General features: G+C 30.9%; 53 protein-coding genes (2 of these 53 cut by a window edge). 26 read left to right on the top strand and 27 right to left on the bottom strand.

The annotated features are described in order from the left end of the window. Together AC34EU_RS02235 and AC34EU_RS02230 are read left to right on the top strand one after the other, a co-directional pair. Positions 1-1,077, top strand: partial view of a M81 family metallopeptidase gene (locus AC34EU_RS02235; RefSeq protein WP_487534408.1) — the 3' portion only. 510 nt of this gene lie to the left of the window's left edge; only the last 1,077 of its 1,587 coding nucleotides appear in the window; the start codon falls outside the window, past its left edge; it ends in the stop codon at positions 1,075-1,077. Between the two features lie 5 nt (positions 1,078-1,082). Continuing rightward, a complete protein-coding gene (locus AC34EU_RS02230) occupies positions 1,083-1,919 on the top strand; it encodes a polysaccharide deacetylase family protein (RefSeq protein WP_487534407.1) in 837 nt (278 codons plus the stop codon). 23 nt (positions 1,920-1,942) lie between these two features. Here AC34EU_RS02230 and gndA read toward each other — a convergent pair whose 3' ends face one another. Beyond that, entirely contained in the window at positions 1,943-3,823 is a 1,881-nt protein-coding gene (gene gndA / locus AC34EU_RS02225; RefSeq protein WP_489666724.1) for an NADP-dependent phosphogluconate dehydrogenase, read from the bottom strand. A gap of 134 nt (positions 3,824-3,957) precedes the next feature. Here gndA and AC34EU_RS02220 point away from each other — a divergent pair, with 134 nt between their 5' ends. Then, positions 3,958-4,821, top strand: coding sequence for a PIG-L deacetylase family protein (locus AC34EU_RS02220; RefSeq protein WP_487534405.1), 864 nt, complete (start codon positions 3,958-3,960; stop codon positions 4,819-4,821). Positions 4,822-4,909: 88 nt separating this feature from the next. Here the strand turns inward: AC34EU_RS02220 and AC34EU_RS02215 are convergent, their stop codons facing one another. Then, complete coding sequence (locus tag AC34EU_RS02215; RefSeq protein ID WP_489666723.1) at positions 4,910-7,153, bottom strand: DUF5916 domain-containing protein; 2,244 nt, start codon at positions 7,151-7,153, stop codon at positions 4,910-4,912. Between the two features lie 417 nt (positions 7,154-7,570). On the opposite strand from AC34EU_RS02215, the gene AC34EU_RS02210 reads away from it, so the two are divergent. Further along, positions 7,571-8,389: a glycoside hydrolase family 16 protein gene (locus tag AC34EU_RS02210; protein ID WP_487534403.1), complete on the top strand. Its 819-nt coding sequence runs from the start codon at positions 7,571-7,573 to the stop codon at positions 8,387-8,389. 73 nt (positions 8,390-8,462) lie between these two features. Continuing rightward, complete coding sequence (locus tag AC34EU_RS02205; protein ID WP_489666722.1) at positions 8,463-9,821, top strand: S41 family peptidase; 1,359 nt, start codon at positions 8,463-8,465, stop codon at positions 9,819-9,821. Between the two features lie 115 nt (positions 9,822-9,936). On the opposite strand, the gene AC34EU_RS02200 is transcribed toward AC34EU_RS02205, so the two are convergent. Both AC34EU_RS02200 and AC34EU_RS02195 read right to left on the bottom strand, forming a co-directional pair. Beyond that, positions 9,937-12,345: a TonB-dependent receptor gene (locus AC34EU_RS02200; RefSeq protein WP_487534401.1), complete on the bottom strand. Its 2,409-nt coding sequence runs from the start codon at positions 12,343-12,345 to the stop codon at positions 9,937-9,939. A 5-nt stretch (positions 12,346-12,350) separates the two neighbouring features. Continuing rightward, complete coding sequence (locus AC34EU_RS02195) at positions 12,351-13,511, bottom strand: DUF4249 family protein (protein WP_487534400.1); 1,161 nt, start codon at positions 13,509-13,511, stop codon at positions 12,351-12,353. Positions 13,512-13,708: 197 nt separating this feature from the next. Between AC34EU_RS02195 and AC34EU_RS02190 the strand changes: the two genes are divergently transcribed. From AC34EU_RS02190 to AC34EU_RS02180, 3 genes are read left to right on the top strand one after another with little or no spacing between them, the layout of a single operon-like run. Next, a complete protein-coding gene (locus AC34EU_RS02190; protein WP_487534399.1) occupies positions 13,709-14,167 on the top strand; it encodes a Rieske 2Fe-2S domain-containing protein in 459 nt (152 codons plus the stop codon). A 6-nt stretch (positions 14,168-14,173) separates the two neighbouring features. Further along, a complete protein-coding gene (locus tag AC34EU_RS02185) occupies positions 14,174-14,803 on the top strand; it encodes a hypothetical protein (RefSeq protein WP_487534398.1) in 630 nt (209 codons plus the stop codon). Positions 14,804-14,806: 3 nt separating this feature from the next. Further along, positions 14,807-15,349, top strand: coding sequence for a YceI family protein (locus AC34EU_RS02180; protein WP_487534397.1), 543 nt, complete (start codon positions 14,807-14,809; stop codon positions 15,347-15,349). A gap of 59 nt (positions 15,350-15,408) precedes the next feature. On the opposite strand, the gene AC34EU_RS02175 is transcribed toward AC34EU_RS02180, so the two are convergent. Next, positions 15,409-16,125 carry a bacteriorhodopsin-like gene (locus AC34EU_RS02175; RefSeq protein ID WP_487534396.1) on the bottom strand — a complete coding sequence of 239 codons (717 nt, stop codon included), beginning with the start codon at positions 16,123-16,125 and terminating at the stop codon, positions 15,409-15,411. Positions 16,126-16,199: 74 nt separating this feature from the next. Here AC34EU_RS02175 and AC34EU_RS02170 point away from each other — a divergent pair, with 74 nt between their 5' ends. Beyond that, the gene (locus tag AC34EU_RS02170; protein WP_489696017.1) at positions 16,200-17,072 is read left to right on the top strand and encodes a Brp/Blh family beta-carotene 15,15'-dioxygenase; all 873 of its coding nucleotides are present in this window, start codon (positions 16,200-16,202) and stop codon (positions 17,070-17,072) included. Between the two features lie 224 nt (positions 17,073-17,296). Here AC34EU_RS02170 and AC34EU_RS02165 read toward each other — a convergent pair whose 3' ends face one another. Next, positions 17,297-18,076, bottom strand: a complete 780-nt coding sequence (locus AC34EU_RS02165; protein ID WP_487533727.1) for a hypothetical protein — start codon at positions 18,074-18,076, stop codon at positions 17,297-17,299. Positions 18,077-18,187: 111 nt separating this feature from the next. Continuing rightward, positions 18,188-19,183 carry a CE1 family esterase gene (locus AC34EU_RS02160; RefSeq protein WP_487533728.1) on the bottom strand — a complete coding sequence of 332 codons (996 nt, stop codon included), beginning with the start codon at positions 19,181-19,183 and terminating at the stop codon, positions 18,188-18,190. A gap of 160 nt (positions 19,184-19,343) precedes the next feature. Here AC34EU_RS02160 and AC34EU_RS02155 point away from each other — a divergent pair, with 160 nt between their 5' ends. Both AC34EU_RS02155 and AC34EU_RS02150 read left to right on the top strand, forming a co-directional pair. Continuing rightward, positions 19,344-20,396 (top strand): mevalonate kinase family protein, encoded by a 1,053-nt coding sequence (locus AC34EU_RS02155; RefSeq protein ID WP_487533729.1) that lies wholly within the window; start codon positions 19,344-19,346, stop codon positions 20,394-20,396. A gap of 10 nt (positions 20,397-20,406) precedes the next feature. Beyond that, complete coding sequence (locus tag AC34EU_RS02150; protein WP_487533730.1) at positions 20,407-21,237, top strand: sugar phosphate nucleotidyltransferase; 831 nt, start codon at positions 20,407-20,409, stop codon at positions 21,235-21,237. Here AC34EU_RS02150 and AC34EU_RS02145 read toward each other — a convergent pair. Next, the gene (locus tag AC34EU_RS02145) at positions 21,234-22,709 is read right to left on the bottom strand and encodes a CotH kinase family protein (protein ID WP_489696016.1); all 1,476 of its coding nucleotides are present in this window, start codon (positions 22,707-22,709) and stop codon (positions 21,234-21,236) included. The two genes, AC34EU_RS02150 and AC34EU_RS02145, sit on opposite strands and share 4 nt — an antisense overlap. 90 nt (positions 22,710-22,799) lie before the next feature. Between AC34EU_RS02145 and AC34EU_RS02140 the strand changes: the two genes are divergently transcribed. Then, a complete protein-coding gene (locus AC34EU_RS02140; RefSeq protein ID WP_487533732.1) occupies positions 22,800-23,411 on the top strand; it encodes a DUF4956 domain-containing protein in 612 nt (203 codons plus the stop codon). Positions 23,412-23,451: 40 nt separating this feature from the next. After that, positions 23,452-24,096: a DUF2490 domain-containing protein gene (locus AC34EU_RS02135; RefSeq protein WP_487533733.1), complete on the top strand. Its 645-nt coding sequence runs from the start codon at positions 23,452-23,454 to the stop codon at positions 24,094-24,096. Between the two features lie 18 nt (positions 24,097-24,114). Here the strand turns inward: AC34EU_RS02135 and AC34EU_RS02130 are convergent, their stop codons facing one another. Beyond that, the gene (locus tag AC34EU_RS02130) at positions 24,115-24,759 is read right to left on the bottom strand and encodes a TetR/AcrR family transcriptional regulator (RefSeq protein WP_487533734.1); all 645 of its coding nucleotides are present in this window, start codon (positions 24,757-24,759) and stop codon (positions 24,115-24,117) included. Between the two features lie 161 nt (positions 24,760-24,920). On the opposite strand from AC34EU_RS02130, the gene AC34EU_RS02125 reads away from it, so the two are divergent. Together AC34EU_RS02125 and AC34EU_RS02120 are read left to right on the top strand one after the other, a co-directional pair. After that, positions 24,921-25,667 carry an electron transfer flavoprotein subunit beta/FixA family protein gene (locus AC34EU_RS02125; RefSeq protein ID WP_487533735.1) on the top strand — a complete coding sequence of 249 codons (747 nt, stop codon included), beginning with the start codon at positions 24,921-24,923 and terminating at the stop codon, positions 25,665-25,667. 10 nt (positions 25,668-25,677) lie between these two features. Beyond that, positions 25,678-26,637 carry an electron transfer flavoprotein subunit alpha/FixB family protein gene (locus AC34EU_RS02120; RefSeq protein ID WP_487533736.1) on the top strand — a complete coding sequence of 320 codons (960 nt, stop codon included), beginning with the start codon at positions 25,678-25,680 and terminating at the stop codon, positions 26,635-26,637. A 205-nt stretch (positions 26,638-26,842) separates the two neighbouring features. Here AC34EU_RS02120 and AC34EU_RS02115 read toward each other — a convergent pair whose 3' ends face one another. Both AC34EU_RS02115 and AC34EU_RS02110 read right to left on the bottom strand, forming a co-directional pair. Then, a complete protein-coding gene (locus AC34EU_RS02115; RefSeq protein WP_487533737.1) occupies positions 26,843-28,111 on the bottom strand; it encodes a cation:proton antiporter in 1,269 nt (422 codons plus the stop codon). Between the two features lie 28 nt (positions 28,112-28,139). Then, positions 28,140-28,730 (bottom strand): riboflavin synthase, encoded by a 591-nt coding sequence (locus AC34EU_RS02110; protein WP_487533738.1) that lies wholly within the window; start codon positions 28,728-28,730, stop codon positions 28,140-28,142. A 65-nt stretch (positions 28,731-28,795) separates the two neighbouring features. On the opposite strand from AC34EU_RS02110, the gene pdxA reads away from it, so the two are divergent. The 6 genes from pdxA (at position 28,796) to accC (ending at position 33,544) form a co-directional block, all read left to right on the top strand. After that, the gene (pdxA, locus tag AC34EU_RS02105; RefSeq protein ID WP_487533739.1) at positions 28,796-29,791 is read left to right on the top strand and encodes a 4-hydroxythreonine-4-phosphate dehydrogenase PdxA; all 996 of its coding nucleotides are present in this window, start codon (positions 28,796-28,798) and stop codon (positions 29,789-29,791) included. 76 nt (positions 29,792-29,867) lie between these two features. Then, entirely contained in the window at positions 29,868-30,389 is a 522-nt protein-coding gene (locus AC34EU_RS02100; protein WP_487533740.1) for a YceD family protein, read from the top strand. 13 nt (positions 30,390-30,402) lie between these two features. Next, positions 30,403-30,600, top strand: coding sequence for a 50S ribosomal protein L32 (gene rpmF, locus AC34EU_RS02095; protein ID WP_487533741.1), 198 nt, complete (start codon positions 30,403-30,405; stop codon positions 30,598-30,600). A 105-nt stretch (positions 30,601-30,705) separates the two neighbouring features. Then, positions 30,706-31,716, top strand: a complete 1,011-nt coding sequence (locus AC34EU_RS02090; RefSeq protein ID WP_489696015.1) for a beta-ketoacyl-ACP synthase III — start codon at positions 30,706-30,708, stop codon at positions 31,714-31,716. Positions 31,717-31,727: 11 nt separating this feature from the next. Then, a complete protein-coding gene (gene accB / locus AC34EU_RS02085; RefSeq protein WP_487533743.1) occupies positions 31,728-32,198 on the top strand; it encodes an acetyl-CoA carboxylase biotin carboxyl carrier protein in 471 nt (156 codons plus the stop codon). A gap of 11 nt (positions 32,199-32,209) precedes the next feature. Next, the gene (gene accC / locus AC34EU_RS02080) at positions 32,210-33,544 is read left to right on the top strand and encodes an acetyl-CoA carboxylase biotin carboxylase subunit (RefSeq protein WP_487533744.1); all 1,335 of its coding nucleotides are present in this window, start codon (positions 32,210-32,212) and stop codon (positions 33,542-33,544) included. On the opposite strand, the gene AC34EU_RS02075 is transcribed toward accC, so the two are convergent. Further along, positions 33,536-34,525, bottom strand: coding sequence for an aspartate-semialdehyde dehydrogenase (locus AC34EU_RS02075; protein WP_487533745.1), 990 nt, complete (start codon positions 34,523-34,525; stop codon positions 33,536-33,538). The two genes, accC and AC34EU_RS02075, sit on opposite strands and share 9 nt — an antisense overlap. 120 nt (positions 34,526-34,645) lie before the next feature. Between AC34EU_RS02075 and AC34EU_RS02070 the strand changes: the two genes are divergently transcribed. Further along, on the top strand, positions 34,646-34,870 hold the full coding sequence (locus tag AC34EU_RS02070) for a hypothetical protein (protein WP_487533746.1): 225 nt from the start codon (positions 34,646-34,648) through the stop codon (positions 34,868-34,870). A gap of 165 nt (positions 34,871-35,035) precedes the next feature. On the opposite strand, the gene alr is transcribed toward AC34EU_RS02070, so the two are convergent. Then, entirely contained in the window at positions 35,036-36,118 is a 1,083-nt protein-coding gene (gene alr / locus AC34EU_RS02065; protein WP_489696014.1) for an alanine racemase, read from the bottom strand. Further along, complete coding sequence (locus AC34EU_RS02060) at positions 36,115-36,723, bottom strand: thymidine kinase (RefSeq protein ID WP_487533748.1); 609 nt, start codon at positions 36,721-36,723, stop codon at positions 36,115-36,117. Before AC34EU_RS02060 ends, alr begins: the two co-directional genes overlap by 4 nt. Before the next feature lie 69 nt (positions 36,724-36,792). Between AC34EU_RS02060 and AC34EU_RS02055 the strand changes: the two genes are divergently transcribed. The 3 genes from AC34EU_RS02055 to recJ are packed head-to-tail and all read left to right on the top strand — an operon-like array spanning position 36,793 to position 39,809. Then, positions 36,793-37,419: a DUF8457 domain-containing protein gene (locus AC34EU_RS02055; RefSeq protein ID WP_487533749.1), complete on the top strand. Its 627-nt coding sequence runs from the start codon at positions 36,793-36,795 to the stop codon at positions 37,417-37,419. A 14-nt stretch (positions 37,420-37,433) separates the two neighbouring features. Then, the gene (gene rsmI, locus AC34EU_RS02050; RefSeq protein WP_487533750.1) at positions 37,434-38,108 is read left to right on the top strand and encodes a 16S rRNA (cytidine(1402)-2'-O)-methyltransferase; all 675 of its coding nucleotides are present in this window, start codon (positions 37,434-37,436) and stop codon (positions 38,106-38,108) included. Positions 38,109-38,111: 3 nt separating this feature from the next. Next, positions 38,112-39,809, top strand: a complete 1,698-nt coding sequence (gene recJ, locus AC34EU_RS02045; RefSeq protein WP_487533751.1) for a single-stranded-DNA-specific exonuclease RecJ — start codon at positions 38,112-38,114, stop codon at positions 39,807-39,809. A gap of 10 nt (positions 39,810-39,819) precedes the next feature. Here the strand turns inward: recJ and pgi are convergent, their stop codons facing one another. From pgi to uvrC, 4 genes are all read right to left on the bottom strand, one after another. Further along, a complete protein-coding gene (gene pgi, locus AC34EU_RS02040; RefSeq protein ID WP_487533752.1) occupies positions 39,820-41,436 on the bottom strand; it encodes a glucose-6-phosphate isomerase in 1,617 nt (538 codons plus the stop codon). Beyond that, positions 41,420-42,715: a peptidoglycan DD-metalloendopeptidase family protein gene (locus tag AC34EU_RS02035; protein ID WP_487533753.1), complete on the bottom strand. Its 1,296-nt coding sequence runs from the start codon at positions 42,713-42,715 to the stop codon at positions 41,420-41,422. The genes pgi and AC34EU_RS02035 overlap by 17 nt, the downstream gene beginning before the upstream one ends. 75 nt (positions 42,716-42,790) lie before the next feature. Next, positions 42,791-43,609 carry a DUF3108 domain-containing protein gene (locus AC34EU_RS02030; RefSeq protein ID WP_489696013.1) on the bottom strand — a complete coding sequence of 273 codons (819 nt, stop codon included), beginning with the start codon at positions 43,607-43,609 and terminating at the stop codon, positions 42,791-42,793. A 52-nt stretch (positions 43,610-43,661) separates the two neighbouring features. Then, entirely contained in the window at positions 43,662-45,404 is a 1,743-nt protein-coding gene (gene uvrC / locus AC34EU_RS02025; protein WP_487533755.1) for an excinuclease ABC subunit UvrC, read from the bottom strand. Between the two features lie 80 nt (positions 45,405-45,484). Between uvrC and AC34EU_RS02020 the strand changes: the two genes are divergently transcribed. Then, positions 45,485-46,048 carry a 5-formyltetrahydrofolate cyclo-ligase gene (locus AC34EU_RS02020; RefSeq protein ID WP_487533756.1) on the top strand — a complete coding sequence of 188 codons (564 nt, stop codon included), beginning with the start codon at positions 45,485-45,487 and terminating at the stop codon, positions 46,046-46,048. Here the strand turns inward: AC34EU_RS02020 and AC34EU_RS02015 are convergent. The 9 genes from AC34EU_RS02015 to AC34EU_RS01975 all read right to left on the bottom strand — a co-directional run. Continuing rightward, the gene (locus tag AC34EU_RS02015; protein WP_487533757.1) at positions 46,012-46,713 is read right to left on the bottom strand and encodes a lipoprotein signal peptidase; all 702 of its coding nucleotides are present in this window, start codon (positions 46,711-46,713) and stop codon (positions 46,012-46,014) included. The genes AC34EU_RS02020 and AC34EU_RS02015 overlap by 37 nt on opposite strands. After that, positions 46,714-46,935 carry a hypothetical protein gene (locus AC34EU_RS02010; RefSeq protein WP_487533758.1) on the bottom strand — a complete coding sequence of 74 codons (222 nt, stop codon included), beginning with the start codon at positions 46,933-46,935 and terminating at the stop codon, positions 46,714-46,716. A 383-nt stretch (positions 46,936-47,318) separates the two neighbouring features. After that, positions 47,319-47,696 carry a TraR/DksA family transcriptional regulator gene (locus tag AC34EU_RS02005; RefSeq protein WP_487533759.1) on the bottom strand — a complete coding sequence of 126 codons (378 nt, stop codon included), beginning with the start codon at positions 47,694-47,696 and terminating at the stop codon, positions 47,319-47,321. Continuing rightward, a complete protein-coding gene (gene ileS / locus AC34EU_RS02000; protein WP_487533760.1) occupies positions 47,697-51,104 on the bottom strand; it encodes an isoleucine--tRNA ligase in 3,408 nt (1,135 codons plus the stop codon). Positions 51,105-51,182: 78 nt separating this feature from the next. Continuing rightward, positions 51,183-53,657: a TonB-dependent receptor gene (locus AC34EU_RS01995; RefSeq protein WP_487533761.1), complete on the bottom strand. Its 2,475-nt coding sequence runs from the start codon at positions 53,655-53,657 to the stop codon at positions 51,183-51,185. Then, the gene (recO, locus tag AC34EU_RS01990; protein ID WP_487533762.1) at positions 53,641-54,360 is read right to left on the bottom strand and encodes a DNA repair protein RecO; all 720 of its coding nucleotides are present in this window, start codon (positions 54,358-54,360) and stop codon (positions 53,641-53,643) included. Before recO ends, AC34EU_RS01995 begins: the two co-directional genes overlap by 17 nt. 10 nt (positions 54,361-54,370) lie before the next feature. Continuing rightward, positions 54,371-55,711 (bottom strand): NADP-specific glutamate dehydrogenase, encoded by a 1,341-nt coding sequence (gene gdhA / locus AC34EU_RS01985; protein WP_487533763.1) that lies wholly within the window; start codon positions 55,709-55,711, stop codon positions 54,371-54,373. Positions 55,712-55,771: 60 nt separating this feature from the next. After that, positions 55,772-57,127 carry a DNA repair protein RadA gene (radA, locus tag AC34EU_RS01980; RefSeq protein ID WP_487533764.1) on the bottom strand — a complete coding sequence of 452 codons (1,356 nt, stop codon included), beginning with the start codon at positions 57,125-57,127 and terminating at the stop codon, positions 55,772-55,774. A gap of 5 nt (positions 57,128-57,132) precedes the next feature. Further along, positions 57,133-57,671 carry the 3' portion of a lysylphosphatidylglycerol synthase transmembrane domain-containing protein gene (locus AC34EU_RS01975; protein ID WP_487533765.1) on the bottom strand. 427 nt of this gene lie beyond the right edge of the window, so only the last 539 of its 966 coding nucleotides appear in the window; its start codon lies beyond the right edge, outside the window; it ends in the stop codon at positions 57,133-57,135.

Here is a 57,671-nt window from a genome sequence, read left to right as displayed (position 1 = left end):
AGACTTGCTGAAGAGTCAGATTTAATTACCTGCTACAGAATGGCTCCACATGAAGACGCCATAGAGTCCAAACAAAGAGCATTAGAGAATTTATTGACAAGAATTGAAAATGGAAAAGGAAAGCCTTTGTTTAAAGCATGGATACCAGTTCCAATCCTACTCCCAGGAGAACAAACTAGTACTAGAATCAACCCCGGGAAAAAGCTTTATTCACAAGTTGAGCCAACTTCAAAAATTAAAGGAGTCTTAGATGCAGCGATTTGGATTGGATATGCTTGGGCTGATGAACCAAGGAATCACGCTGTTGTTGTTGTAACTGGAGATAATGAAAAAAACGTGAAATCCTCTGCTGAGAAATTAGCAAATAGTTTTTGGGAATACAGAAATGAATTTGATTTTGTTGCACCTACCACTACTCTAAAAGAAAGCCTTAAACTGGCACTTAATAGTGATAAAACTCCTTTTTTCATAAGTGATATGGGAGATAACCCAACTGCTGGAGGGGCTGGAGATGTTACTTGGACTCTAAAAAAACTTTTAGAAAAAGAAGAATTTAAATCTATCGATGGACCTTCATTAATATATGCTTCCATACCAGGACCTGAACTTATAGAAAAAGCATTAAAAATTGGAGAAGGAAAGGAAATCGAAGCTTATGTTGGAGCTCAAGTTGATAATAGATATTCCCCTCCAATTTTATTAAAAGGAATTATAAATAAAATAAAAATAGGAGATCTTTATGCTGAAACAGAAGTTGTTGTTCAAGTTGGAAGTATAAATGTTATAGTAACAAACAAAAGAAAACCCTATCATAAAGAAAAGGATTTTAGTGACTTAAATTTAATTTTAAAAAAAGCTGATATAGTAGTCGTAAAAATTGGGTATTTAGTTCCAGAACTCTATGAAATTCAAAAAGACTGGGTTATGGCTTTAACTCCTGGTGGAGTTGATCAAGATTTGATTCGTTTGGGTTATAAAAACATTAAACGACCTATGTTTCCTCTAGACAAGGATATGAAAGATCCAAATCTAAAAGCCCGGTTAATCCCTTTATCTGGCAGCTCAAAAAAATTATAAATATAATGTCATTTGGAGCTCAAGAGCCAAAACTTCTAATTATTCATGCTGATGATGCAGGATTATCTCACTCTCAAAATAGGGCTATTATTGAAAGTCTAAGAAATGGATTAGTTAATTCATATAGTATTATGACTCCATGTCCTTGTTTTGAAGAAATAGGTGATTTTGCAAAATCAAATCCTCAATATGATTATGGCATTCATCTTACTCTTACTTGTGAGTGGGAGAATTATAAGTTTGGGCCAGTTTCGCCTGTTGAAAGTGTAAAAAGCTTAGTCAATGAAGATGGAGATTTCTATAAAACTAGAAATGAACTTAAAACATTCGCTGATATAAAAGAAATAAAAAAAGAATTAAATGCACAAGTTCAAAAAGCTTTTGATTACGGTTTAAATCCTACGCATATTGATTCTCATATGTACAGTGTTGGAATAAATAAAGAGTGTTTTAACCTTTATAAAGAATTAGAAAAAGTTTATAATATCCCTATCCTTATTAATAATGAATTATTAGAAATGGTTGGATTAAATGCAAAAGAAAATATTAATAAAAATGATTTTGTGTTTGATAATATCTGCATCGCTAATTACAAACACTTCTCAAATAATAGATTAAAAGATTATTATTTAGACTTTATTGAAAATATAAAAAGCGGATTAAATATTATTTTAATTCACCCTGCTTTTAATGATCCTGAAATGAAAGCTATAACCATTAACCATCCTAATTTTGGCTCTGAATGGAGGCAAATAGATTTTGAAATATTCACGAGTCAAGAAATTAAATCCAAAATTGAGAAAAACAATATCCAATTAATCTCATGGAAAGAACTCCAATAAGAACTGAAAAAAGAAAGGAATAATCAATCATATTGTTGCCATTGAGTGTGAAAATATTGATCTAAAGGCTTGTCAACTCTTTGGTAGCTATGAGCGCCAAAGAAATCACGTTGTGCCTGGATGAGATTTGCTGGCAGTGTTTCTGTACATAGCGCAATCCAATAATTATAAGCACTTGAATAACAATCTAAAGCAATTTTTTGATCTACAGCATGATGAATTAAAACGGCAGCATCAGACTCGGCATTACTGATTAAACCAATGAAGTTCGTGTTTTGAAGCAACTTTTTTTCTTTTGAAAAAACCTTTATAAGACGCTCCATTAAATTAGACCGGATGATACACCCTTGCGTCCAAACACGTGCAATTTCTGCAGGCTTATACTCCCATCCGTAGGTTTTAGCCGCGTGTTCAATTAGGTTAAATCCTTGTATATGATTGATTTTTCGGGCAAATCCATATGCTTTTTTAAGCACAGATAGATCAAGGGTGTTGGACTTAAAGATTCGGGGGTTGCTCTGAGACAACAAAGTTCGTTGTGCTTTCATCAATGAAAGGTAGCGGGAAAAAACAGCGGAAGACATCATCGTATTAACTTCTCCCAGCTCTAAGGCAGCAGAACTTGACCACATACCTGTTCCTTTGCTACTCGACTGATCTAGAATTAAATCAATTAAGAAGTAATTGCCTTCTTTTTTCTGAAGAATTTTAGCGGTAATTTCTAATAGATAACTCGCCTCCGAACCCGTGTTCCATTCGTTAAAAACAGAAGCTATTTCTGTGTGATTCATTTGACGAGACAATACCGCAAAGGTTTCTGCTAGGAGTTGCATTTCGGCATATTCAATACCGTTATGTACCATCTTTACAAAATGTCCAGCTCCTTCGGAACCCAAATAAGCATGACAGGGATTCCCCAAGGCATCTTTAGCGGCGATAAGGTTTAAAATAGGCCTTAACAGGCCATAGGCTCTGGGACTTCCTCCAAACATAAGCGAAGCGCCATAACGAGCTCCAAGGGCTCCTCCAGAAACCCCACAACCAGCAAAAACAATCTTTCTTTTTTCTAGTACTTGGACTCTTCTTTGAGTATCTAAATAATGCGAATTACCACCATCAACAATAACATCACCTTCGTTAAGTAACGGTAATAGTTCATCAATCAGTTTGTCAACAGCAGAACCGCTTTTGATCATTAACCAGATTTTACGTGGCCGTTCAAGGGCATCAATGAAATGGCTTAATTCGGTGAAACCCAATACGTTTTTAAATTGAGAATTGTTTGAAATAAAAACATCTATAACCCTTTCTTCTCCAGGAGCTAATCGGTTATAGACGGCCGTATAAAAATTATTTTCAGCGCAATTTAATGCAATTCCTTGCCCCATTACCCCCATTCCAACAACTCCAATAGTTGGAGGATTTGAAGGGTTTATCTTTTCTAAAAGAGACGCACTCAACTCTGGTAAAGGCTTGTCAACGTTAAGGAAAATTCCATAAGAGGGAAGTTCTAGGGTACTAAACTGTGAGCGAAGTAATTGGGGATCAAAAAAATGATTTTCACGATTTTTTAGACGTGCTTGAATCAATTCAAATGAACCATTCAGCACCACCCAGGTAATCCCGCTATTTTGATCTGAGAGAATACTTCGATAATTTTCTTTTAGCGCTGAGCAAGCTAAAATAGCTTGGCCTTTTTTGGACCATTCTTTAATTTTTTCAGCCAAAAGGAAGAGCCATGGTTTTCGATCGGAATCCTCTAAACCAAGTCCCAACTTCATTTTGTCTTTGTTTGATTTCGAATGAAAATCATCTGCATCATAAAAAGGCCATGTTGTTTGTTGCGAAAGCTGTTTTCCAAGGCTTGTTTTTCCAGCTCCACTAACACCCATTATTACTATCATATCATTTTTAGTTATTTTTTCAAAGATAAAAAATCAATCTACTTTCTAATAACATCTAATAAAAGGTAAGATTAGATAATTTAAATTCCTTGGTTATACGTTAATTAAACAATACATTGTATATAAAAATTCTTATGAAGAAATTAATTAGAAAAATAATTATCATATTTATTTTTATTGCTTGTAAATTAAGCTTTTCACAACCTTATATACCAATAAATAAATGGCAAGAAAAAACCATACTTCTTATTGGAGCTCATCCCGATGATGATTATATGTCTCATGCAACATTAGCTCTCTTAAATGATCATCAAAACAATATTTATATACTAACACTTACAACTGGAAATGTTGGAACAAAAGATTTAAGTATCAGTAAAAATGATTTATCAAAAATAAGAAGACAAGAACAGATAAACGCGATGAAGGTTCTTGGTCTTTCGGAAAATAAATATATTAATTTAGGTTATGATGATGGTCGACTAGAGTTTGCAGATAGGGAGGAGATTATTGGAAAAATAGTTCACCATATTAGAAAGATAAAACCTGATGTTTTAATGTCGTTTGATCCCGGCTATAATTATCAGGTTTGGCACAAAAGTGATCATAGAGCTGCCGCATATTTAACTGCTGATGCTGTTAGGGCAGCAGAATGGCACCTGATGTATGAAGGTGACATAATTCACAATAAATTGGAAGCATATGCTGTCCCAGAATTTCTTTTTTACGGAGGTAATATTAGTGACACAAACACCAGTGTAAATATTCAAAAATATGTTGAAAAAAAAATACTATCAGGATCAAAATATTTGAGTCAATGGTCGAGTGGATGGAATAAGTATTTAGGGTCAGATATTAATAACTATCCGGAAGGAGAAAAAGATAGAGTAAATAAAAGACTGAGGGAAAGAATAAGATTTATAAATGATATACCAGTAGAGCAATTTAGGTATTATAAAGGTATTCCTGATGGAATGGGTCGAAGCCCAAAAGACTAGCTTGGAAATACAATTGACAAAATTTTAATATATAATTATCAGTCGGTTTGTACTTATATAAAGATATTGCTTTTCATTGGATTATGTCTTAGTTAAGATTTAGCCAATAGTTTAACTTAAGATTAATACTCCAGGATTTTATTTCTTCTGGAATCATAACTTCATTACTATTGAAAACTAAAAACAAGTCTGATGCAGGTTTGTATCTCCATTGAAATCTTGAATTAAAATTCCATAAATCAAACTGTTTATTGTATTGGTATAGGCTTGAAAAAAACAATTTATTGGTTAATGTTATATCTAATTTAGATCCAATAAGCCAAAAATCAGATTTATTCCAAGGACTTTCAAGATTTATAGAATTGTAGTTTATAATTGAATTTATACTAAAGTATGGCTGAAATCGATACCCTAATTCAGCTGATAAACTTCTTCGTTTCCCTTCTTGATAATATCCTCCAATCAAGCCATTAATTTTATATGTAAAATTATTTTGAGGTTTAGATGTAAATTCAAAGCCAAAAGATGTCCATTCATGTTCAGAGCCTTTAATCAGAGAACCAACATTAGATCTTAATGGATCAAAATCTTGTAATAAATTAATATAGTTTTTGATAAAAACAACATTTAGCTTACTCCTGTTAGCAAAATTAATCACATATGAAAATTGATCTAAAAGATCAGTTCTATTATATGATTGGTCAAAAAAATATGTTCTTGAAAAATTAGGACCATAGGAAACAATATTAGAATCATTTTTATAAAATAAATAACCTAAAGAAGAGTTGAATTTATAATATCCCTTTCGAGGAACATAGCCCACTTCTGCATTAAAATTCTCACCTACGTATTCTTGTTGAATTCTTGCTTTCCAATTGGTTGAATTATATTCTAAATGAGAAGCAAAAGAATGATCATTTTTAATTTGGTTACTACTATAGGTGTTTAAAAAAAATGCTTTTCCATTCCATAAATTATTTGCTGACCCATAGTTGTATTCTACTCCAATATTTCTATTATATTTTGTATAATTTGAATCAGAAATAATTTTATTTTTTTCATCAAAAAAAGATTCTTTATTTATTAAAATTAGACCGATACTAGACCTTTCAAAAACTCTTTTTTGAATTGTAAAAACTCCAAAGTTTTGTTTCGGCAAACCAATCCTGTCAATGTTTTGAGTTTGAATATCCATTAAACCTATTCTCCATTTTTCATTAATATTTCCACTTAATCTAAGACCTGCATTTATGGGAACACCTAATCCAATTCTTCTAGAGAAAAAAGGTCTCAAAGTTTTGTAACCAAAATTGGCGAATAAGTCAGCATTTTCTAAAAAAAACTGTCTTCTCTCAGGATAAAAAAGTTCAAACCTATCCAGGTTTGTTACTTGTTGATCTACCTCTGCTTGTGAAAAATTTGGGTTAATAGTAAAATCTAAATTTAAAGCACTTGAAACACTAACCTTTATATCTCCCCCTATCTTGTTACTTTTTGTTTTATAGTCGTTAGTTTTTGAAATATTTGAAAGTGAGTAGGGTATTATTGAGATATTTCGCCCCTGTTTTGGAGGAGAAGAATCCCAAACTAACACTCCAGTATGCGCTAGGGAAACTGATGGAAATTGTCTTGGAACTGGAGCCCAGCTTGACTTTTCACCTGCCTTAAGGTCTAGTCTTCCAAAATTTATTCCCCACTCTTTAACTCCTTCTTTATATCGAATTGATTTTAATGGTATTGAAATTTCACAGGTCCATTTATCTTTATCAAAAGATATCTCTGACACCCATTTAGAATCCCAATTTAAGTCTACTTTACCACCATTATACATTGTTCCGTCCCATTGTGCTCCGTATGCATTTAAGCCAAATGAAAAACCCGTTGTTAAATTATTAAAAGGATCTATTGAAATTAGTAGGTTGTCATTTTTTCCAAAAGAAAAATCTCTTTTTAAAGATTCTACCGTATAATCTCCTTGCACACTGTTATTAAAAAAAACAACTCCAAAATAAATATTATTTTCATCATAAAGTATTTTAACTTCAGACTCTTGACTTGCTTGTTTTCCGTCTGTTGGAAGGATCATGAAAAAATTATTTGCTACCTCAGCATTATTCCATATTTTCTCTTCTAAAACACCATCAATATTGATTATTTGATCTGTTTTTGTTGGATGAATTCTATAGCTTTCATTTATTTTTTGAGAATGAACTTTCAGTGTTATTAAAACAAATAGGCTGAAAATTCGAATTGTATAATTTAACCTTGGATTATACATTAAACTAAACGAATTATCGCTATTAGACAATATCGTTTCGAGCTGTTTTTTCATATTTGTTTTCACAATAATAGATCTAAAATATGATTATTTTTACATGTTTATCAATGTTGTGCAATTATTGATTAAATTAGGTAAAAGCTAATAACTTATGGACTTAAAATTCAGTGGAAAAACAGCCTTTATATCTGGATCTAAATCTGAGATTGGATTTGCAATGGCAAAAGAACTTGCAAAATAAGGGGCTCTTTATTTTCATCTAACATTGGCTCTGCTAAACCTATTTTTAGTAGAAATTCTTATACTTCTTCAAGCCTATCATTCATAAGGTAAAAATCTATGGAGTTTGTTAGCCTTTAAATATTTAGATATTTTATAAATTAATTATAAAAAAATGTTGTTCAAAAAGTTTTACGTGTATTAAAACAATAAATTTTATATTTGAAAAATAAAGGAAATCATTAAGTGTAAATGAAAAAATTAATTTTAGTATTAGTAGTATTAATTTTCTCATGCTCTAACAATGAGAGTTTAAATAGTCAACAACCTATTATACCCTCTGATAATAGTGTAATTGGAGATGGTGAAATAAAATTAATTTGGTCTGATGAATTTGAAGTTGATGGTCCGCCTTCTCCTCAAAACTGGTTTTTAGAAACTATCCCGCCAAACAATGGGAGCTGGTGGAATGAAGAGGATCAGTATTATACCAATAGAAGAAAGAATTCAATTATTGAAGATGGTGTATTAAAAATTATTGCTCTTAGAGAAGATTATGAAAACAAAAAATACACTTCTGCTAGAATGACTACACAAAACTTGTTTGATTTTACCTATGGTGAAGTCCATGTTAGAGCAAAACTACCTCAAGGACAAGGAACTTGGCCTGCAATATGGATGCTAGGAAATGATATTGACACATTAGGCTGGCCTCAATGTGGTGAAATTGATATTATGGAACACGGGAATAAGGAGCCTGGATTTGTTTCTTCTGCAGTTCATTTAGCTAACGAAAATGGTGATCACTATTATTTGAGTGGAGAACAAAAAATTGAAAACGAATCTAGCAGCTTTCATGTTTACAAAGTAAAATGGTCATCTACACAGATAGATTTTTTTGTTGATGATGTTAAGCATCATACATTTATTACTAACTACGATATGCCATTTTGGAAACCTTTCTTTTTGCTGCTTAATGTTGCAATGGGAGGTCAATTTACAAACAACGACATAGATTCTGATTTTGTTTCAGCTACGATGGAAGTTGATTATGTAAGAGTTTATCAATAAACAAATCATTGTCACATATAAGGAGTTAGCAACAATTAGATTAGCTCACTTTGAAAATCAGTATATCAACAATATGAAATCATTTATTTTAATGCTAATTCTATTCTTTACTGTTAACTCCGTATCGAGCCAAAACCAACCCTATATATCAACGGAAAAGGCAATAGCAGATATTGAGTATATGATTCATACGATAGAAGAAGTTCATTACAACCCATACTTTTCAATCAAAAATGCACAATTCAAAAAGAATAAGGAGGCTTTATTAAGTGAGTTTGAGCCAGACTCTATTTTGCTGAAAAAGTTTGTAGCTACTGGAATGAAACTAGCCGCACAATTGAGTGGAGGTCACACCGCTATGGATTGGAAAAATCCCTCTATCATCCCGGAGATAAAAGCAAGTCAATATATTCCGTTCACTGGGCAATTAACAGACAACAATCAACAGTTTATAGTAATAAGATCGGCTAGCTCAGAAATACTAAAAGGCGCTGTTATAGAATCTATAAATGGAGTTAGTATGGTTGAAATTTATAAAGAATGTATGTCGTACATAGGCGGGATAGAATCCTTTAAAAATTCCACTTGCGAAAGGTTATTACCGATCTATTTGTTTTATACTGAAAAAATTTCAACTCCTTTCTCCATAAAAATAAGTGGAGTGGACGGCACGTTTAATACCCCAGGGATTGATTTTGAGGGGTTGCAGGAATTTCTGAATGGAAAACAACGGAAAGAAAACTATACGTTCCAAATCATAAAAAAAGATGTTGGTCTTATTTCCTATAATAGTTGTCAAGATTATTCGGGTTTTAAAAAGTTCTTAAAACAAACATTTAAGGAAATTGAAGATAAAAACATTACTAAACTGATTATCGATATTAGAGAAAATGGAGGAGGTGATTCCGGATTAAATGACTTATTGCTGGCTTACATTACCGAAACCTCTTATCGGCAATCAAGTGGCAGGTTTTGGAAAGTGAGTGAAGAAGCCAAAGCAGCTTATCAAGCGAACCCTTTATATGAAAAAAATCTGGGCCAAGACTTCATGAAAGAGTACGTGGAATCAGAGAACCAATCAATCATTGAAAATGTACAAGAGGAGCTAATAAAACCTCAAAAACCAAAAAACTATTTTAACCAAAAAACGTGTTTTTTGATTGGACCCAATACATTCTCAAGTGCTAATTTTTTAGCCGATGCGGTAAAAACATATAACCTAAGTACTTTGATTGGATTAGCAACAGGGGAGTACACCAATGACTTTGGCGAACTATTAGAGTTTACACTTCCAAATTCTGGTAATTCCATTTTCGTAAGTTCAGCCTATGACATTGGTGCGAATGGAAACCCTAATCTTTTTGAACCTGTTTATCCAGATATTCAGACTACAGAAGATGCGCTGCTATATGCCTTGGATTGGATAAAATAAAAGATGCTAACAAGGTGTATAGTGTATATCCTGAGGTATACACACCATACACAAAACGTTACCCAACATTATAAAAATGACGAAAAACACATAAGTTAATCCTTTTGAGTTGGTTTTAATTAAAAACAAAATTATAAGTCAATGATATAATAGCGCTGTTTATTATTGATAAATCATAAGCCCCGAAAGGACTGCTTCCAAAAAGTAATCCATTGTCTGAAGTTCCATCTCTTGGAGCATAATAGATGTTGAATGGGTTTTTTCTTCCATATAAATTATAGATTGTGAAGATCCAATCTCCTTTTAAGCGTGTATTTTTAACTTTACTATATGATATTTTCCACGAAAAATCTAATCGATGATAAGTAGGAAAAATGGCATTATTTCTCTCTAAATATATTGGAACCTTCAAATCCCCTAATTCAAAAACACCATTTGCAATAGTGTATGGTCTTCCAGACTGTGCCGTGAAGTTGAAACTATACTCATTATAAAGATCACTTTCATAAGAAAGTGTGGCATTAAAAGTATGAGGTCTATCAAATTCTGAAGGATACCACTTGTTACTATTAATTTTGTTTTTTGTTTGTTGTTCATCTGTTTTTAACAAACTTCTAGCCCATGTATAATTTATAAATCCACTGAGTTTTCCAGATGGTTTTTTTAGAGTTATTTCAAGTCCATAATTACGTCCCTTTCCTTGAATTAATTCTCTTTCTATAAACTCTGCAAGAAAAAAATCTGCACCTGGTTTGTATGTGAGCGTATTATTTGTACTTCTATAATAACTTTCTGCAGAAAACTCAAGGCCTAATGAGTTGAAATTTTGAAAAAAACCAAAGCCAAAAGTATCACTTAATTGAGGTTTTATGTAAAAATCTGAAGTTTTCCATCTTGAGGTTGGTAAGGGTGTTGATGTGTTATATATGTTTTGAATATATTGATTTATTCTTGCATAACTTGCCTTTAGAGAACTGTTTTCTCCAATTTTAATACTAGCTCCTAGTCTAGGTTCAAGATTATTGTATGAGATTACAGACTTATTCTTATCAAAAGAAGTAATACTTGTTTGATAACCACTATCGTTATATTGAGCTAAATCATAGGGGCCTAAAAAATTAAAAATTGTATGTCTTAAACCTGCAGAAATAGATAAATTTGGCTGAGGATTCCAATTTAAATTAAAATAAGTTGAAAAATCTATACTAACCTCTTGGTTTAAGGTAATTGGTGTAATAGAATTTCCTTTACCAGGAAATAATGAGCCTGGTTCAATAATGTAATTTTTTGTCTGAAGTCCTATAGAGTAATCTAGCTTTTCATTTCTAATGTCCACAAACTCAGTCTGGGCACTTATATATTTAACATTAGACTTAAAGGTAATTACATTATCCGAATCATTTTCAGGAAATAGATTCATCGGTGTGTAAATACTATGAATAATTGATGACTTCAAGCTAGTATTGTTTTTAAAATTATATATCCAACTTAGTGTGTGATTTGACGTTCCAAAATCGTATTGATTTGATTTTGCATTAATATTTTCTATGGTGGAAATTAAATCCAACTGATAAAAATCATTAGATTTGAAATAAGTATAAGATAACTGATTGTCTTCATTTAAAAGATAAAGTAGTTTTACTGTTCCGTCTGAAAAATTTGCTTTTGTATTCTCTAATCTTTTAACAAAGATTGGGAAAAGAATATCTGTAAAGCCAGCTCTAGCTCCTGCTAATAGAAATAATTTGTCCTTTATTAATGGGGTGGTTAAATTTATTCTGCTTGACAATAAGCCTATGCCTCCACTAATTTTTAGTTTATTCACATAAGGGTTTTTAACTTTAATATCCATTACAGAAGAAATTCTTCCTCCATATTTTGAAGGAATATTTGCTTGATACATACTTACATTTGAGATTACATCTGGAGTAAATACAGAGAGTAAACCAAAAAGATGAGTTGGGTTAAAAACAGGTGCGGAATCATATAACATAAGGTTTTGATCTAGAGAACCGCCTCTTACAGAAATTCCATTACTTACATCTCCTGCATTATTTACACCTGCCATCAATGTAATACTTTTAAGCACATCAAATTCTCCAAATGCTGATGGGATTTTCACCAGTTCTTTAGCTGTGATATTAAAAACTCCCATTTGCGGTGTTTCAACATTTTCATTCATTTTTTTTGCTAGGACTACAACTTCAGATAATTGTTCTTCAAAAACATTCATTTTAACTGAAATTAATGTGTCTTTTTTTAAATCAATTATTAGTTGCTTATTCTTGTATCCTGTATACTCTAGTGAAAGTGTATACTCTTTTTCTGGAAGAGAAGTTGAGAAAACTCCTTCTGAACTTGTAATACCGCTCCCGCTCGAAGAATTGATTAAAACTGTTAAACTACTTAGAGGCTTTCCCGTTTCAAAATCTGTTACATAAAGTGTAAGGTCATATTCTTGAGCCTTTAAAGGCAAGGTTAATATTAGCATACACACAAAGAAATAATTAAAAATTTCTTTCATTAATTTTAATTAATAAACCCTCTATCCATATTTGAATTCCAGCCTTCTGGTTTTATTGATGTTCTGTATAGACCTTCTTCACAGGGTGCATAAATTGGATAACAAGTCGCACATAAAGGCTGAGGAACATTATCTCCAAATTTTTCATAATGATTTTGTTCGTATTCTGAAACTGCATTACCTGCTAAATTATTTCTACGGATGTATATTGATTTACTTGATCCCGACGCCACTGTAAATCTTCCCATAATAATTTCATCTTCATCATTTGGATTATATAAATTACCAATCAATACCGAAGGAAGTGGTGCGTTTAATCCGCTATTGTTTCCAATAGCATCTTTTAAAGATTTTAAATATCTATGAGCTTCATAAGACACGTTAAACTTTTGAACTTTTACTAAAATATTCCTTTTTGAATATAATGGTAGCTCAACGGCTACTAAATTATTTACAGGTTTTCCATTTGTAAATTCATCACTAAAAATTGAAATACTTTCATTGTTAAATCTAATATTCCAACAATCTGAAAAACATGCATAAGTAAAATATTGAGGACCATAAGTACTGATGTAACCACTTGTACTTATACATTCTCCATCTCTTAAAACACCTTTATAACAATAATCACAATATGGAGCATCTTCATAAGTTTTATAATCATAGTAATAAAAATTTTCTTTTTCAATAGGATCATCAAATGAAATCAAAATCTTATGACCTGGGATATACCTATTGGTCCTATTATCATATGATAGTTGTAAATCATACTCAGATTTAATGTCTTTAATTAAAACTTCATCAGGCATAGTTTCTGGGTAAGATCTATACTCAGTCCCATCAGGAAAAATAATTTTTAATTCCCATGATTCTCCTTGTAAAACTTTAAAACCTAAAGGTGCATAATACCTGTCAAGACCCTCTATTAGCTTCACAACCCTATTATCACTAATTAACTCAACTAAGCAGTTAGAGAAAAAGCCTGTTTTGTAATAACCAGATTCATTTGAACCTATTCTGACTTTAACATATGACGCTCCTTCAATTGAAGACGCCATACCTTCAATAAATAATAAATCTTCTAAAAAATCAAATTCAGGAGCTATCGGTTCAATACAAGTAGTAAAAAGAAAAGAAAAGATTACAATTAATATACGCTTAATCAAATTAGATGTTTTTAAATATAATCTATTAAATGTATGAGTTTTAAAGACATTAACAAGCAAATGTCTGGTCTTATGCAGGAGACTATATTTCACGGGTTTGGATCCTGGTGGAACCACCAGTAAAATCATGCTCTCACTTAAAGTGAGGGCTTTTTTTATTATAGTTAAATTTATTATTTTTGACACAAACTAAGATTATGAAAAAAATTAAAAGAAGAGAGTTTTTAAACAATACCTGTCCAAGGGTTGCCATGGCAATTCTAGGTGTGAGTTTTTTGAATGCATGTTCAAAAGAATCGGAAGAAGTTATTATGCCTGAGGGAGATAGTGGATATGCTGTTAATGGAAAAATAATTGAAATTGATCTTTCTCATCCTACTTTTGATTTATTAGCAAATCAAGGATGGATGAACTTTACTGCTCAAAAAATACTTTTACTAAAAACAGAATCTTCTTATTTGGCATTTAATAATCTTTGTCCTCATCAAGGAGCAAGGGATGCCTGGTCCTATAGCCCATCTGAAAGTATTTTCGTTTGTGGTCGCCACAACAACTCCTATCCAACCGATTGTGTTAGCGAAGGAACTAATAGTGGACCATTACAATGTTATTCTGTCAACAAAATTGGCAATACTCTAACCGTTACAAAGTCATAAATTAAATTGAAAAAAGTAAAATTTTACATAAAACCTGATTTTTTTATTATTCTTATTGCTCTTTTGTTTTCCTTTCAAATAAAAGCTCAATCTGAAGATGACTTATTCAGTATGATTGTAAAAAAAGATAAAAGTGAGCTGCCTTTACTTCCTGAAAGAATGATTTTCACCCAAAGATTTTTATGGGGAAATAAAGGTGTTTTCAGAAAAACTCGAATAGTTCCTTTAACATTAGAAATGAGAGCAAAAGAACTTAAGGTTAGAAGAGTAATGTTGAAAACACATCAAGTTATTGGGTATACAACACTTTTAGCAATGATAGCTCAAGGAGTTATTGGAGGAAAATTATATAATGGCGATTATAGCCTATACGATACACACAAAACTATGGGAAAAATTGTAAACATTGGATATTTTACTGGCGCTGGACTTTCTTTATTTTCACCCCCTCCGCTTATTAGCAAAAAAGTAAGAGGATTAAATTCCATCAAAGCTCATAAAATTTTAGCAACAATACATTTTTCAGCAATGCTTTCAACGAATTACTTTTCCGATAGAGATAGGGGTGCCCATAAGGCATCTGCCTATACATTATTTGGAAGCTTTGCAACAGCAGTTTTAGTTTTTAAATTTTAATGCATGAATAGATTTATTACAGTTTTTTTATTGACTTCATTATATGTTAATTGTCAACAAGCACCTCAAGAAAAGTGGATACTTAGTAAAGATCAATCTTACATTTCTTATGAAGGAAAACACATTTTACACGAGTGGTCTGGAACCAGTAAAAATGTTAAAGGCGTTTTGATTATGGAAAAAAATCAACCTATAAAAACAGCAATAATTTCTGCAATTAAAGATTTTGATAGTGGAAACTCATCAAGGGATTCCCACGCAATGGAAATTTTAGAAACTTTATTATTTCCCGATGTAAGTTTTTTTGGAGAATCGTTTACTTTAAATAATGACAAATTTATGATACTTGGAAAAATAAAATTCCACAGTATAGATAAAGAAATTAACGTGTCAGGAGATTGGAATCAAACAAATGAAAAGATAATGCTAAAAGGAAACTTTAAAATAAAACCTTCAGACTTTGAAATAAAACTTCCGGACTTTATGCTTGTTAAAATGGAAAACAATCTAGATATAGAGTATGAACTTATTTTTATTCAAGAATAAATTTATGTAAAAAAAAACCCTCACAATTGCGAGGGTTTTTTTATGATTTATAAAATTTATTATTTAGAATCTACAGCTAATTGATAAACAACTAAACCAAATCCAATTTTATTGATAGCATCACCAACGTTATAAATAACGTCCATGTCTAGTCCACCAAAAATTCCACTGTACCATCCTTCAGTACCAGCCATATAACCAATTGGGTAAATTGCCCAACCAACTAATACAAACCAGCATAAAGTTTTGTGTGCAGCTTGTACAGCACCTCCTGCAGAAGCAGCAAGTTTAGCAGCACCACCCAACCAGATTTCATATACAATAGCAAAGTATGCGATTCCTGAAATAAGACCCCACAACCAAGCTTGGCCATCATCATTGTGCAATCCTTCACCAATGTAACCAGTTATGAGCATAATTGTAGAAAGAAGTATCAATTTCCACATTAAAGATTTTTGAGCTCCAGCAGCTTTAAGTATTAAATAAAATTCAACACACATTAAAGGTACCGTAAGTATCCAGTCTACATATCTAAAAAAAGTTGGAGAAGAACCCGTATCCATGTAATACTCTCTCATGTACCAGTAGTGAACTGCAGCGATGAAAGTAATTAACCCAGAAACTAGAATAGAAGTTCTCCATTTTTCACCAAAAGAGTTCATTGACAGGAAGAAAAATACAGATGCAGCCATCATAGCCATGCAACCAATAAAGAAAGTAAAAGTTATTAAATTCTCTATTGGAGCACCCTCAATCATTAAATTTAAAATGTTCATATAATTATTTTTTAATAGTTTTGAATCCTAAAATTAGTTGAATTTTTAACAAATCCTACTATAAATTGCTATTTATGCTTTCTAAAATTAAAATTATATCATCAATATTTATCATATGGATATCACTTTATTCCTTTTCAAATATTGATATAATTGTTGCAAGTATATTTATACTATCAATAGGATTAGGCCACGGCGCTTGCGATATTACCTTAATAACAACCAAATTAAATACTTCATCCTTTAAAATCAAGGCAGTTATTATCTTTTTATATATTCTTACTGCTTTTACTGCTTTTTTGGTAGTGTATAACCTACCGTTAATAGGGTTTATAACCTTTTTACTGATCAGTAGTTACCATTTCGGAGAACAACATTTTCACAATAAATTGTCAAATTCTAAAATGAAGTTTTGGCATTTTTCATTATATGGGATGGTAATATTCTTGCTTATGATAGAAACCAATAAAGAATCAGTAATCAACATACTGAATCCTTTGATAGAGAGTGAAATAAACCAATTTCCAATTCAGACTATTTTATTTGTTTTTATGGGATTGACAGCTTTATTATGGATTGTAGATTATAAGAATTTAAGGTTTTCTATTCCAAAAGAATTATTTTATTTACTTGTAATATATGTCTTGTTTTACAATACCAACTTAATCGTTTCTTTTGCCTCCTACTTTGTAATATGGCATTCTATTCCGTCAATACATGATCAGATTCATTATCTATATAAAGATGTTTCTAAAAAAACTATTTTATTGTATTTGAAAAAAAGTGGATATTATTGGGCGGTCTCAATTGCAGGTTTAATTTTTTTGGTTTCGTATGGAGAAATAATGGGAGAGAATTTTTATAGAATACTTTATTCTTTTGTAGTTTCAGTAACAATTCCTCATATTTTTCTGATCAATAATATTCTATCAGAATCTAACCAATAAAATATTTCACATCATATTTTGAAATAAAAATCCCTAGCCTTATGCTTGTTAAAATGGAAAATAAGCTAGATATAGATTACGAACTTATTTTTACTCAAGAATTAAAGTTTATGTAAAAAAAACCTTCACGTTTGTGAAGGTTTTTTATAGTTTTAAACTAATTAATGAAAAATTATTCTCTCATAACTTTTACTTTAATCACAAGCTTTTAATAGTTTTTGTAATCAACTTGTTTTGATTGGAAGAGATGGATTTTTTATCCACCTAGACAAAGAACTCAAAAGTCCATAAAGGAAATTATAAATAGCTAGAGAAACATATAATTTTGCTAATACAATTGCAACTTGAACATATTCCCATCCAACAGCTACAAGTCCTCCTATGTTATAACCAGAAGCGTCTGAACCAGTAACATCCCAAGCACTAAAGTCCTTCAATACTCCTCCTACAAAATCCAAGCGAATCATTGATAAAAATTCAGCAGCAGCATTAATAGGTAGGCTAACAGAATATGCTACTCCAGCAAAAAATTCAGGAGCAATAGAAATATTTGGGTCTGTACCCATTAACAACCATCCCAATGTAGCGCAAAATGCTCCAAATAAAGCAACTAAAGCTCCAGCATGGCCAAAAAGTTTGATATTGGCTACAATAAGATCTCTAAAAAAGAAATCTACGATTCCACTTTTGGAACCAGCTAAACTATCTCCGGCTGATCTTACAGTTTGAGCAATTGGAAACGCTGCGTATATTAAAATAAGCATACAAACAACAGCGGTGCCTTTTCCAATACCATCTGCAGAGTTAATAGCGTCTATTCCACCAGTAATTGCAGTGAGTAACATCCCAAGAAGAAGAACTAAAGCGCCAATCTTATAAAAAGTTCCTGCCCAGCCTCCAAAGGAGCCTTCTGAACCTTCCACCATAGCATTAAAATTATTTTTTGGAAGTTTTTGATTCACCATGTGAGGTAAATCCAAAATTTGATTTAGTATTTTTTCCATAATATATTTATTGGTTACGTTAATAAACTTACAAAATTTTTTTATATGGAAAGGTTAACACTTTTAATGCCAGCGTATTAGAAAAAAAATATAAAATAAATTCATCAGAGTCTAATTAATCAAACCGTTTATATCATATTTTGATAAAAATTCCCAAATCAGTGATGGAGCGTCTATGTCATATGAGCCATAATCACTAGGAGCATTAACCCTCGGCCATTCATGACCCATTTCGTCTAATAAATAAAATTCAACAGAAACGTTATTTTCTCCATTTTCATATACTTTATGAATACCACCATATTCATCTCCATTAAGATCAGTTATAATTTGACTTGTGGGGGAGCTATTACAGCGGTTGTAATTAACCCAGAAGTTAATTACATCATCCATCGGCTCACAGAGGGCTTCATATCCTAGATAGGGCACAACATAATCATCAAGTCCATGAATTTGCATTACGGGAGTAGGGTGATCAGGAGTACACTCTGAAAAAGTTTTAGGCGACATGGATCCAGTAACTGATGCAATTGCTGCAATTTTTGAGCCTAAATTACAAGCTAAATGATAGCTCATAAACCCACCATTTGACATCCCAGTAGAATACACCCGATTAGTATTAACATTATAATTATCTGAAGACCACTCTATCAAATCATCAATAAATCCAATATCATCAGATGTACTTCTTTCATCTAATTCAGTTGTCCAACCAACATTCCAATGAGTATTTCCTTCAGAGGAGAATCCAGTTTTCTCACTTGGAAGAGTTTTCCATAGCGATCCTTGAGGATAAATTACAATGAACCCATTTTCATCTGCTAAAGATCGAAATCCAGTATACTGAATATTCCATTTAGCATAGCTTGTAAAACCATGTAGGCTAAATAAAAGAGGAACAGCTAGATTTTGAGAGAAGTAAGATTCGGGAACATATACAATGAACTCTCTAGCCAGCCCATTCTTGATCATTGAACAATTATAAGTGTTATTTCCTCCTAATGAACAGGTTGTCCCGTCTAAAAGCATCTCATTAGACTCCGAGTTGTCTTTATTACAAGAAAACAGAATTAATAAATTAAAAATTAAAAAGAATAGGTTCTTCAAATTATAAAACAAATGTTAAATGCAATTATAATAAAAACATAAATATAAAATGCTATAACATTTTTTTAATATAATCGAGTAAGTTTTTAATGACATTAAAACCTCTATTAAATAGATTTTTTTTACCACTTGTTATAGGTAAAATTGATATATTGACAATATGATTAAAATTGCAACTCCGGGAAGAATTTGTTTTTTTGGAGATCATCAGGACTATCTTGGACTTCCTGTTATTGCAGGTACAATTAACAGATATATACATATAAAGGCCAAACCAATTCAATCCTCTTTTTTTGAAGTCAATCTTCTCGATTTCAAAAAATCAATTAAAGTTGAATTTACTAATGATCCAAAAACAATAAAACCTGGAGATTATTTCAGATCAGGACTTTATGTCTTAGGCAAAGAAGGAATTATTCCCAATCAAGGATATAGTATTGATGTTTCTGGAGATCTACCTATAAATGCAGGATTATCTAGCTCATCTTCTTTAGTAATTGGCTGGATAAGATTCTTGGTTCAAGCATTTGCCAAGAAAAAACCCATAACAGATTTACAAATTGCAAAATGGGCTGTTTCAACAGAAGTAGATTTTTTCAATCAACCTGGCGGAATTATGGATCAATACACTATATCTATTGGAGGATTATTGGCAATTGATACTTCCAAAAAAACATATATCAACCTCAAAGGTAATTTGGGATCACTTTTAGTCATAGATTCGGGTATTCCCAAAAACACATTAGGAGTTTTAAAAGACGCGAGATTAAATGCTCAAAAAGCTCTTGAAGTTATTCAAAAACTAGACAAAAGCTTCATTCTTTTGGATGCTAAAGAATCAGATTATATAAAGTACAAATACAATCTCTCCAGAGATCTTCGTCCTTATTGGAAGGCGACAATTCTAAATTATATGATTACAAAAAAAGCAATAAAAATATTAGAACAAAACAATAGCTCACAAAATGAATTATCAGAATTAATGAATTCTCATCAAGCACTATTATCTAATGAAATTCAAAATACTCCTGAAGCAATAACAAATCAAATTAAGCAAGGAATTAAAGCAGGAGCTTACGGGTCAAAAATTGTTGGTTCGGGAGGAGGAGGATGTATGGTTGCAATGGTTAATCCTATTAATATTCTTAATATTAAGAATGCGTTTTTAAAAGCAGGAGCTAAAGATGTCTTTGAAGTCAACCTAACAAACTAATAATTAAAACATGAAAAATATAATTATAATGGCTGCTGGGGCATCCTCTAGAATGAAAAAAACTTTAGATGAAGTGGATTTATCAACCAAGGTTAAGGAGGTAGCTTCATTAGAACACAAAACACTAATTCCATTAGATGGCAAAGGTAAAAGCTTGCTTTTTTATCTTTGCTCTAATGTAAAACAAGCAGGTTATGAAAATGTATATATATTAACATCTCTTGAAAACAAAGCTTTTCACCAATGGATAGATTTTAATAAGTCTGATCCTGAAATAAAAGGACTCAAATTCTTTTTGTCAATCCAAAATATTCCTCAAGGAAGGCAAAAACCGATGGGTACAGCTGATGGGATTCAACAAGCGTTAGATCAATTTCCTGAACTTTTAAAACAGAGGTTTACAGTTTGTAACGCGGATAATCTTTATTCTATAAATGTATTAAAATCACTTTTGCATCATGATACTTCACCCCACTCTATCATAGCTTACGATCGTTCATATTTGAAATTTCCTGAAGAAAGAATTACAAAGTTTGCTCTTATTAAATTAGATAATAAAAATTTTTTAAAGGAAATAGTTGAAAAACCTTCTATTGAAACACATAATTCATATAGAAATAGCTCGAATCAACTTCTGGTTAGCATGAATATATTTAGCTTTAGTGGACTTGAAATTTATCCATATTTAAAAGATTGTATCATGAATCATGAAAGAAATGAAAAGGAGCTCCCAGAGGCATTAAGGACATTAATAAAACATGAAGAAAAATCTGTATTTGCATATATAGCAAAAGAACATTTAAAAGATCTAACTTCAGCACATGATATAGAGAAGTTTTAAAACTGATTTATTTTATTATCCATCCATAAAAGCCTGTCATTCAGATAAGTTTTAATATCGTTAATAGCTCCAGGATAGTCAACAGGTATTCCACTCCATTTATTATAATTTCTTTCAACAGCTCCATTTACAATTAGATACTGGCTAGTTTCTTCCACAAGGTCTAAAACTGTATTAACTGAAAGAGTATTAGCTCTTAGTTCTTGCCACCTTGTCTTAAGGGATGTTTTAAAAACAGGGTCCTGTAAAAATTTTTGCCACCAAAAAGGTACAAGCCATGCATCATTAGGAACATAAGTATTGTAGTTTGCAATCCAATCATCAAAAGGCAATCTGTCTGAGTTGCCGTAACCTATATTTAAATCCCATATAGGTCCCATTTTTAATTTTTCACCTCTATCTTTATGAAGGTAGGTACTCAATCGATAACCATCAATATTACCAGTTAGTTCGTTGATAATAAAAAAATCAACAAAACTATCGATATCAATATAATTTAAATACTCTCTGTGGTCGGAACTAAAATTCTCATTTGCAAGAGCAGTCTCAAAATCATTAATATAATTTTGGATATATGCTTTTTGATCTAAACTAATTTCATCTGCTTTGGGATACTCATATAAAAAGTAAGTTTCTAAGTATTGAAATGGATGATAAGGAGGTCCAAATGGGTCCAAAGATTGAAGACTGTCTCCGTTAATATCATAATTAGACCTAAAACTAATATCCTCATTATAACTAGCATCATCCTGCCAATTACTCTCATAATATTCTAAAGATTGATTTTCAAGCGCAACATCAGATCCTGAAGTTTTATCAATCTTAAGGATGTACCCTCCAGTAATTGATTCGGTGTCATTATCGTCAATCTTCAGCTTTGCTATATTTATTCTATTTGAATCTCTTTTAAGCTTTTCCATAAACACATAAACACCTTGATAATTAGCTGCTCCTGTATTATTTCCAATTTCAAGTTCAACAAACTTTGATCTGCTTGAATAATTCCCCATGTTTCTGTATAGTTCATATCCTATATAATGACGCATTAATGATGGATCAAAAATAGTTTCAGGACTTCGAAAAACATGCCCCATTAATATCCAGTCTTCTTCTTTTGGAAAATCAAATATCTCTAAATTAATATCATTTCCTGACTCATCCCAGGTTTCAACACCATATGATTTTTTATTGGACATTCTAAAAGAACTGGCACCTCTATATTCAATTCCAATTGGACTTGAAAAAGTTTTTTCACCTTTTTCAAAAATTTCCATATTTGCCATCACCTTTGGTTCATTCAAAATCAAGTTTTGAGTTGTAATTTTTATATAAGGCAAATCGGACCCTGTCTGGTTTACTGAAAATGAATCAATAGAAGAAGAGCTATTAAAGTCTTTTTTAGAACATGATATAAACACAACCGTAAGTACAAAAAAATTAATTATAAAAATTTTAAACATCGACTTATTCATTCTAAAGAATCTTTAATCTAGCTAATATTAGTAAATTGTTTGACAAACTATAGTTTTAAAGTTATAATTTTAACTTGAAAAATTAATATTATGAATGAATTAGCTTTAATGAATAATGAGTGGGCTCAAATGCTTTTCAGATTTCTATTTAATCTTTTTTTTATTGGAATACTCATAAAAATAATAAATCATCACAGTAAAGAAATCAGCAGACACATTTCTACCTTTTTTATCATAAGCGTAATTGTCTTCTTTTTATGTTTTACACTAAAGCAAGTTGATCTTAATTTTGGAATGGCCCTTGGACTTTTCGCTATTTTTGGAATTATAAGGTACAGAACTGAAGCTGTTCTTCCTGAAGAAATAACGTACTTGTTTGTTACCATAGGGCTATCCGTAATTAACGCATTGACCATTGGTGGCTTTGGATGGCTTACGCTAATAATAATAAATGTCGCTGTATGTTTATCTGTTTTATTTGCAGAAAAATATTTATTACACGCAGATGATATATATACAAGAAATAAAATAATTGTTAACCTTCCTTTAGATGAAAAAAATATGTGTGATAATGTTAATAATGCAATAGATAATATTACTAAAGAACATAATATTTCTGTTCAAAATCATAATATATTTAAGATAGATTATGAATCTAAAATTATTCAAGTTCACTTGTTTTATAATAAAAATACTGAATAAGTCAGCCTACCTAATACTGTTTTTTTATTCAAGTTTTGCTTTGAGTCAGGATCTTAATGAGTCAAGATTTTGGTCTTCAGTGTCATACATTTATCAACCAAAAGAGGAGGTTTCATTTAGTATTTCTCAGCTTTATCGATTAAAAGAAGATCTTAATGTTGTAGACAGCTATATCACAGAAATTAGCACAGATTATAATATTTCCAAAAACTTAAACTTTGAAATAGAGTTAAGGTATTATTCAAAAAATGATAACAAGGGTAAAGCTCAAGGGTTTGAAAATTTATGGAGATATAGGGTTGCAGTTGAAAAAGAACTAAATCTTAAACCAATAAAAGTTTTTATAAGATTAGCGTTTCAAAAAAGAACTTCATTAGATAAACAAAATGACCTTAAAGAGTATCTAAGAATTAGATCAGCATTTGAATATTCAATTAAGAAGTGGGACTGGGATCCATATTTTTCTGTTGAGTTTATAGAAAAAACCTCAGGAGATAATTTACAGAAGATAAGATATGGTTTTGGAAGCAGCAATAAAGTTAAAGGAAGTAAGTGGACGGTTAGATACTTTTATCAGATTGACCGGTTTAAGCCAAAACAAAAGTATCATATTTTCATGTTGAAATATCGCTATAAGCAAAAAGCAGAAAGCTTAAAAAAGGAAAAAATTAAATTAAAAACATAAATAATTTTTGTTTAGAAATTATTCAAAAGAATCAAAAATAATCTGATTTACTAGATCAGCGTGTTTTTCAATATGCTCGTGATCAAATGTGCTTATGTCGTATTGATGCTCTATTAGCCTGGTTAGCATGAAAAAACTACAACATGCACCAAAAATTATACTAACAAAATTTGGTTGAGGAATTGCTATAAAATTTGGACTGGTAGACGCTTTATTAAGGGCGCTTTGACCGATTAGAGTTAACGGCTCAACGATTGAACTTATTAGATAATCTGACCTCCAACTGTTTTTACCCATCTCCATGAATGTTAATTTATAAAAAGGAGGGTTTTTTGCTGAAAAGTAAATCAGTTGTCTTGTATATGACCTTAGCATAGGAACTCCCTCTGTATCTTTAAGTTCAGATCGCATTGCCTCAAATTTTTCAACAATTGATTTGGCTAAATGGTCTACAGATTTTTTCCACAATTCTTCTTTGTTTTTAAAGTGATAACTAATTAATGAATTAGTTATTCCTACTTTTTCTGCAATTATTTTTAATTGAGCTCCTTCAAATCCATAGTTAGAAAAATGTTCAAGTGCAATAGTTAGTAGTCGATCAATATCAAGCTCTTGAGCTAAGCTAGGTCGACCTCTTTTTCTTTTAGGTTTTGATGATTCCAAATAAATTATTTTTGAGTACAATAAATTTTACGTGTATAAATATAGGAAAATCATATTTAAAGGCAGACAAAATCACTCTAGGAAGTGTATTCTTAATATAATATTAAATTTAAATTTAATATTATTTGTTGTAAATTTGATAATAATTAAATTAGCATAAAATGAATATTTTAGTTTGCATAAGTAATGTTCCTGATACCACTTCAAAGATTAATTTTGTCGAAAACGATAAGATTTTTGACACTAACGGCGTTCAGTTTATTATAAATCCAAATGATGAATTTGGCTTAACAAGAGCTATTTGGTTTCAACAAAAAAATCAAGCAACAGTAACTGTTGTAACCGTTGGAGACATTAGCTGTGAGCCTATTCTTAGAAAGTGTCTAGCTATTGGGGCCAACAAAGCTGTTAGAATTGATTCAAAAGCCTTAGACGGCTTTAGTGTTGCAGAACAATTGAAGTCATTATGTGAAAAAGAAAGTTTTGATATAATTATTTGTGGACGAGAATCAATAGATTATAATGGTGGAATGGTTCCGGGAATGTTAGCTCAAATGCTGGAAATGCCTTTTGTAACAAACTGTATTTCAATGGATGTTAATGGAAACGAAGTAATCGCAAAAAGAGAGATTGACGGAGGCGTAGAAACACTTAGCTGCTCATTACCAATAGTTATAGGAGCTCAAAAAGGATTAGTTGAAGAATCAGATCTTATTATACCAAACATGAGGGGAATAATGCAGGCAAGACAGAAACCATTAGATGTTGTTGCTCCTGCAAATAGTTTTTCTAAATCTAGTGTTGATAAATTTGAAAAACCACCCGCTAAAGGAAGTGTTAAATTAGTAGATCCAGATAACATAGATGAATTAATAAGCCTTTTACATAACGAGGCAAAAGTTATTTAAATTATAAAATATGGCAATTATAGTATATGCAGAAAGTCAAAACGGAAAATTTAAAAAAAGTGCATTTGAAGCAGTATCATATGGCCGTGCTTTAGCAAATGAATCGAATAAGAACCTAGTGGTAATCTCAATTAACGCAGACGACCCAAATGAATTAGCAAATTATGGACCAGATAAGGTTTTATCAGTAAAAGATTCTTCAATGAATGATTATACGGCTCAAGTATATGCAGACACTATTTCAGAGCTCTCAAAAAAAGAGGGAGTGTCTATTTTAGTCCTCAGCTCTTCAGCGGACTCAAAATATATGTCGCCTTTATTGGCAGTTCAACTTGGAGCTGGCCTAGCGTCAAATGTTGTCTCTACTCCAATAAGCATTTCTCCTTTGGTCGTTAAACGATCTTGTTTTACAAACAAAGCTTTTAATTATACTACGTTAAAAGGATCTATAAATATTATTTGCGTATCTAATAATTCATATGGTATTCACGAAAAAGATTCACGCCCTGAAGTAGTTGATGTAAAGATTTCTAAAAACAATCCTAAAATTAAAGTTGAATCTTTGGATAAAGCAACTGGGTCTGTGAGTATTGCTGATGCAGATATTGTCATTTCTGGAGGAAGAGGATTGAAAGGGCCAGAAAACTGGCACCTTATAGAAGACCTAGCATCAACATTAGGCGCTGCAACAGCTTGCTCTAAGCCAGTCTCTGACATGGGATGGAGACCTCATAGTGAACATGTTGGTCAAACTGGAAAACCGGTAGCTTCTAATTTATATATTGCAATTGGAGTTTCAGGAGCAATTCAACATTTAGCTGGGATCAACGCCTCTAAAGTTAAAGTAGTGATTAACAATGACCCTGAAGCCCCCTTCTTTAAAGCAGCTGATTATGGAATAGTAGCTGATGCATTTGATGTAGTTCCAAAACTAATAGAAAAGCTCAAAGCTTTTAAAAGTCATCAATAAAAAAAATTAAATAAAACAGGCTCATTGACCTGCTAAATTAGAGTTACTTTAAGTCGAGTTGAGCTAATGGTAGTCTGCTGTGCTTTTGTCCTTAAATAATTATAATAAAACATAAGACACTTCCTTTCAATTTTAAGTTACACAGAAGTGTTGTGATAGTATCATTTCTCTTATCAATAGTATAAATTTCTAGTTAAAACTAAAACTACTTAACTATCTTTTTAAGAGTCAATCCTTGAACTAAAATAGTAAACAAAACTACCATATAAGTTAGAAATAATATAAGATTTTTCCCTTCACCTATTTCATTAGGGAGGTTTAGAGCTAAAGCAATACTTAGGCCACCTCTGAGTCCTCCCCAAGTAATAATCATTGCAGTATTTTTCTCAAAACTTTTAAAATATGAAAGAAATTTAATTGGTGTCCAAACACCAATACCACGAGAAACAACTACGATAGCTATAGTTAATATAGAAATCATAAAATAGCTTGAATCAAAATTTTGAAATATTGGAATTATTTCAAGTCCAATTAAAATAAATAAAATTGCATTAAGGGTTTCATCCAACAAGTGCCAAAATTTATAGACGTATCCACCCATTGCTTTCTGAACTCCAGCTTCTTTTTTATCAGTATCAACATTTCTGTTTAAGAATAGCCCCATGACAACAACCCCTAGGACACCTGAAACATGAAATTGTTGAGATACAATTGAAACCAACAACACAAGGGAAAGGGTAATTAACACTTCAAGTTCAACATGTTCGTTCTCAATATATTTAACAAGCTTAAGACCTAAGTAACCAATTAAAGCTCCTAAAGCAACCCCACCAATAACCTCAGTTGCAAATAATTCACTTACAGATCCTATTGATATATTATCAATCCCTTGTTTCCTTATTTTAAAGAGCGTAAGAAAAATAACGACACCAATGCCATCATTAAAAAGGGACTCACCAGCAATACGTGTTTCTGTAGTTAACGATAAGTTCATTTTCTTTACCATTGCTAGAACAGCAATTGGATCTGTAGGGGCTATTAATGCTCCAAACAATAAACAGTCAATATAGCTTAAGCCCAATTCGTTTAGTCCAAAAAAAGGCTGTTCTACAAGCCAGAAAACACCTGAACCCACAGCAAATGTTGAAAAAATAACACCAAAAGTTGCAAGTAAAAGTATAGTTACTTTATCTTTTAATAATTCATGAACATCAACACTAATAGCTCCAGCAAAAAGTAAAAAAGGAAGCATTACATCAATTAAGAGTATTTCAAAATCATAACTTTTAATCAAAGTTGTTACAGTTTCTAAAAAACTAGGAGAAATAAGGCCAATTGCTAACACGCTAATTGATAGTCCGATCGCAAGAATCATTAAGCCTATTGTTTGCGGAAGCTTTAGAAGTCTTAGATTAATAATTGAAAAAATTGATGCTAGTAAAAGAAGAATTGTGGTGAGCTCAAGAATATTCATAATATATTAGATTAGTTAACGGATATTTTTATTTATACAAATCAAGTATTTTCGCAATATACTTGCCTAAAACATCAAACTCTAAGTTAACAATTTCTCCTTTAACTAGCTTATGAAAGTTTGTGTTTTGATAAGTATATGGAATAATTGCAACTGAAAAACTGTTTTTATTAGAATTTATAACCGTTAAACTAACACCATTGACCGTTATAGATCCTTTTTCAATTGTAATATTTTTTTGATCAGAATCAAATTCAAAACTAAAGACCCAACTTCCATCATGATTTTCTATTGAAGTGCAGGTACCAGTCTGATCAACATGCCCTTGAACAATGTGTCCATCAAGCCTACCGTTCATTTTCATTGAACGTTCAAGATTTACAAAGTCTCCTGCTTTTAAGTTTTTCAAATTAGTTTTAAGTATCGTTTCATTTATAGCAGTAACGGAATAACTATTTTCAGAAACGTTAACTATCGTTAAACACACTCCATTATGGGAAAGACTTTGATCAATTTCTAATTCATTTGCTAATGAGCTTTTAACATTAAAATTAATATTTGTTTCACTTTTGTTAACTGATTTTATCTCACCAAGACTCTCTATAATCCCTGTAAACATGACGATTAAATTTATTTACCTTTGAGGGTAAAAATAGTTAATTCAAAGAGAACTAAAAACAGTCAATGGATAAAATAAAAACAGGTTTATCAATTGGAGATCCAAACGGAGTTGGGCTGGAGATAATTCTTTCAGTATTTGAAGACAAAAGTTTGTATGAATTTATAATCCCGATTCTTTATGCACCTAGAAGCATAGTTGACTTTCAAATTGAACATTTTAATAAAGAAATCAAATCAAATTATATTAATAATACTCAAGACATAAAAGAAGAAGTTCTAAACGTAGTTGAAACTTCTCAATATGATTATAAGGTTAATTTTGGATTTCAATGTAAAAAAGCTGGCGCTGTTTCAGTTGAGTCTTTAACTAGATGTATAAAAGCAATTAAAGGGGGAGTTATAGACACCCTAGTTACTGCCCCCATAAATAAAAAATCTATCCAGTCAGAAAATTTTAAATTTCCTGGTCATACTGATTATTTAAATGAAAATTTTAAAGGAAATTCATTAATGTTCATGGTTGCTAATGATCTAAGAGTTGCACTTGTCACCGATCATATTCCAATAAATAAAGTTTCTGCAATGATTTCGAGAGAACATCTAATTTCTAAAACTAATCAAGTTTTATTAAGTTTAAAAGATGATTTTGGAATTCTAAAACCTAAAATCGCATTTTTAGGCTTGAACCCTCATAGTGGAGATGGGGGAGTTATTGGCAATGAAGATGATTGCATCATCAAACCCACTATTTCTGAAATTAATAAAAATCAAACCAAAGCATATGGGCCATTTGCCTCAGACAGCTTCTTTGCCTCTGAAAAACATAAAGAATATGACGCTATTATTGCAATGTATCATGACCAAGGCCTTATCCCTTTCAAAATGTTATCCTTTGGAAATGGAGTGAATTTTACAGCAGGTCTAAATTTAATTCGAACATCTCCAGACCATGGAACAGCGTTTGATATTGCCGGAAAAGGAATTGCAAACCCAAACTCTTTTAAAGCAGCAATATTAGAATCCATTAGAATTTTTAAATATAGACACCAATTAAAGTGATTTAATCTAATAAATAAAACAAAAGTCAAGTTTGTAAAAAAAAAATTCTAAATTTGCGAGCTTAAATGTTAATATAATGGGTGGTTTAAATCCTTTTGTAATTAAATTTGCGGGTTTAAAAGAAGGAAGTCACAAATTTAATTTTAAGATTGACACTAAGTTCTTTGAAGGTTTTGATTATTTTGATTTTAAAAGCGCTGAGTTAGAAACTAAACTTGAACTTGAAAAACAAGAAACAATTCTAAACTTGATGTTTAAAACAAAAGGTGACATTTTAGTTCCATGTGATTTATCCATGGAAAATTTTAAAATGCCTGTTTTAACTAATTTTAGTTTAACTATTAAATTTGGAGAAATATATTGTGATGAAAGTGATGAAATTTTAATTTTACCTCATGGCAGTCATCAAATAGACATCTCTCAATACATATATGAAATGGTTGTTCTTTCAGTTCCACTTAAAAAAATCCATCCTGGAATAAAAGATGGATCGTTAAATTCAGATATCTTAGAAAGATTAAAGTTATTACAGCCCAAAGAAAAAGAGACACCATCGGAATATGATTCTCGATGGGACAAATTGAAAGATTTATTATAAAAACTAGCATAAAATGGCGCATCCTAAAAGAAAAATATCAAAAACAAGAAGAGACAAACGACGCACACACTACAAAGCTTCAGACAAGCAAATAGCCACCTGTAAAACCACAGGAGAAAATCATCTGTACCATCGTGCTCACTGGCATGAAGGAAAACTATATTATAGAGGAAAGGTGTTAGTAGACAATACTGAATCTGCAGAAGCTTAGAAGTTTTTTCCATAATTATTATCTTTATCACTAGAGTTTTTTCGATATTTTTTTAATAAAAAAAATCATACCTTCACTCAATACTCAAGCTAGAATAGCCGCCGAATGACGAAATCAAACACAACCATAAGTGCTTCTATAACAGCTATAGGAGGATATGTTCCAGAGGATCGACTTACAAATAAAGATCTGGAGTTAATTGTTGAAACAAACGATGACTGGATTCAAAGCAGAACAGGAATAAAAGAAAGAAGAATTCTTAAAGACCCTAAAAAAGCAACCTCCTTTCTAGCGATTCAGGCCTCCAAAAACCTTATTTCAAAAAATAATATTGACCCTTTAACCATTGACATGGTTATAGTTGCTACCACAACTCCTGATATGCAAATTGCTGCTACCGCAGCATATGTTGCAACTCAAATAGGGAGTAATAATGCGTTTGGGTACGATCTTCAAGCTGCTTGTTCCGGATTTTTATACGCAATGTCAATGGCTGCAGGTAAAGTAGAATCAGGACGATACAAAAAGGTTCTTGTGATTGGTGCAGACAAGATGTCTTCTGTGATTGACTATAAGGATAGAAGTACTTGCATCTTATTTGGGGACGGAGCTGGAGCTGTTTTATTTGAGCCAAACAATGAAGGATTAGGTTGGCAAGATGAGTATTTCAAAAGTGATGGTGCTGGAAGAGATGCGCTATGTGTTAAAGCTGGCGGGTCCTTATTTCCAGCAAGTTCAACAACAATTCTGAATGGAGATCATTATCTTCGTCAAGATGGAGGTAAAGTATTTAAATCAGCAGTGTCTGCTATGTCAGAGGCAAGTAACACAATATTAGAAAGAAATAATATGACAGGAGATGAAGTTGATTACCTGTTAGCACACCAAGCAAATGAGAGAATTATAGAGGCAATCTCAAAAAGAATGAAATTAAACTCAAACAAAGTACTTAAAAATATTGCCAAATATGGCAACACAACTGCTGCAACTATTCCTCTTTTACTATATGATTTTCAAAACCAATTTAAAAAAGGAGACAAAATTATTTTTGCCGCCTTTGGTGGTGGATATACTTGGGGAGCAGCATACTATAAATGGAATAAATTAGTAAAATAATAAATTTAAATATGGATATTAAAGAAATTCAGAATCTAATCAAATTTGTAGCGAAGTCAGGAGCTTATGAAGTTGAAATTGAGAAGAAAGATTTTAAGATCACAATAAAAACTTCTAGTAATTCATCAACTACAATTAAATCATTACCTGTTGCACAAACTCTTTCAAATGAGCAAAATAGTCATGTTATTTCTAATCAAGAGGACAATAACGATTACCAAACAGAAAATGAAGATGATAAATACACTGTTATAAAATCTCCAATTATTGGAACTTTTTTCAGAAAATCAGGACCAGACAAGCCAGTTTTTCTTGACGTTGGAAGCGAGGTTAAAAAGGGAGAAACGATGTGTGTGATTGAGGCAATGAAGCTTTTCAATGAAATTGAATCAGAGATGAATTGTAAAATCATTAAAATTTTAGTAGAAGATGAAACTCCTGTAGAATTTGACCAACCACTTTTTTTAGTTGACCCTTCTTAACATTTAATAGAATGTTTAAAAAAATACTCATAGCGAATAGAGGAGAAATTGCAATGCGAATTATCCGAACCTGTAAAGAGATGGGGATAAAAACTGTAGCCGTTTACTCAACAGCAGATAAAGAAAGTTTACACGTTCGTTTTGCTGACGAAGCCGTATGTATTGGTCCGGCACAAAGCGCAGAATCTTATTTAAAACCCGCTAATATTATTGCAGCTGCAGAAATAACTAATGCAGATGCAATTCACCCTGGTTATGGTTTTTTATCTGAAAATGCAAAATTTTCAAAAATTTGTGAAGAGCATAATATTAAATTTATTGGAGCATCAGCTGAGATGATTGATCAAATGGGTGACAAGGCCTCTGCTAAGGAAACAATGAAAAAGGCTAAAGTTCCAACAATACCAGGCTCTGAGGGTTTGTTAGATTCATTAGAAGAAGCAAAAGCTCTTGCGAAAAAAATGGGCTATCCAGTTATGTTGAAAGCAACTGCAGGAGGAGGGGGTAAAGGAATGAGAGCAGTTTGGTCGTCTGATGAAATAGAAAAATCTTGGGAAAGTGCAAGAACAGAGTCTCTAGCTGCTTTTGGAAATGATTTTATGTATCTGGAAAAACTTATTGAGGATCCTCGTCATATAGAAATACAAATTGTAGGAGATTCATTCGGAAAGGCGTGTCATTTATCTGAGAGAGACTGTTCAATTCAAAGGAGGCATCAAAAATTAACAGAAGAGACTCCATCTCCATTTATGACTGAAAAACTCAGAAATTTAATGGGGAAAGCTGCAATTAAAGCAGCAGAGTTTATTAAATATGAAGGAGCAGGAACAGTTGAGTTTCTTGTAGATAAGAACAGAAATTTTTATTTTATGGAAATGAACACTCGGATTCAAGTTGAGCATCCAATAACGGAACAAGTAATTGATTTTGACTTAATCCGAGAACAAATAAAGGTTGCTTATGGAATTCCTATTTCTGGAAAAAACTATATTCCTAAAATGCATTCAATTGAATGTAGGATAAATGCTGAAGATCCAGAAAATGATTTTAGACCATGTCCTGGTAAAATAGAAACACTTCACTTTCCTGGTGGTCACGGAGTTAGAATTGACACTCATGTATATAGCGGTTACACAATACCTTCCTATTATGACTCAATGATTGCTAAATTAATTACAACAGCTCAGACTCGAGAAGAAGCGATTAATAAAATGAAAAGAGCGTTGGATGAATTTTTAATCGAAGGAATTAAAACTACAATTCCTTTCCACAGAAAATTAATGGATCATCCTGATTTTGTTTCAGGAAATTATACAACAAAGTTTATGGAAAATTATTTAGACTAGTTCTTTTTCAATTAAAAATTCTGCTATTTGTATAGAGTTTGTTGCAGCTCCCTTTCTTAAATTATCTGATACTATCCATAAATTAAATGAATTTGGTTTAGAAAAATCTTTTCGGATTCTTCCAACATAAACATTATCACTTCCTTCTGAGTTAATAGGCATTGGATAAGAATTATTTTCAGGACTATCTTTAATTACAAGCCCCTCACTATTATTCAGAACATTTTTAATTTCATCAACAGAAGCATTTTTTTTTAATGTAATATTAACTGACTCACTATGTCCACCAATAACAGGAATTCTAACGGCAGTTGCGGTAATACCTATTTTGTAATCATTTAATATTTTATGAGTTTCATTAACTAATTTCATTTCTTCTTTAGTGTATCCGTTCTCTTGAAAACTATCACAATGTGGAATAGCATTTTTATGAATGGGATGTGGATAAGCCATTTCCCCTTTTTCTCCATTGAGCTCATTTTCTAATTGCTGAACTGCCTTAACTCCAGTTCCTGTAATAGATTGGTATGTAGAAATAACCAACCTTTTAATGCCATAGTTGACATGAAGAGGAGCGATAGTTATAAGTAACTGAATTGTTGAACAGTTTGGATTTGATATTATTTTATCTTTAGAAGTAAGAATATTAGCATTTATTTCTGGAATAATTAGTTTTTTTGAAGGGTCCATTCTCCATGTTGAAGAATTATCAATAACAGTACATCCTTTTTCTGCAAACATAGGCGCCCATTTAAGAGAAGTTTCTCTACCAGCAGAAAATAACGCTATATTTGGAGCCAGATCAAGTGCTGATTTTAAAGAAATAACACTATGAGATTTATTATTATATATAATTTTTTTGCCTAAAGATTTTTCAGAGGCTACTAAAATTAAATCACTGTGGGGAAATTTTCTTTCTGATAAAACCTGGAGCATGACTTTTCCAACTAATCCTGTTGCTCCAACTATAGCTAGCTTCATATAAAAAATTATAACATCGAAATTACGTCAAAATAGTCTACATTAAAAATTACTTTATAGACGTAACAATTTAGTTGCCTGCAAGCATGAAAACAACAAACTGAATAATTGGATTTACAAATGATATTAAAACTATTAATAGGTTTCCTATGGTGGAAGAATTACTTTGATGTTAAAGGAAGACATATTGAAGGTTATCAAGCCCAAGGAAATGGAGGTCAAATGGTATTCGTATTACCAAATTTTGATATGATAGTCGTTTTTACAGCAGAAAATTATAGCAATCCTAGAATGATAAATGCATTTAAAATATTGAAACAAGATATTTTGCCCTCCTTATTCTAAAAAACATAAAGCCAATTTTGTTGTTAAAAAGCCAGCAGGCAACACCGTGTATAATAAATTGCTGGAAGGTGTTTAATGATTACCATTGAAAATCTGCTGAATTTCCTTTACGCTATTTCTTTTTGCTGTCTTAGTACCTACAGCAAATAACCATAAACGAATAGGTTATAAATAATTACGAATTATTCTGTTGCCAATACTGGATAACAATTCATACGAAATTGAACCTCCTGATTCAGCAAATTCATTGGCAGGATGAAACGCATTAAAAATTACAACTTCATCCCCCTCTGAACAATCTATATCTGATATATTTACCATGAACATATCCATACATATATTACCAATAATTGGAGCTCTTTTATTTTTAATCCAAACACAAGTATTAGTATTTCCAAAATACCTACCTATTCCATCTGCATGACCAATAGGTATTGTTGCAATTGTAGTTTTTTCTTTTGCAACCCACCCATTATTATAACCTACTATTTGATTTTTTTTTAATTGATGAATTTGAATAATTTTTGTTTTAAGTTCAGCTGCAGGCAAAAGATTTTTGTCCCATTCTAAATTATTTGTATATCCATATAAAGAAATACCCGCTCTTACCCAATCATATTTACACTCAGGATAGTTCTGAATACCAGAACTGTTTAGAAGATGATATTTTATATCAGGATTAATTTTCCCAAATTCATTTTTAACCTTCTCAAAAGCTGCGATTTGATTATTTGTAAAATCATTATCCCTACTCTCTTCACTTGAAGATAAGTGGGAGTAAACCGATTCTATTTTAAAACAAGATTTTATCATCTCATTTTTAACCCAGCTTATTTCTTCAAAATCAAAACCTAACCTGTTTAACCCGGTATTAAACTTAAGATGAATAGAGAAATTATTAAGTTTTTGTTTTTTTAAACTGAAAGATAAATTTTGCCAATTTTTTTTTGAATAAACGGCTGGTTCTAAGTTATATTTTATAATATCAGTAAAGTCAAATGGATCAGGATAGAAAACAATAATATTAGATTTAACACCACTTTCACGAAGTATTTTCCCTTCATTTGATGAGGCAACAGCAAGTTTTTTAACGCCTAAACTATTTAAATGTTTAGATACTTTAATAGCTCCATGACCATAAGCATTTGCTTTTACAACAGCAATTAATTCAACTTTAGGAGAGATCTTGGATCTTAAAAATTTTAAATTATGAGATATTCTTTCAAGATATATATTTAGAGTTGTCAATCTTTAGTTTTTTTATTAGTTCTTTCTTTCATTATATTAAAAAAAACCCTCCTACTTAATGCTTCATATTTTTCTTTCTCACCAATAACAATTAAGTCATCATCTTCTTTTTCTTCTTTTCTGTAGGTATATTGAGCAATATTTCCTGATTTACAGCAAATTGCATGTAATTTTGTTACATATTCAGCAATTGCCATTAAATTAGGCATTGATCCAAAAGGATTACCCTTGAAATCCATATCTAAACCAGCAATAATAATTCTAAAACCTTTGTTTGCAAGTTTATTACAAACTTCAACTATTCCTTTGTCAAAAAATTGAGCTTCATCAATTGCTATAACATTAAAACCTTTAGTATAGTTTTTAATTTGATGAGATGATTTAACCACAACCGCTTTTAATTGATTTTTATTATGAGAAACAATCATATTATTATCATATCGATTATCAGTAAAAGGCTTAAAAACTATTACTTTTAATTTTGCAGCATGAGCTCTTTTTATCCTTCGAATTAATTCCTCAGTTTTCCCTGAAAACATAGATCCACAGATAACCTCAATACTTCCAAATTGTTCAGATGAGTTTGCAGTGTTTTCTAAAAACATTTTGTAATTTTCAAATTAGGAGAATTTAACTTCTTATTAAAAAAACAAAGGTATTAAAAAACAAGACTGATGAAAGAATCATTACATGCAGAAATCACTTCCCTGGCAAATCAAATCTCCAAAATGGAGATTAATTCTTCATCAGATGAATATTTTAATTTAGTAATTCAACTTTTTGAAAAAATCATTGTATTTAAGAATATAAATCAAAAATCAAAGCTTGAGGATCAATTAGAAAAAAACAATCTTCATTTAATATCAGAGGAGGCCAATGAAAATAATTATTACAAGGACCATACGGTTGAGCCACTAATTGAAACAATTAAAGAAATGATTCCAGAAATGCCTGAGAATAATTTAACCTCAAACATTCTAAATGATCAATCAAATGATTTTTTATTTGAAAAAAAAACTTCTATCAATAGAATTGATAATCAAATATCACCTAAATTAAATGATAGGTTTGCTAAAATATTTAAAGTTGATGTAAATGATCGCTCAGCATTTATTCAAAAATTATTTGATGAAAAATCAGATGAGTATGAAAAAGTAATGAAAAAAATATCTAGTATCCAAGATTGGAAATCAATTCATGAATTTATACAAAATGGGGTTAAGCCTAATTATAATTCTTGGAAAGACAATTTACTTGTTGAAAAAAGATTTTTTACGATTTTAAAAAAACAATTCAACTAAAACAAATTTTATAAATGCCATTATATATTGTGCCTACACCGATTGGAAACTTAAAAGATATTACATATCGAGCAGTTGAAGTATTAAATAATGCAGATATAATTTTAGCCGAAGACACCAGAACGAGTTCAAAGCTTTTAAATCACTATTTGATTGATGGAAAACTTCAAAGTTTCCACATGCACAATGAACATAAAAAGCTAGTGAGCATTTTAAAACATTTAGAATCAGGAAGTTTAATTGCTATGATTTCAGATGCTGGAACTCCTGGAATTTCAGATCCAGGATTTCTGTTAGTAAGGGAATCAATAGCAAAAGGGATAGATGTTTTTTGCTTGCCAGGAGCTACTGCTTTAATCCCAGCACTTATTCAAAGCGGTTTTCCTTCGGATAGGTTTGTCTTTGAGGGATTCCTTCCAAATAAAAAAGGAAGACTTGCTAGACTAGAAATTTTAGCCAATGAAAAAAGAACAATAGTTTTATATGAATCTCCTCATAGAATTTTAAAAACTCTTAATCAGTTTCTTCTATATTTTAAAGAAGAAAGAAAAATCAGTGTAGTAAGAGAACTTTCCAAAAAGTTTGAAACACAATTTAGAGGTACAATTAGAGAGGCAATAGATTATTTTAGCGAAAACAAACCAAAAGGAGAGTTTGTGATTTCAATTTCCTCAGAATCAGATAAATAATTAATGGAAAAATTATGGAAATTATCAAATAACTCAGATCCCAAAATCATAAACACTTTAGGGCGTGAGCTAAATGTTTCTAATATTATAGCTGAACTTCTAGTTAAAAGAAATATTCACACATTCTTAGAAGCTAAAAAATTTTTTCGCCCAAAGCTAGAAGACTTAATAGATCCATTTTTAATGAAAGGCATGTATGAGGCGACTAATAAGATAAATGAAAGTTTAAAAAACGGTGAAAAAATTATGATTTATGGAGATTATGATGTTGACGGGACTACTTCTGTAGCATTACTTTACTCCTACTTAACAAAACAAAATTCTAACGCAATATACTACATACCAGACAGGTACAAAGAAGGTTATGGGCTATCTATTGCAGGGATTGAAAAGGCTAAAGAAGAAAAAGTTTCTTTAATTATAATTATTGATTGTGGAATCAAAGCTATTGATCAAATTGAATTAGCCAATTCATATCAAATAGATACAATTATTTGTGATCACCATAAGCCAGGAAAAATTTTACCAAAGGCAAAAGCAATATTAAATCCTAAACAGATTGATTGCAACTATCCCTATAAGGAATTATGTGGTTGCGGAATAGGGTTTAAATTAATTCAGGCAATTGAGCTACAAAAAAATCAAAAACTAGACTCTATATTAGAATATTTGGATTTAGTTGCAATAGCAATTTGTGCAGATATAGTTCCTATAACAGGAGAAAATAGGCTACTTACTTTTTTAGGGTTACAATTAATAAATAAAAATTTAAGACCTGGATTTTCCCGGTTCTTAAAAAACAAAAAAAAGAATATTAATGTATCAGATTTAATTTTCACTATCGCACCCAGAATCAATGCTGCAGGTAGAATGAATCACGGAAAACATGCAGTTGAATTACTAATATGTAAAGAGGAGAATGATATATCTTCAAAAGCACGAGCAATTGAACTATTAAATACGGAAAGAAAACTACTTGATGAAAAAATAACTAAAGAAGCAATAGAGCAAGTTGAGACCTTGTCAGAATTAAATAATTCAACAACTGTAGTTTTTAGACCAGACTGGCATAAGGGAGTAATTGGAATTGTAGCTTCAAGACTAATAGATCATTATTATAGACCCACTGTTGTCTTAACAAAATCAGGTGACGTCTATGCTGGTTCAGTAAGATCAGTGAGAGGTTTTGATGTTTATGAAGCGTTATTAGCGTGTTCTGACTCTATGATTCAATTTGGTGGACATAAATATGCAGCTGGTCTCACTCTTAGTCCATCTAAATACTCTGATTTCAAAATAGCTTTTGAAAGAGAAGTTTCAGACAGAATAGGGCCTGATCAAACTACTCCAAGTGTAATTTATGACATTGAAACCACTCTAGATAATTTTGATTTCTCTCTCTATAGAATCATTAATCAAATGGGACCATTTGGCCCTTTAAACAGACAACCTCTTTTTTATATAAAGAACTGTATTGATAATGGCTTTACAAAATTAGTTGGAGCTGAAAAAAATCACCTAAGTATAGGTATCAAAGATGAAACAGAAACTAATTTTTATGGAATTGGTTTTGAAATGGAAAAATATATTTCTAAAATTAAAATGAAGAATAAATTTTCAATCCTTGCACATCTTCAAAACAATGAATTTAGAGGAAATTCAAAGCTTCAATTATTAGTTAAAGATATTTATTTTGAATAATTCTCCACTATTATAAATCCTTATAAAGCTTAATTAATTGATTTGTAGATTTATCGTGGGTGTTATTTGTATTAGACTCAAAGTCTTCTAAAACTTTGTCAGCAAGTTTTTTACCTAGTTCAACACCCCATTGATCATAACTGTATATGTTCCATAAAACTCCTAGTGTAAATATTTTATGCTCATATATTGCTATTAGAGCTCCAAGATTATATGGATTTAGCTTTTCAATTAATATAGTATTACTAGGCTTATTTCCCTCAAAAGTTTTAAATGGAATTAGTTCATCAATCACATTTTCTTTATTTAAATCATTTTTACTTTTTCCAACCATTAAAGCTTCAGTTTGCGCAAAAAAGTTTGAAATTAATTTATCTTGATGATCAGTCTCACCATATAATGAGGTTTTAAAACCTATGAAATCAGCAGGAATAAGCTTAGTGCCTTGATGAATTAATTGGAAAAATGCATGTTGAGCATTAGTTCCAGTTGCTCCCCATATTAATGTACCGGTCTGATAAGTTATTAGATCTCCATTTCTATCAATGGACTTACCGTTACTTTCCATAGATGCTTGTTGAAGATAGGAAGGAAAGCTTTTCAAATATTCAGAATAAGGAATTATGGCCTCGCTTTCAGATTTATAAAAATTATTATACCAAATACTTATAAAGCTTAAAATAATAGGAATATTGTCCTCAATTGGTGCGTTTTTAAAATGCAAATCCATACTACCCGCTCCCTTAAGTAGTGCTTCAAAATTCTCATAACCAATAGACAGGCTAATTGAAAGTCCGACTGCGCTCCACAAAGAAAATCTTCCACCTACCCAATCTTTTATGGGAAAAACATTTTGTTGATCAATACCAAATTCTGATACTTCATCGAGATTAGTCGAAATAGCTATAAAATGTTTAGAAATTGAGCCTTGAGAAGTAGATTCTAAAAACCATTTTTTTACTGTATTAGCATTTGAAATAGTTTCCTGAGTTTTGAAAGTTTTTGAAACTATAACAAATAGCGTACTTTCAATAGGACATTTTTTTAAAACCTCTCTAACATGATCTCCCTCTATGTTTGAAATAAAGTAGGTATTAATATGATTTTTATAAAAACTAAGCGCTTCGACAACCATTGAAGGTCCAAGATCTGATCCTCCAATTCCAATGTTAACTACATGAGTTATAGGTTTTCCTGAAAAGCCCTTCCATTCACCACTAATAATTTTGTCTGAAAACTCTTTCATTTTATCCCTAACAACGCGAATGTCATGCATTATGTCCTTTCCGTCAAGTATAAAGGGTTCATTAGAAAAACTTCTTAATGCTGTATGTAAAACGGCTCTTTTCTCAGTTTTATTAATTTTTTCACCGCTAAAGTATGCTTTGATTTCTTCAGATAGATTAGCTTCAATAGCTAAATCTTTTAAAAGCATTAGACTTTTTTGATCAATTTTATTTTTCGAATAATCTATAAAAAAGTCTTCCCAAGAGCAACTCATTTCTTTGGCTCGAAGAATGTTTTTTTTAAAGTATTCATCAATACGAATATTTTTAGTGACTTTAAAATGTTCCTCCAGTTTTTTCCAGGCCTTTAACTTCAATGGATTTTTATTCGCTAACTTCATTGTTTTGAATTTCTTCGTTTTGATTGACTAAGTTTTTTAAAAATTCTGGCTCAAAAGGAACACAATCTAGATCAGTTTTAATAGGCCCCATGAGTGAGAAGTATTCTACTTTTAATTTTTTAGAAATAGGTTTAGCTTGAGGCAGTTTTTGTCTAAAAGGATCAACCTGCTTTCCTTTTTTCCAAAATCTATAACAAACGTGTGGCCCTGATGTATTTCCAGTCATTCCAACCCATCCTATTATATCACCTTGTTTTACGCTTTGCCCTTTTCGAACCTTTTTTTTCTTCATGTGTAAATATTGAGTAGTATATGTGTTATTGTGTTTTAAAGTAATATAATTACCATTACCTCTTGTATAGGATGCTTTAATTACTCTCCCAGATGCTGTTGCCATTATCGGAGTACCGACACCTGCTGCAAAATCAGTTCCTTTATGAGGTCGAATTCTATTTCCATAATATGCAATTCTTCTTTTAAGATTGTACCTAGAGGAAATTCTACTGAACTTAACTGGCGATTTTAAAAAGGCTCGTCTTAAGTTTTTGGCATTCTCATCAAAATAATCTATTATTCCTTTTTCACTATCTGATTCAAATTCAAAAGCATATAAACCTTTCCCTTTATGTACAAAATAAGCTGCTTTTATCTGACTTACTCCTAATGAAATTGAATCATCAACAAATCGTTCTGTATAAATCACTTTGAACTTATCCCCCTTTTGTAATCGAAAAAAATCAATAGTCCACGCATAAATATCGGACAAAAAATAGGTTAACTGATCATTAAGTCCGCTTTCTAACATTGTCTCATAAAGAGAGCTATTAATTACTCCGGAGCCTTGAAGAGTTACTATTTTTATGGGCTTTTTTATTGTTTCTCCGAAAATACTATCTCGTAATTGAATCTTCCAATATGATGCTACATCAGGCTCATATATAATAGCAATTGGAGACAATATGCTGTCCTTTGTGAAAAGTAACTTATATGGCTTTCCAATAACAAGTTTACGAGTATTTACTTGTTTTTTCGTTTTTTCTAATATTTTATAAACATCAGGATAATCAATGGAATTATTTTCTAAAATACTCCCAAATGTATCCCCTCTCTTTATTTTTTTCCCCACAACCTTAAATTTATTAAGATCATATCCAAAGCGAATATTTGAAGAGTATTTAATTTGAGTCAAATTTTGAACAAGAACTTTGTTTTTATTTGATTCACATCCTTGAGATAAAAGACTAATCGCTAAAGCAATAACAAATTTATTGAATTTCAAAAAGGTATTTTTATTAAAGGTCTTAAAAATGGAATAAAAAAGAAGAGTGTTAAACTTAAAGTTATCAAATTTTTGTCAATCAACTCTAATTTTAAATGGATGTTTAATATTTTTAAAGTTTTCCAAATCACATTTGATAGAACCAATCGCTATATCAGCCTGAACACGAATAGGTATTTTATTCAAGTCATTAGAAACCCATAATATTATGCTTTCCTTTTCTTTAAAGACCCTTCCTATTTGGACAACAGGAATAAACTTAAGACATTCAATTTCACCAAACTTAGTTTTAATATTTTCAATTCCTAAATATTTTAGCTTGAATTCAAAAGGCTCGTCATCAAAAAAAATATTGACTTTGAAGCTTTCGTTGGGGATAAGTTTTTCTGAAGGGATATGGTTTCTCAGATAATAGAAAGTTGAGACTACATCCTGAGTATTTAACTTTATATCATGTTTTGATTGCTTTTTGTTTTTTATATCATCAACATAAGCAAAACCATTTTTTTGATCAAAATCAATTACCTTATTCTTTGTGTAACCGCCTTCATCTATATTTCTAATAAAACGCAAGGGCTGAGTTTTTTCTTCATTGAAATAACTTTCATAATGATCTTCAACGCGGAAAAATAAACGAGCTAAACCTGAAGTTCTTCCATATCCCTTAGCATGAATTACAGGCTCTCCATTTATAGTATCACTACTAAGTGTTAATGAGGCATGACTCGCGCCAAACAAACCATAATGCAGCCTAAACTGAAGCCATTCACCATTTTTAAAAGCAGAACTATTCGATACTTTTTCTTCTTTTTGATTGATTTGACCCTTAATTTTAAGAGGGGCTATTATCAAACCAAAAAACATGATAAGTAAATATGTTTTTCTTAAAATCAAATAAATACTTTTTTAAACAAGTGTAAAAATAAACACATAATATTAAATTATATTATTTATTATTAACAGAATGTAAATTTTCATAAATATCTTTTGCTCTTGAAAGTCCTATTACCTTATTAAGTTCATCTTTTGAAGCCTTTTTTATATTCTTGAAGGACTTAAAAGTTTTAATAAGCTTTATTTGAGTTTTAGGTCCAACACCTTTAATATTGTCTAAAGATGTGCTTAGAGCTTTTTTACTTCTTTTATTCCTATGAAGCTTTATTCCAAATCTATGGGCTTCATTTCTTAACTGTTGAATAATCCTTAAAGTCTCTGATTTTTTATCCATATAAAGAGGCACTGGATCATCAGGGTAGAAAATTTCTTCTAATCTTTTAGCAATACCAATAACAGCTACTTTTCCTCTTAAGTTTAATTTATCAAGACTTTTTATTGCTGATGATAGTTGGCCTTTTCCTCCGTCTACAATTATTAATTGTGGTAAAGATGTTTTTTCTTTTTTTAGACGATCATACCTCCTAAATACTACTTCTTCCATGGAAGCAAAATCATCAGGTCCAGATACAGTTTTAATATTATAATGTCTATAATCTTTTTTTGAAGGTTTGCAATTTTTAAACACCACACAAGAAGCAACTGGATTAGTCCCTTGTAAGTTAGAATTATCAAAACATTCTATATGAACTGGACTTTCTTTTAATCTTAAATCTGATTTCATTTGTGAAAGTATTCTATTAGCATGTCTTTCAGGATCTAAGATTTTAATTTGTTTAAACCTTTCCATTCGGAATGATTTGGCATTTTTAAGAGACAGCTCTAGAAGCTTTTTTTTATCTCCTACTTTCGGTATAATACATTTTATTTTAGAACCCAAATTAAGATCAAACGGCAAAATTACTTCAATAGAATTTGACTTAAATCTTTGGCGTAATTCTATTAATGAAATTCTTAATATTTCATTATCAGACTCATTTAAGCTTTTTTTAATTTCAATTGTATAAGAGCTAATTATGGCCCCAAATGATATTTGCATAAAGTTAACATAAGCAAAACTATCATCAGAGTATATAGAGAAAACATCAACTTCTGATATGTTCGGATTTACAATTGTTGATTTAACTTGATAGTTATATAAAATTTCAAGTTTTTCTTTAATTTTTTGAGCCTTTTCAAATTTAGTTAAAACTGAAAGGCTATCCATTTCATTTTTAAAACGATCAATAGATGCTTTAAAGTTTCCTTTAATCATTAATTTTATATCGAATAATTTTTTTTCAATTTCACTGGAACTAATTTCTTCATTTTCCTTTTTTAATAAATGAATCAGTTCATGGTTTAAAAAAGGGTACACATCCTTAATTAGTTTTATTAAAAACTTCACACTTCTAACATTTGTAAATGGACCAAAATACTGTCCTTTATTTTTTTCAACTCTTCTAGTATAAAATATTTTTGGACTTGGATTTCTTTGAACACATATCCAGGGGTATGTTTTATCATCTTTTAAAAGAACATTGTATTTAGGCTTAAACTTTTTAATTAAATTATTCTCCAACAATAATGCATCCATCTCTGTCTCAACAACAATATTTTCAACTTTTATAATTTGCTTTACAAGGAGTTTTGTCCTGAAATGTGTATGGTTTTTCTTAAAATAAGACCCTACTCTTTTTTTTAAGTTTATCGCTTTTCCAATATAAATCACCTGACTTTCGTTGTTAAAGAACTTATAAATCCCTGGACTTTCCGGTAAAGTTTTTACTTGCAACTCTAGATTAGTAATCTTCATTACACTAAATTAATTCTTTTCTTTTTTAAAGTTATTATTTGTAACTCAATAAACCCTTAAATTTATACTGTTTACTTATTATGAAAAAAAAAAAACAATTAAGATTTCTATACCAAAATAAAAGAGAAAATTTTTCTAACAATGAAATACAAGACCTAAGTGTTTTAATATCTAATAAATGTCTGGAAATCCCAATTTGGCATTTGGAAAATTTTCATATTTTCTTGAGTATATTAATTAAAAAAGAAATAGACACATCCCCGCTACTTTCAGTTATAATGGCAAAAGATAAGCAAGTAGTTGTTCCAAAAATCATGGTATCAAAAAAGCTAGAACACGTATTATTGACTGATCAAACAATTTTAAAAAACAACTCATTAGGGATTCCAGAACCCCAAAATGGAATTATTATTTCTCCAAGAATAATTGATGTAGTTTTTATTCCACTTTATGTTTTTGACCTGAAAGGAAACAGGGTGGGATATGGAGGAGGCTATTATGATAGATTTTTAAAAAAATGCAAAAAAGACACAGTCAAAGTTGGGTTATCTCTATTTGAGCCAGTAAAAAAAATAAAAGATATTTCAGATTTTGATGTGAAATTAGATTATGCAGTTACGCCAGAATCTATTTTTTCATTTTGATTAAAAACAGTTTTATTAAAAAAGATTAAAATCGTAACTCCGATTGAAATAGAAGTATCAGCAATGTTAAAAATATATTGAAAAAATAAGTAATCTTCTCCACCAATAAAAGGAATCCATCTTGGCCACGTCCATTCTACTAATGGAAATTGAATCATATCTACAACATTACCAAAAAATATTGGGGCATAACCTTGATCTGGAAGAAAAGACGCAATTTGCCCATAACTATTGCTAAAGATTAAACCATAAAAAACAGAATCAATAATATTTCCTAGAGCTCCTGCAAAAATTAAACATAACGACCATTTTAAGTATATAGAGCTTTTATTTTTATAAAGACTTTGAAGCCAATATCCAATCCCACCAATTGCTATTAATCTAAAAAATGTAAGTAGTAGTTTGGATATGTTTTCTGGTAAAAAAGGAATAATGTCATTAAGTTTTGTTCCCATTGCCATTCCTTTATTTTCAACAAAAAGTATTTTAAAAAATCCCCAATCAACAATAGATTCATTACTATAAACTGTAATCGGATAATTAAGCTTGATATAGAATTTTGAAAATTGATCTAAAGCTAGAATTATTATAATTATTATAATTCCATGATAAATCGTATTATTTTTTATGAATTTTTTTTTCATTTCAATTTCAAAAGTATACATTTAAAATGTAATACAGTCAATTATTCCGGACACCGTAGCTACCTCTAAAAGATTATTCGATTCAAAATTATCACAATTTAATTGTTTTTTTAAATTTGTTAAAATTTTAACGTTGGGATTGCTAAAAAATATATTAGCAGAAATTGTTTTTAATATTCCCGGACTATTCCAATCATTAAGATATATTTCACCACTATTTTGAGAAATATTTATTCTTGACACATTTCCATTAATTTTTGTAATAGCATCTTTAATATTTAATTTAAGATTTATATGTTCTGGGACCGATATATTTAAACTTGTGGAATGATTTTTATGAATACTTAATTTATCATTAAAGTTTATTGAATTTAAAATTAACTTTTCTTCAATATAAACTCTGTCTTTATTTACTTTTGATGATATAAATGTTGAATTTTTATACTCTCCTCTAGCTGTGTAATTAAGTTCAATAAATTCAGTATCACTATTAGATATGCTTATAGAACTTGTTAATGAAAGGCTTAATTCAACAAGATATATGTTTTTTGAATCAAACTTTTTATGTAATATATTTTGACCATTTATAATAAATGGAAAAAAAAATAGCAGAAAAAATAAAGATTTTATTTTTGCATGTTTTTAGCCTCAATACTCAAAGTTGCATGTGGAACAAGAGATAAGCGTTTTTTATTAATTAGCTTTCCGGTGATACGACAAATTCCATATGTCTTATTATTTATTCTCATTAATGCATTTTTTAAATCTCGAACAAATTTTTCTTGCCTTAAAGCAAGTTGAGCATTTGCCTCTTTAGACATTGTTTCAGAACCTTCTTCAAAAGCCTTAAAAGTTGGAGAGGTATCCTCGGTTCCATTATTTCCATTATTCATATAGGCCCTTTTAAGCAAATCTAAATCTACATTGGCCTTAATTATTTTTTCTTCAATTATTTTTTTAAATTTTCCTAAATCTTTATCGCTATATCGGTTTGTGGTTTGCATTTAATGTATTTTTTTAATCAAAAGAGAAATATTTATTTTATCAAATTCTAACTTTATACCATCTTGAATTGTGTCAACTATATTTATCGATTTTGCAAGAGTTTCATCTTCAATGTACTTTTTGAAAGAATCAATTGCTTTATTTAAAACGGAATCTTTGGTAATAAATATCTCAATCATATCGGTTACTTCTAAACTCTGATCTTTACGATAATTTTGAATTCTATTTATAAATTCTCTTGCAATTCCTTCATTAATTAATTCATCGTTAAGAGATATATCAAGAGCAACTGTGATACCATTACCATTTGCTACCAAACAACCCTCAATATCTTTAGAGCTAATTTCTACGTCACTTTCTACTAATTTAACCTTTTTTTCATTAACCATTAAATGAATTTCTCCGTTTTGCTCTAATTCTATAATTTCTTCTGAATTCATTTGGCTAATTAATGAAGCAATAACCTTTATATCTTTACCAAAACGAGGCCCTAATAATTTAAAATTTGGTTTTATTTGCTTTACCAATATTCCACTGCTATCATCAATAAGCTCGATTTTTTTTACATTAATTTCTGACTTTAATTGATTTTCAATTAAAAAAACATCTTGACGTTCCTTTTCAGAATTAACAGGAATCATTATTCTTTGAAGTGGCTGACGTACTTTTATCTGTTCTTTTTTTCTTAAAGACAAAGCAAGAGATGTGATAACCCTAGCTTTATTGATTCTATCCTGTAGATCTAGATTAATTTTAGACTTATCTGCAGACGGAAAATTAGATAGATGAACAGATGTAGCGTTAAATCCAATTGTCATTTTAGTCAAATCCTGATAAAGATGATCCATATAGAATGGAGCAATGGGGGCTGAAAGCTTTGATATTGTTATTAAACATTCGTAAAGTGTTTGGTAAGCTATGATTTTATCTTCCCCGTATGTTCCTTTCCAAAACCTTCTTCTACTTAGGCGGACATACCAGTTACTTAATTTTTCTTGAACAAAATCTGAAATAGACCTACAAACTCTTGTTGGCTCATATTGTTCGTAATAACTTTCTACTTCTAAAATCAAACTGTTCAATTCAGATAAAATCCAATTGTCAAGTTCATCTCTTTTGTGATCACTAATCATCTCTTTACTTGGAACAAAACCATCAATATTGGCATATAAGCTAAAGAAAGAATAAGTATTATAAAGTGTTCCAAAAAATTTACGTTGAACTTCTAATATGCCCTCCAGATTAAATTTTAGATTATCCCACGGATTTGCATTTGCTATCATGTACCACCTAGTCGCATCTGGGCCATAATCATCCAAAGTTTTAAATGGATCTATACTGTTTCCTAGTCTTTTTGACATTTTTTGACCTTCTTTATCTAAAACTAAACCATTTGAAATAACATTTTTATAAGAAATTTTATTAAAAACAAGAGCTCCAATAGCATGTAATGTATAAAACCAACCTCTTGTTTGATCTACGCCTTCAGCAATAAAATCAGCAGGAAAAGCTATTGCATTATCAATTTTATCTTTATTTTCAAAAGGATAGTGCCACTGAGCATATGGCATTGATCCTGAATCAAACCAAACATCAATTAAATCATTTTCACGAAATAATGGTAGGGTTCCATCTTTGTTTGTCAATACAATTGAATCTACTATATTTTTGTGGAGGTCAATTTTTCTATAATTTTCATTTGACATATCACCTTTAACGAAACTTTTAAAAGGGTTGTCCTTTAGAAACCCGAATGATATAGACTTATCTATTTCATTTATTAGCTCCTCAACAGATCCAATTACTTTTATAACAGATTTATCCTCAGAGCACCATACAGGCAGTGGAATTCCCCAAAAACGAGATCGTGAAAGATTCCAGTCATTAGCACTTGCAAGCCAATTTCCAAAACGCCCTTCACCGGTCGATTTAGGCTTCCAATTTATAGTTTTATTTAGAGCCACCATTTGATCTCTAGCTCCATCTACCTTAATAAACCATGAATCAAGGGGGTAATATAATATAGGCTTATCTGTTCTCCAGCAATTTGGATAGGAGTGTTTATACTTTTCAACCTTGAAAGCAAGATTTTCTTTTTTTAGATGAATTGCTATTTCTACATCCACAGAATATTCAGGAATGTTTTTTTCAGAATAATATTCGTTTTTAACATATTTTCCAGCAAGCGAACCAAGCTCTTTTCTAAATTTTCCTTGTAAATCTACTAAAGGGACAGGATTGTTGTTTTCGTCAAGAACAAGTAGGGCAGGGACCTCAGGAATAGACTCTTTTGCGACCTTTGCATCGTCTGCTCCAAATGTTGGGGCAGTGTGAACAATACCAGTGCCCTCATCTGTGGTAACAAAATCTCCTTCAATTACTCGAAAAGCATTTTCCGGATTATTTAAAGGGAGGGGAGAAGAATCCCAAAGCTTCTCATACTTAACACCTACTAGATCTTTTCCCAGACAACTATTTTCAATCCAATAAGGAATTTTTTTATCTTTTGCGTTGTAATTACTAAGCAAAGAAACCTCATCGACGGCTAAATAGGTATTACCAAATTGTTTTTTTATGAGGAGTCTTGCAATTAAAACCTTGATTGGTAAAAAAGTGTATTGATTAAATGTTTTAATAACAACATATTCGATTTTAGACCCAACTGTTAAAGCTGTATTGGAAGGAAGTGTCCAAGGCGTTGTTGTCCATGCTAGTATATAAAGGCCTTCAGTATCTTTTAAAGTCTTGGGAAGACTTGATTTTATAGTCTTAAACATTGCAGTCACAGAAGTGTCAGTTACATCACGATACGTTCCTGGTTGATTTAATTCATGGGAACTAATACCTGTTCCAGCTTTTGGTGAATATGGCTGAATACTGTAACCTTTATACAACAACCCCTTATCATTAATTTGTTTTATTAACCACCAAACACTTTCCATATATTTTGAGTCAAAAGTCACATATGGATCATCCATATCAACCCAATAACCCATTTTTTCAGTAAGTTTATTCCATAAACTTGTATAGCGCATAACAGCTTTTTTACAGGCATTGTTATAGTCTTCTATACTTATTGTTTTTCCAATTGCATCTTTAGTAATTCCTAATTCTTTTTCTACTCCTAATTCTACAGGAAGACCATGCGTATCCCACCCAGCTTTTCTTTCAACTAAAAAGCCTTTTTGAGTCTTGAATCGACAAAAAATATCTTTGATTGTTCTTGCCATTACATGATGAATGCCGGGAACTCCATTGGCCGAAGGAGGTCCTTCATAAAAAACAAACGGTTTATTCCCCTTTCTGTTTATTACACTTTTATTAAATACAGATTCTTTTTCCCAGAAATCTAAAACTTCTTGAGAAATTGAAGGAAGGTCTAATTTTTTGTATTCTTTGAATGCCATCAAAACTTTATTTTGCTGAAGTAGCGAAAGTAGTCAATTTATAAAATATAAATACTTAAACAAAACATAAAAAGTAACTTAAAAATCCAGACTAACTCCTATCTGTAAGCTTCTTCCTGGCTGAGAAATACCAGATGCAAAGGTTCTGTAGTGAGTATCAAAAATATTATTTATTCCACATTTAAATACAACTTTTTCATTGTATTCGTAATTTGTAGATATTGAAAATGTTTTCCATGCTGGAGCTCCCGCATATTGATCCTCATTTATCAAAGGAGTTTCATCTAAACCATCTTCACCTCCATAACTGTAGTTATTGGGGTTTTTGGCATTGCTAAAATTCCACTCTAGCTGAGCGTCAATTTTAGACCCAGAATAATAAACTCCATATTGTCCAAATAAGGGAGGGATTGAAGGTATGGGACCATTTTTAAAACTTTTATCACCATGAGTATATGTGATATTTGCCCTTGTATAGAATTTATCACTAAATCGAATAAGGCCTTCAAATGAACCACCATAAATATATCTATTTCCGAGATTTTTATTTGCTAAAGTAGGAAGCTCTTCTCCGTCATAAATTATAGTGTTTGGGTCATTTGTACTTTCATCAGAGTAGATTGTATAGTCAGAACGAACAATATGTCTTGAGATTAATGAACCAAAACCTCTTACTGAAAATCGATTAAAACCATTTTCAGATTCAAAAGATAGTCCTACATCTAAATTATATGCATATTCAGGTTTAAGAAATGGATTAGGAACTATGAGTGAACCTCCACTTTCTCTTATTTTTCCAATATCATCAATATTAGGATTTCTAAAGCCGCTTGAGAGCAAAACGTTTAATTGTATCTTCTCTATAGGTGTATATATCATTGCAACGGTACTTGTAAGAGCCCAGTTATTAACTGAAACTTTTGATAATAATGTATTAACTAGAGCCTCTTCATTCCAGGAGCCCCCCAAATCTGTGTAGGTAAGCCTAGACCCTGCATTTAAAGATAAAAAATCATTAAACTCCCAAACAAAATTAAGATATAAGGCAGCGCTATCATAATAACTTCCGTTACTTGGATACCTTGTTGGAATTACAATAGGGCTACTTAGTGATATTATTTCGTTATTTGAAACACTTAAAGATTTTGAAAATGCATCTGAGGATATTATATTATTCAAAATTTCTAAACCATATGAGGAGGTTAAATTCTCAGCAGGTCTTGCACTAAAATCTGCATTAAAACTCATAACTGAAACTTCTTCAAATTGATAACTCCTATTAAAGCTATTAAATTTTCTATCTACTCGAGATTCTTTAATATTTTGATATGCAAGTGTAAGAGAACCTTTTCTTAATAAAGGGCTTCCGTTAAAAAATTCAAACTTGGGTGAAAATAAAAATCTTTTTTGAGGACCATAATACCACTCCGCATATCTCAAATTTTCATTTCTTATTTCATTTAGTTTATCATATCGATTAATATTAGAGGAGTTAGAGAGTTGAACGTTTAGAGATAAATAACTTTGATTATTTAATTTAAAACGAAATTTTTGAAACAAGTCAAACTGCTTGTATCCGGTTTTTTTTTGGATTAACGGATTAGGGTTTAGTGATGGTGTTGCTTTGAAGAATGAATTAGTGTTTTCAGAGAAAAAATTGGTCAATCCCCAATTATTAAATCCGTGTGAGTTTTTTTTACCCATTCTAATATCTCCAAAATTAGAAAAGCTAATACTGGTTATTGCTCCCCATTTTTCAAAACTCCAATTAGAAGTAATATTATTTACGCTTGATAAATTAGCAGAATTAAAATCTGAGTGAAATTCATTTTTGTTTTTTATATCACTATTAATATCTGGAGTTTTTGTGTAATAGTGAATAACTCCACCGAGAGCATCAGAGCCATAACCCACTGAGGAGGGGCCAAAAATTATCTCAACTCTTTCAAGGTTATGTGGGGCTATTGTAATAGCATTTTGTATGTGTCCAGAACGATAAATTGCATTATTCATTCTTACGCCATCAATAACTAATAAAACTCTATTTGCTTCAAAACCTCTTAAAACTGGACTTCCTCCTCCACCTTGAGATTTTTGAACTCGAACACCTGGACTTAGTTCTAAAATATCAGCACTAGTTTGAATTATGCTTTTCTGAATTTTTTCTGAATTAATAATATTTACTTTTTCAGCAATTTTATTTTTTTTAGACATGGACCTTGCGACTGACAAAATAACGCCATCAAGGTTTTGAACTTTTGGGTCTAGTTGAATAATGTAAGACTTTTTAGTGACAGATAATTTTGTAGTTAAATTAAAATACCCATTAATTTGAAAAATTAAAGAATTGGTTAAATTAAATTCATCAACACTTGCTTTTCCATTATAGTCCGTAATGACACTTTTAGTTTTATCAATTGAAAAAATGGCAACATTTTCAATTGATTCTCCTGAATTTGAATCTACAACATGAATAATTTGTGCACTAAGAAATGATCCAAAAGAAAAAAAGAATACTAAGACATTTAATTTTTTTTCACTTAAAAATTTCATGTAGAACAGATAAAGATTTAGGTGTTTTAAAACGTTGTAAATGTAAACTATAATAGCGTATGATTTCATTTAACAAACTATTTCGAATACTATTATTCCACTTTAATAACTTAATTTCATCAAAATTCATGCCTAAAATTTCTTTAAAGCTATTTAAGTTTTTGCCGGAGAGTATATTTTTTGAGTTGTTATTGTTCGTGAAGCAACCAGTTAGCATATCGAAATACTCATAATTATTATTAGATATATTTGGATAAAATCCCATATAACGAGTAAGCTCGATTAGAAATTTAATATGAAAATTGGCATTAGAATTATTACTATCTAACCAGAGAGTCATTGTTTCAAGAAAATCATACAGACTTTCGTTTTCACCACCCTCTTCTTGAAGAACACTTTTTAATACATCAGAAAGAAAAAGAGTAATAGTTGTTTTTGATATTGAATTATGAATAGAGCCTAGATGCTTGTTTATGCTAACTTCTTTTATGTAATTCAATCCTTCTTTTCTTCTATGGTCTGATATAATATTAATTAAATTAAAAGGTTGGAAAAGAGCTTTTTTAATTCCTGTTTTTTTTGATTTTAAAACTCCATTTAGCATATAACTTTTGAGCCCATCTTTCTTAGTGTAACAATTAGCAATTAGACTAGAATCACCATATTTTAAAGTCCATATAACTATAGCGGGAGTTTTGATCAAAATAAAAAAATTACACTACGCCTTGAGCTAACATAGCGTCTGCAACTTTCACAAAACCTGCAATATTAGCCCCTTTAACATAGTCTATTTTACCATTCTCTAGCCCATATTCAAGGCATGAGTTGTGAATATCTTCCATTATATTTTTTAGTTTAGAGTCTACTTCTTCTCTAGACCAATTATAACGCAGCGAATTTTGAGCCATTTCGAGTCCTGAAACAGCAACTCCTCCTGCATTTGAGGCTTTACCAGGAGCAAATAAAACATTGGCTTCTTTAAAAAAATGAATTGCCTTGGGAGTAGTTGGCATATTAGCACCCTCACAAACACACATACAATTATTTTCTTTTAATAATTCAGCATCTTTTATATCTAATTCATTTTGAGTTGCACAAGGAAGGGCAATGGAACATTTAACTCCCCATGGTTTTTGTTTTGAATGAAAACTAGCTTTGGGATATTTATTTAAATATTCACTTATCCTTTCTCGCTTTGTGTTTTTAATGTACATGATATGGGCTAATTTTTCTGAATCAAGACCATCCTTATCATAAATATAGCCTGATGAATCAGAAAGAGTATGCACCTTTGCGCCTAAATGAATGCATTTTTCTGCTGCAAATTGTGCAACATTTCCAGAGCCTGAAATCACAACTGATTTTCCTTCAATAGATTCATTAATGTGACTCAGCATTTGAGAGGTAAAATAAACAACACCATATCCAGTAGCTTCAGGACGTATAAGGGATCCACCCCATGAGACACCTTTTCCAGTTAAAACTCCCGAAAACTCATTTTTTAAACGCTTATATTGCCCAAAAAGATAACCTACTTCGCGACCTCCAACACCAATATCGCCAGCTGGAACATCATTATTAGGTCCGATGTGTCTAAATAACTCAGACATAAAGCTTTGACAAAACCTCATGACCTCAGTATCTGATTTTCCTTTTGGGTTGAAATCTGCTCCTCCTTTTCCTCCTCCCATCGGTAAAGTAGTAAGACTGTTTTTGAAAATTTGCTCAAAAGCTAAAAACTTTAAGATACTTAGGTTTACGCTTGGATGAAACCGCAAACCTCCTTTGTAGGGACCAATGGCTGAATTCATTTGAACACGGTAACCTCTATTGACCTGTATTTGTTCATTGTCATCAATCCAGGCCACTCTAAAAGAAACTACTCTTTCAGGCTCAGCCATTCTTAATAATACATTTTGTCCGTAGTAAATATCTTTTGTGATTATATAAGGAATAACAGTTTCAGCAACTTCTGTTACTGCTTGCATAAATTCAGGTTCGTTTTTATTCCTTTCATTCACCTCATTTAGAAACTGTTTAATAATTTTTTCCATAACTCAAATTTGACTATTAAATTTATATTTTTCTATTAATTCGAAACATGTTTTTCATCTTTATTTAAAAAGTGTTGATATTATTTCTTCAATTTTTTCCATATAAATGATCTTAATCTTAATTTCGTTTAGATCAATTTTATTGAATTTAGATATTAAAATAGACTTGAAACCTAATTTTGCAGCTTCTTTTATTCTCAAATTTATTTTAGATACTGGCCTAAGTTCACCTGAAAGGCCTATTTCTGCAGCAAAACACATATTTTTATTAATAGTTATGTCATAGTAGCTAGATAGAATAGAAATTACAACGGCTAAATCTAGCGCCGGATCATCCACGGAAATCCCCCCTGTAAAATTTATAAATACATCTTTTGTTCCTAAGGTAAATCCCGCTCTTTTTTCTAAAACTGCTAAAAGCATATTTAAGCGTTTTGCATTAAACCCAGTGCTACTTCTTTGTGGAGTACCATATACAGCCGAGCTAACTAGAGCTTGAATTTCAAGTAAAAGCGGTCTTATTCCTTCAACTGTGACGCCAATAGCTTGGCCGCTCAAGGCGGTTTCGTTTAGATTAATTAAAAGTTGACTTGGATTAGAAATAGGAATTATTCCTTTTGAAACCATTTCATAAATACCTATTTCATCAGTCGCTCCAAATCTATTTTTTTGAGACCTTAATATTCTGTAAACATGGTTTCTGTCTCCTTCAAAATTCAAGACGGTATCCACCATGTGTTCTAATATTTTAGGTCCAGCAATTTGACCATCTTTAGTTATGTGACCAACTAATATAACAGGGATTCCACTATCTTTTGCAAACTCTATAAGTTCAGCAGTTGTTTGCTTTATCTGAGAAACACTACCTGCAGCGCTATCAATAAGGTCACTTTGAAGCGTTTGAATGGAATCAATAATTACTAATTCAGGATTTAAATCATCTATTTCATGGAAAACATTTTTAATTTTAGTTTCACTTAAAATATAGCTTTTATCATTGCTGAGATTCATTCTGGTCGCTCTTAGCTTTATTTGCTTTTGACTCTCTTCTCCAGAGATATAAAGTGTTTTGAAATTTAAGGTTATAGCTATTTGAAGAAGAAGTGTTGATTTCCCTACACCTGGCTCTCCCCCTAGTAATATTAAAGAGCCAGGAACTATACCTCCTCCTAAAACTCGATTAAGCTCCCTGTCAGATGTTAAGATTCTTGATTCATTATCTACATTAATTTTCTCTAATTGAATAGATTTATTTGTTTTTGAATTACTTGAATTTCGATTCCAATTCTTTTCTTTTTTCTTTTCAATTACTTCTTCAAACAAGGTATTCCACTCTTTACAAGAATTACACTGGCCTTGCCATTTTGAATGCTGAGCTCCACATGTTTTACAAATAAAAGAAGTTTTATTAGCCATATTATTTAAAGATAATGTTTTCGATTAATCAAAGGAAGAGTAATAAATGCAAATGCACCACTTATCAAAATCAAAACAGTTTGAGAACTCCACATTATCCAACCAAATGCTAAACCAACCTCTTTGTTAATCCCAAATGAAGCTAAAACTAAAGCTACGCTTAGAGGATATATTCCGATTCCACTGTTTGTAGTTGCAATTGATAAACCACCAGCTACAAAAGCAGGAATTATCATTTTAAAAGTAAGAAGATGAGTGCCAGGTATAGTCCATTTAACAACATAAAACATCAATAAATACATTGCCCAAATAAAAACTGTATGAAAAATAAAAGGTAATTTTTTGTCCATTTTTCTTATTGAATTTAATCCTTCCCAAAAACCATTAATAAAAAAATTTATTTTAATAAAAAATTTATTTTTTGATCTTTTTAATGTTAAAATTAACAGTAAAACTGAGCCAACAAACAAGGCGATAAACAAGGCTAATTGTAAAAAATCGATATCTTTTTTTATAATAAACCTCCATATTGCTTCATACTGAA

The organism is Candidatus Marivariicella framensis (assembly GCF_982709265.1).
The sequence above is the reverse complement of the archived record's forward strand: the minus strand, read 5'-3'. Positions and strand labels throughout refer to the sequence as shown.

What these genes read in the sequence shown, in the direction of transcription:
- AC34EU_RS02115 (WP_487533737.1), bottom strand. Translation starts at nt 28,111, where the DNA reads ATGAATATTCTTGAGCTCACCACAATTCTTCTTTTACTAGCATCAATT.
- AC34EU_RS02175 (WP_487534396.1), bottom strand. Translation starts at nt 16,125, where the DNA reads ATGAACATTTTAAATTTAATGATTGAGGGTGCTCCAATAGAGAATTTA.
- radA (WP_487533764.1), bottom strand. Translation starts at nt 57,127, where the DNA reads ATGGCTAATAAAACTTCTTTTATTTGTAAAACATGTGGAGCTCAGCAT.
- rsmI (WP_487533750.1), top strand. Translation starts at nt 37,434, where the DNA reads ATGCCATTATATATTGTGCCTACACCGATTGGAAACTTAAAAGATATT.
- AC34EU_RS02210 (WP_487534403.1), top strand. Translation starts at nt 7,571, where the DNA reads ATGAAAAAATTAATTTTAGTATTAGTAGTATTAATTTTCTCATGCTCT.
- AC34EU_RS02020 (WP_487533756.1), top strand. Translation starts at nt 45,485, where the DNA reads ATGAAAAAAAAAAAACAATTAAGATTTCTATACCAAAATAAAAGAGAA.
- AC34EU_RS02125 (WP_487533735.1), top strand. Translation starts at nt 24,921, where the DNA reads ATGAATATTTTAGTTTGCATAAGTAATGTTCCTGATACCACTTCAAAG.
- AC34EU_RS02055 (WP_487533749.1), top strand. Translation starts at nt 36,793, where the DNA reads ATGAAAGAATCATTACATGCAGAAATCACTTCCCTGGCAAATCAAATC.
- AC34EU_RS02075 (WP_487533745.1), bottom strand. Translation starts at nt 34,525, where the DNA reads ATGAAGCTAGCTATAGTTGGAGCAACAGGATTAGTTGGAAAAGTCATG.
- AC34EU_RS02060 (WP_487533748.1), bottom strand. Translation starts at nt 36,723, where the DNA reads ATGTTTTTAGAAAACACTGCAAACTCATCTGAACAATTTGGAAGTATT.
- AC34EU_RS02120 (WP_487533736.1), top strand. Translation starts at nt 25,678, where the DNA reads ATGGCAATTATAGTATATGCAGAAAGTCAAAACGGAAAATTTAAAAAA.
- AC34EU_RS02140 (WP_487533732.1), top strand. Translation starts at nt 22,800, where the DNA reads ATGAATGAATTAGCTTTAATGAATAATGAGTGGGCTCAAATGCTTTTC.
- accC (WP_487533744.1), top strand. Translation starts at nt 32,210, where the DNA reads ATGTTTAAAAAAATACTCATAGCGAATAGAGGAGAAATTGCAATGCGA.
- pdxA (WP_487533739.1), top strand. Translation starts at nt 28,796, where the DNA reads ATGGATAAAATAAAAACAGGTTTATCAATTGGAGATCCAAACGGAGTT.
- AC34EU_RS02155 (WP_487533729.1), top strand. Translation starts at nt 19,344, where the DNA reads ATGATTAAAATTGCAACTCCGGGAAGAATTTGTTTTTTTGGAGATCAT.
- AC34EU_RS02090 (WP_489696015.1), top strand. Translation starts at nt 30,706, where the DNA reads ATGACGAAATCAAACACAACCATAAGTGCTTCTATAACAGCTATAGGA.
- AC34EU_RS02220 (WP_487534405.1), top strand. Translation starts at nt 3,958, where the DNA reads ATGAAGAAATTAATTAGAAAAATAATTATCATATTTATTTTTATTGCT.
- gdhA (WP_487533763.1), bottom strand. Translation starts at nt 55,711, where the DNA reads ATGGAAAAAATTATTAAACAGTTTCTAAATGAGGTGAATGAAAGGAAT.
- gndA (WP_489666724.1), bottom strand. Translation starts at nt 3,823, where the DNA reads ATGATAGTAATAATGGGTGTTAGTGGAGCTGGAAAAACAAGCCTTGGA.
- AC34EU_RS02070 (WP_487533746.1), top strand. Translation starts at nt 34,646, where the DNA reads ATGATATTAAAACTATTAATAGGTTTCCTATGGTGGAAGAATTACTTT.
- AC34EU_RS02145 (WP_489696016.1), bottom strand. Translation starts at nt 22,709, where the DNA reads ATGAATAAGTCGATGTTTAAAATTTTTATAATTAATTTTTTTGTACTT.
- AC34EU_RS02150 (WP_487533730.1), top strand. Translation starts at nt 20,407, where the DNA reads ATGAAAAATATAATTATAATGGCTGCTGGGGCATCCTCTAGAATGAAA.
- AC34EU_RS02180 (WP_487534397.1), top strand. Translation starts at nt 14,807, where the DNA reads ATGAATAGATTTATTACAGTTTTTTTATTGACTTCATTATATGTTAAT.
- accB (WP_487533743.1), top strand. Translation starts at nt 31,728, where the DNA reads ATGGATATTAAAGAAATTCAGAATCTAATCAAATTTGTAGCGAAGTCA.
- AC34EU_RS01995 (WP_487533761.1), bottom strand. Translation starts at nt 53,657, where the DNA reads ATGAAATTTTTAAGTGAAAAAAAATTAAATGTCTTAGTATTCTTTTTT.
- AC34EU_RS02230 (WP_487534407.1), top strand. Translation starts at nt 1,083, where the DNA reads ATGTCATTTGGAGCTCAAGAGCCAAAACTTCTAATTATTCATGCTGAT.
- AC34EU_RS02110 (WP_487533738.1), bottom strand. Translation starts at nt 28,730, where the DNA reads ATGTTTACAGGGATTATAGAGAGTCTTGGTGAGATAAAATCAGTTAAC.
- AC34EU_RS02165 (WP_487533727.1), bottom strand. Translation starts at nt 18,076, where the DNA reads ATGGAAAAAATACTAAATCAAATTTTGGATTTACCTCACATGGTGAAT.
- AC34EU_RS02205 (WP_489666722.1), top strand. Translation starts at nt 8,463, where the DNA reads ATGAAATCATTTATTTTAATGCTAATTCTATTCTTTACTGTTAACTCC.
- AC34EU_RS02170 (WP_489696017.1), top strand. Translation starts at nt 16,200, where the DNA reads ATGCTTTCTAAAATTAAAATTATATCATCAATATTTATCATATGGATA.
- rpmF (WP_487533741.1), top strand. Translation starts at nt 30,403, where the DNA reads ATGGCGCATCCTAAAAGAAAAATATCAAAAACAAGAAGAGACAAACGA.
- AC34EU_RS02200 (WP_487534401.1), bottom strand. Translation starts at nt 12,345, where the DNA reads ATGAAAGAAATTTTTAATTATTTCTTTGTGTGTATGCTAATATTAACC.
- AC34EU_RS02215 (WP_489666723.1), bottom strand. Translation starts at nt 7,153, where the DNA reads ATGAAAAAACAGCTCGAAACGATATTGTCTAATAGCGATAATTCGTTT.
- ileS (WP_487533760.1), bottom strand. Translation starts at nt 51,104, where the DNA reads ATGGCATTCAAAGAATACAAAAAATTAGACCTTCCTTCAATTTCTCAA.
- AC34EU_RS02005 (WP_487533759.1), bottom strand. Translation starts at nt 47,696, where the DNA reads ATGCAAACCACAAACCGATATAGCGATAAAGATTTAGGAAAATTTAAA.
- AC34EU_RS02100 (WP_487533740.1), top strand. Translation starts at nt 29,868, where the DNA reads ATGGGTGGTTTAAATCCTTTTGTAATTAAATTTGCGGGTTTAAAAGAA.
- pgi (WP_487533752.1), bottom strand. Translation starts at nt 41,436, where the DNA reads ATGAAGTTAGCGAATAAAAATCCATTGAAGTTAAAGGCCTGGAAAAAA.
- uvrC (WP_487533755.1), bottom strand. Translation starts at nt 45,404, where the DNA reads ATGAAGATTACTAATCTAGAGTTGCAAGTAAAAACTTTACCGGAAAGT.
- AC34EU_RS02015 (WP_487533757.1), bottom strand. Translation starts at nt 46,713, where the DNA reads ATGTATACTTTTGAAATTGAAATGAAAAAAAAATTCATAAAAAATAAT.
- recJ (WP_487533751.1), top strand. Translation starts at nt 38,112, where the DNA reads ATGGAAAAATTATGGAAATTATCAAATAACTCAGATCCCAAAATCATA.
- AC34EU_RS02190 (WP_487534399.1), top strand. Translation starts at nt 13,709, where the DNA reads ATGAAAAAAATTAAAAGAAGAGAGTTTTTAAACAATACCTGTCCAAGG.